The following is a 57064-nucleotide window of genomic DNA, read 5'->3' as shown; positions in this document are numbered from 1 at the left end:
GCGGTAGCCGGCTTCATCTTGTTCAGATCACCAAGCAGCGCAGCCAGATTCTCCCGAAGGCGAACCGGTTCGAATGTGGCCTTGCCAAGCGTGCAGTGGATGATACCGGCCTTGTCCGTGCGATAACGCACCTGACCCGCCTTTGCATTACGAACCGCACCAGCAACATCCGGCGTCACAGTGCCGACTTTGGGGTTCGGCATCAAACCGCGCGGACCAAGAATCTGACCCAGTTGACCGACGATGCGCATGGCATCCGGCGACGCGATCACGACGTCAAAGTCCAGATTGCCACCCTTGACGCTCTCGGCCAGATCCTCAAAACCGACGATGTCGGCACCCGCCGCTTTCGCCGCTTCGACATTCGCGCCCTGTGTAAACACAGCGACGCGCACCGTCTTGCCAGTACCATTGGGCAGAACCGTCGAGCCACGCACGACCTGATCCGACTTGCGCGGATCAACACCGAGGTTAACGGCCACATCAATGGACTCGGGGAACTTGGCCGTTGCCAATTCCTGCAGAAGGCTAAAAGCCTCTTCCGCGGCATACACTTTGCCCGGAGACAGCTTGGTTTTGATGGCCTGCATACGCTTTGTCAGCTTCGCCATGATTAAACGCCCTCCACGACGAGGCCCATGGACTTGGCACTGCCAGCCAAGGTGCGCACAGCAGCATCAACGCTTGCAGCAGTCAGGTCCGGCTGCTTGATCTTGACAATCTCTTCAAGCTGGGCACGCGTGATACTCCCCACCTTTTTGGTGTTCGGGTTGGAGCTGCCCGCAGTGATGCCCGCCGCCTTTTTGATCAAATACGTAGCCGGCGGCGTTTTCATGATGAAGGTGAAGCTACGGTCACTGTAGACCGTGATCACCACAGGAATCGGCATGCCTGGCTCAAGCGTCTGGGTCTGCGCGTTGAACGCCTTGCAGAACTCCATGATATTGACGCCGTGCTGACCGAGTGCCGGACCAATCGGCGGGCTCGGGTTTGCCTTGCCAGCTGCGACCTGCAGCTTGATATATGCAGTTACTTTCTTGGCCATGCCACCTGCTCCTCGGGTGCTAACGCCTGCAAGGCTCCCCGAATCGACGACAAACGAAGCGACCCACTAATTGAGCTCAGGGCCGCCATCACGAAAACCAGCGATCAGGCCTTCTCAACCTGCCCGAACTCCAGCTCAACCGGCGTAGAGCGCCCGAAAATCAACACCGCGACACGCAAGCGGCTCTTTTCATAGTTAACTTCTTCGACGACGCCGTTGAAGTCATTGAAAGGTCCGTCTGTAACCCTCACGACCTCACCCGGCTCGTACAGGACCTTCGGCCGCGGCTTATCGGCACCATCCTGAACGCGCTGCAAGATGATCTGGGCTTCCCGCTCGGTAATCGGAGCGGGCTTCTCCGGCGTGCCACCGATAAACCCCAGCACTTTCGGCACACTGCGCACCAAGTGCCAGGTTTCGTCATCCATCTCCATCTGCACGAGCACGTAACCGGGAAAGAACTTGCGCTCGCTCTTGCGACGCTGCCCATCACGCATCTCAACGACTTCTTCGGTGGGCACGAGAATCTGCCCAAATTTTTCGCCCAATTCAGCGCGCTTCACATACTCTTCAAGCGACTTGCGCACCTGATACTCGAATCCCGAGTAGGCTTGGACCACATACCAGCGCATCGCCATGGATCAGCTCCCCTGCCCAGTGAGCACACGCACACCCCAAAGCAGCAGCATGTCCAGCAGCCACAGGAAAACCCCCATAATCGTGACCATCAGGAACACGGCCAATGTGGTCTGCAAGGTTTCCTGGCGGGTTGGCCATACTACTTTGCGCAGTTCGGTCCGCGAGTCACGTAGATACCCGATGACGGTCCCACCCAGTTGCGTTCCAGACACGATGAAGACCGAAACCGCAAGAGCCAGCAACAAGCCGACGACCCTTATTGCGAGCAACTGTTCGTGATACCAGTAAAAGGCAACCACTGCACCGACCAGCAGCAACACAGCAAACGCCCATTTGAGCGTATCGAATCTGCCGATTTCGGCTTCAGGCTTGGAGGTCATCACAGATCTTTATCGCTTCGACAAAAGCAACGCACGCCACGGCTTATTCGTCATGGCGCGCGATAAAAGTGCTTTCAAATACTGGCAGGCCAGGAGGGTCTCGAACCCCCAACCTGCGGTTTTGGAGACCGCCGCTCTGCCAATTGAGCTACTGGCCTGTATCTGAAAATCTATGGGAGTCTGCGTGACTCCCACAAGCTTTGCAAGCGCAGATTACTCGATCACCTTAGCGACGACGCCGGCGCCGACCGTGCGACCACCCTCACGAATCGCGAAGCGCAGACCTTCGTCCATCGCGATCGGCGCAATCAGGCTCACCACCATCTTGACGTTGTCACCCGGCATCACCATCTCCACACCTTCCGGCAGCTCGACCGAACCGGTCACGTCCGTGGTGCGGAAATAGAACTGCGGGCGGTAACCCTTGAAGAACGGGGTGTGACGACCGCCTTCTTCCTTCGACAGCACGTACACTTCGGATTCGAACTTGGTGTGCGGCTTGATCGTGCCCGGCTTGGCCAGCACCTGACCACGCTCGACGTCTTCACGCTTGGTGCCGCGCAGCAGCACGCCGACGTTGTCACCCGCCTGACCCTGATCGAGCAGCTTGCGGAACATTTCGACGCCGGTGCAGGTGGTCTTGCTCGTCGGGCGGATGCCGACGATCTCGACTTCCTCACCCACCTTGACGACACCGCGCTCGATACGGCCAGTCACCACCGTGCCACGACCGGAGATCGAGAACACGTCTTCGATCGGCATCAGGAACGGCTTGTCGATCTCACGCTGCGGTTCCGGAATGTAGCTGTCGAGCGCGTCAACGAGCTTCAGGATCGACGGCACACCGATGTCGCTCTGGTCGCCTTCGAGCGCCTTGAGCGCCGAACCAACCACGATCGGGGTGTCGTCGCCCGGGAAGTCATACGACGACAGCAGGTCGCGCACTTCCATCTCGACGAGTTCGAGCAGCTCCGGATCGTCGACCATGTCGGCCTTGTTCATGTACACGACGATGTAGGGCACACCGACCTGACGCGCCAGCAGGATGTGCTCGCGGGTCTGCGGCATCGGACCATCGGCCGCCGAGACCACCAGGATCGCGCCATCCATCTGCGCGGCGCCCGTGATCATGTTCTTGACGTAGTCCGCATGTCCGGGGCAGTCAACGTGCGCATAGTGACGCACCGGCGATTCGTACTCCACGTGCGCCGTGGAGATCGTGATGCCACGCGCCTTTTCTTCCGGCGCCGCGTCGATCTGGTCGTAGGCCTTGAACTCGCCGCCGAAGCGCTCCGCGCCAATCTTCGTCAGCGCCGCCGTCAACGTGGTCTTGCCGTGGTCAACGTGACCGATCGTGCCCACATTCACGTGCGGCTTCGTACGAGTGAATTTTTCCTTGGCCATCGAAGTACACCCCGGAGAATTGCAGGGACTGAGGGACTTTATCGTCAGAGACTGGAGCCCATGACCAGAATCGAACTGGTGACCTCATCCTTACCAAGGATGTGCTCTACCGACTGAGCTACATGGGCGCATACTGGAGCGGGTGATGGGAATCGAACCCACACCATCAGCTTGGAAGGCTGAGGTTCTACCATTGAACTACACCCGCCTAACCAAACTTCTCTCGCCAAGTCGCTACAACCTATAGCGTCGCAGCGACTTGATACAATCTTGGTGGAGGGGGAAGGATTCGAACCTTCGAAGGCTGAGCCGGCAGATTTACAGTCTGCTCCCTTTGACCGCTCGGGAACCCCTCCGAAACAGGACGCGCATCTTAATGACCGGCAGCGTCAATCGTCAAGCAAACTTCGATAAAAAAGTTGCGCTGAACACTGGTGCTGGCGGAGGGAATCGAACCCCCGACCTTCTGCTTACAAGGCAGTTGCTCTACCGACTGAGCTACGCCAGCTCGCACCGCCGCGCGGGCGGGGAGTCTACTCGAAGCCCCCGTCAGGGGCAAACCGACTGCGGCGCCGACCACAGGTCGAGCCCCTCGAACACCAAGTCAGGCACAACTACCGACGGCTTGACCAGTCCTGACGCCAAAGCCTCGCCATCTCCGCCGGTGATACAGCACAGAGGCTGCGAGCCACACGCAAGCGCCGCCTGCTCCAGCGTTTTTTCGACCGCGCCTATTGCGGCCAGCTCGACGCCTGCCGCCACACAATGTGCCGTATCCCTCCCCAGCGCTTGCTCGGCAGCCAACATTTCCGCCGGAATCCGCTGGGTATTGCCAAACAGTGATTCGCACATCAGGCGCCGCCCCGGAAGAATGAGCCCACCGAGATGCTGCCCCTGCGCAGTCAGCACATCCACCGTAATCGCCGTACCGGCATCGACAATGCACAGTGGCTGACCAGCGTATCGCCGATACGCCCCGAGCATGGCCAGCCAGCGGTCCACCCCCATGCGTTCGGGCTCTGTGTAGGCGTTACTCACGCCGCCCCGACGGTGCTCGGCATGCGCAACTCGGACATCGAGCCCCCATAACGCACGCACCAGCCTAGCCAGTTCATCAGCCACCCCCGTGCTAGCGACATTAGCCACCAACACCTGGTCCGGCACTGCATTCGCCGAGCGCCACGCCACCTCAAGCAAAGACACAAACTGAGGCTGCCCGCGATGCACGAGCGCCTCCAGCGATGACGACACGCTCGCGTCTCGCCATTGCCACTTGATACGCGTATTGCCGATATCGATCAGCAGCTTCACAGACGAATCCGCAGTGAAACCTCACCTATCCCGAAACTGCGCACTCCGGCTTCGGTATCCAGCAGCAGTTCGCCCACATCATTCACTCCGCGGGCGACACCTTCGATCGCCTGCGTCTGCCAGACCAAACGCACCGGCTGATCACGCGTCAGGTCGTACGCCAGCCATTCATCGCGGAACGCACCAAACCCCGTCTGCGCAAACTGCGCACATGCCGCCCAGATCTCGGCCAGCACCACTGCGGCCAGCCGATTGCGCGAGATCACGGCATCCGGCGCCAATGAGCGCAAGTCCACCCAAGGCTGTCCGATTTCGCAGGCAACGGCTGGGGGCATCATGACATTGACACCAACACCGATGACCACACGCACCGGCCCGCCCTCTTCCGCCCCGATCTCGATGAGAATGCCTGCGAGCTTACGCCCTTGGCATACCAAGTCATTGGGCCACTTCAGTCCAACGCCCTCGATCCCCAGTCCGCGCAGCGCTCGCACCAGAGCGACGCCGATGACCAGACTCAGCCCGGCCAAACGCGCCGGCGGCAGCTCGAAGTGCCAAAGCACGGATAGATACAGGTTGCTTGCATACGGCGACACCCATTGCCGCCCGAGCCGGCCACGCCCGTGGGTCTGACGCTCGGCCAGACAGGCCGTCCCGCTGACAGCGCCCTCTCGCGCCGCTCGCGCAAGCCACAGGTTGGTCGAATCAACCTCATCCAGCACGCTCACGCGCTCAGCAGGCACCTCTGGCTGCGGATCAGCCGGCAGCCAGTGCGCGATGCTTTGCACGTCCAGTAATTCGAGGCCATTTACCAGGCGATATCCCCGCCCCCGCACGGCCTGCACATCCACATCACGCGCCTGAAGCGCGCGCACGAGCTTCCACACGCCCGCTCGGCTGATCCCCACGGACGCAGCCAGCTCCACGCCAGAGTGGAAGTTGCCATCGGCCAGCAGCTGCAGCAGCTCAGTCTCGCGCCTAGGCATCACTCGCCACCCCGACAAACAGCTGGCTTCCGGCGGCCTCCACACAAAAGGCCGCCGGTCGTTTCTGGCGAAGCAATCTAGAGAATCACGGAGAAGAAACTAAACCACGCCATCAGGATGAGCGCGATAACGATGACGAGCGGGAAATTCTCGAAAGTGAACATAGAAACAGCTCCTCCACAAAAAACAACATTGAAAGTGACCAGACTCTGTCATCCGGCACGGCACCGCTTCAGGACGCATTATCCCGCTTGCCTGCCGGCCGAGGAATGCGCGGATCGTCGTCGTCCATCAGGATGCGATGGGCGGGCCCTTCGAGATCATCAAACTGTCCAGACTTCACTGACCAGACAAAGGCCCAGATAGCCACCGCCATGATGACAAGCGCGATCGGGATGAGCAGATAAAGGATTTCCACAACGACACCCCCTTCGCCGTCTCCTAGCGACCGGCGCGCAAACGCAGCGCATTGGCAACGACCAGCAGAGAACTCGCCGACATGCCGATCGCGGACATCCACGGCGTGATCCAGCCGGCCGCGGCCGCCGGCAATGCAATCGCGTTGTACATCAACGCCCACAACAGATTCTGGCGAATGATACGCAAGGTTTTGCGTGCTGTACCGACGCCTGTTGCGATGTGCTCCAGCGACGACGAGATCAGGATCATGTCGGCGCTCGCATGAGCAAGCTGCGTTCCCGACCCCATCGCAATCGAGACATTGGCCGCGGCCAGCACCGGAGCATCGTTGATCCCGTCCCCGACCATCGCCACGACCGCCCCGCCAGCCTGCAACCCCTGCAGCCGAACCAGCTTATCCGCCGGCATCAAACCGCCTTCCGTATGCTCGATGCCAGCGTCAGCAGCGATCAGCGCCGCCGCCTGCGGACGGTCTCCGGACAACAGATAGACCTGAAGGCCGGCGGCGTGCAGCGCATCGACCGTAGCTCGTGCATCCGGACGCAAGCGATCCGCCAGACCGAACCACGCGAGCACCTCGGGGCCCGAGGACAACGCTACCCAGGTCAACGCACCTTCAGCGCTCGCAGGGGGCTCAACCCCCGCAGGCGCTCTTCCGACGCGATACTTCACACCGTCGAGAGAGCCCTCGATACCGAGCCCCGGCGTATTGCTGACCTCCGCAGCCACGAGGGCAGTCCCGGCGGCATCGACCAGTGCCTGCCCCACCGGGTGCTCGGACCCGCACTCCAGCGCGGCTGCAATTTTCAGACAGTCCTCGCCGGAGCGCTGCCCCAGTGGCACAGTCCGCACCAGCTGCAGACGCCCGAACGTCAAGGTTCCTGTTTTATCGAACACCACATGTGTTGCCCGCGCCAAGGTTTCCAGAGCATGTCCGCGCGTCGTCAGCAAGCCGATGCGTGTAAGCGCCCCCGTCGCGGCCGTCACCGCGGCTGGAGTCGCCAAGCCAAGCGCGCAAGGACAGGTGACGACCAGCACCGACAGAACCACTGGCAGGGTATGTGCCGGGTCGTGCCACCACCACCAGGCCCCGACTGCGACGCAGATCAGCAGCTGCGTGGCGACAAACCAGGCAGCCAAGCGGTCCGCCAGTGCAGCAATGCGCGGCTTCTCTCCCTGCGCCCGATCAAGCAGCCGCACGATCGAAGACAGAACGGTCTCCGTCCCTACGGTATCGACACGTATCAGCAGAGGACTTTCGATGTTGACCGAGCCACCGATCACCTGATCTCCGCTGCCCCGCGGCGAAGGCAGACTCTCGCCGGTCAGCAGAGACTCATCAACGCTACTGCAGCCATCCAATATCGTGGCATCGGCCGGCACCGTTTCCCCTGGCCGCACACGGACATGATCTCCCGTTGCCAGCTCTGCGACAGCGACGACCTCCTCGTTGCCATCGGCATCGATACGTGAAGCCGTCGCCGGCAGAATGCGCGAGAGCTCCTCCGACACCTGCGCGCAGCGGTGCCGTGCCGCCATCTCAAGGAAGCGTCCGGAGAGCAGGAAGAACACGAACATCGTGACGGAGTCGTAATACACCTCTCCGCCGCCCATGAGCGTGAACCAGATACTTGCCAGTGTCGCGAGAACAATTGCCAAGGTGATCGGCACATCCATGCCCAACCGCCCGAGCTTCAGGTCCCGCCAGGCACCCGCCATGAATGCGCCGCCCGAGTAGATCACGGTCGGCACGGCGATCAGCAGACTGATCCAGCGGAAATAAGTCCGCCATTGCAGATCCATGCCGTACCAGTCACCGGCGTACATCGCCACGGCAAGCATCATCACCTGCATCGCGCCAAGGCCGGCAACCGCCAGTCGCCTCAGAGCACGGGCGCGCTCCTGCTTCTGCAGCGCTTCCTGTCGCCCCGGATCGAATGGGTGCGCGACATAGCCGATAGCCGCAATCGAGCGCAGGATCTCGCTGAGATGAATGCGGCTGTCATCCCAGCGCAGTTGTGCACGGTGAGTCGAGTAATTGACGCGGAATTCGATGACGCCCGGCAAACCGCTGACGTGACGCTCGTTCAACCACACGCACGCGGCGCAGACGATGCCTTCGAGGATCAACGACGCCTCACGGACATCACCCTCGCCAGCAGTGCGCACGAAGCTGCGCTGCAAATCGGCACGATCATAGAGGTCGAGCCCGCGCAGCTGGGCAGGGATCAAGTCCTCCGCCCGCTTCGGCACACTGGTCCGGTGCCGGTAGTAATCCGTCAGGCCTGCGTCAACGATGGCCTGGGCAACGGCCTGACAACCGTGGCAGCACAGAGGATGCGAAGCCCCGTCCACGGTGACGCGCAAACGGACACCTGCGGGGATAGGCAAACCACAGTGAAAACACGCCTCTTCGTCTACCGAGGCAGCTTCTGTCGAATCCTGCTCCGACACGTCCAACACCCCGCCCACGCGTTCAGTCCGCCGCGCGTACGCTGGTGTTCGCCCGCACCTCGTGCAGATCGTCCCCCTTGCGGATCTCCAGCACGAGACTCCAGCTGCCCGGGGCAGGCATCGTCAGCACCGCACGGTAGACACCGCTATCGACCTCCTGCATGTCGAATGCATGGTCCAGGCGGCTGTCCGCCGGGCGCAGGAAACGGCCATGCACCGTGGCGCCGCGCAACGGCTGGCCATCACGCGTATTGACCGTGACCTGCAAACGCGCCGGCTGACCGGCAACTGCCTCACCCAACCAGCCCTTCTTGACCTGCCAGCCACGCTCGCGCTGGAGCTTCACCTGTTCGAGGTACTGGTTGTAGAGCGCTTCCTTCTTCTGGAAGTCATGTGACGTAACGCCGGGAAACGCCGAGTTGACCTCGGTCACACGGTCGTCAGCCGGCGGCGGCAGCAGATAGTGAGCCACCATCGTCGATATGCCGCGATCCGCCACGGTGACGAATACAGCATCGGTCGCCGCGAGGGCCGCAAAAAACGCGACGATGACCCACGGCCCCCAGCTGCCGCGAGAACGCCCCGTGGATACCTGTCCCGCCGCGCCAACCGGCTGCAGCGGACTACCGATCAGACCAAAGGCCACCGATACGACCAGATAGAGCGCGATGTGTATCGCGAACAGATCGCCGCCCGGCCAATGAAGGATGGCCATGGGCACGTAGATGGCAAGGGTAGCGAGCGCAACGATGATTGCTGAGCCGCGGGCACCCAGCCGCGTCACGCGCTCCAGCAGAACATTCGCGCCAGCGATCAGAACGATGCCGATGGCAAGCGAAACAAGCAAATCGGTCATGGCGACTTCCTGCGTCCGTGGCGTAACCACACGGACGCGCTGTTTAGACGAGGCGGACGAGCAGCCTCACTCCTTCAGATAGAAGGCAGCGGGTCGGCGAATCACGTCCGTACCAAAGCCTTCAACTGGCGTGAAGACGAACTCGAACTCGCGGCGGGCCAGATTGCCATCCGGCTGCAGCTTGATCTTGGCCCGAACCCGCAAGCGTTGTTCGGCAGCCAGCGGAATCAGATTGTGCCCATCGACATCAAGTTCCGCGCCCGGCAGGCCGGCGATCTCGATGCGCACCTTGCCCGGCTGCGCCACCTTGCTGTTGAGCTTGATCTCATAGGAGTTCTGAATGCGCCCGTCAGACAACTGAACGAACAGCGGCTGGCGCACCAGCTCTGCACTGGCATCCAGCAGCGAGCGCGTTCCGACGCTCCAGGCCAGCAAGCTGACCGCGGCCGTCAGGATCACGCCATAACCAAGAGTCTTTGGTTTAAGCAGGCGCGTGGACTTGCCGGCGAGAGCATTGTCGGAGGTGTAGCGAATGAGCCCGCGGCGCCACCCCAGATTGTCCATGATGCTGTCACAGGCATCGATGCACAGCGCACATGAAATGCACTGATACTGCAGCCCGCGCCGGATATCGATACCGACCGGACACACCTGCACGCAGTAACCGCAGTCGACACAGTCACCGAGCTTCTTCTCCTGGCGCTCCTCAAGAGTCTTCGCACCCTTACCGATCTTCGCGCGTCCGGCATCACCTTCGCCACGCGCAGCGTCGTAGGAAATGATCAGGGTGTCACGATCGAACATCGCGCCCTGGAAACGCGCGTACGGACACATGTAGGTGCAGACCTGCTCGCGCGCCAATCCAGCCATCACGAAGGTCGTCAGAGTCAGAAAGCCTGTCGTCGCATAGGCAGCAAACGGTGCACCGCCCGTGAGCATGTTCCATACGAGACTCGGGGCATCGGCCCAGTACAGCGTAAAGGTCAGACCGGTCAGAAATGCCGTCAGCAGCCACAGCCCCCAGGTGGCGAGCATCTTGCGGCGCTTTTCAGCGTCCCACGACTGCTTCGCCAGACGGATCCGGGCCGGACGCTCGCCCTGGACCCACTGCTCGATGAGAATGAACACATCGGTCCACAGTGTCTGGAAGCAGAAATAGCCGCACCACACGCGTCCGGCGAGCCCGGTGACGAAGAACAGCAGCAAGGCTGCGATCACCAACAGGCCGGCAAGCCAGAAGATATCCTGCGCCTGCACCACCAGGTCGAAGAGATAGAAGCGGCGCCCCGGGATATCGAACAGCACCGCCTGGTTGACGCCGGTCGGACGCGACCAGCGCACCCACGGCAGCAAAAAGTACACGCCATAGGCAAGTGCCAGCACGGCATAGCGGAGGTTACGAAAACGCCCCTTTACCGAGCGTGGATGTATCGGGATACGTTTTGCGTAGAGATGCGATTCTGCCTCGGTCATGCCTACTTTCCTGAGTATTCGTTCTCAATAACACGACGACCGCAGCCCGGCTGCGGTCGTCGCTGGAAGGGGAAAGACAAGGCTGTTGAGCTTAAACACGATCCGCCAGCGCGCACTGACGGATCGCAGCGCGCTTTACTGACCGCCACCCAGCTGGTGGATGTAAACCGCCATCAGCTTGATTTCATCGGCGCTCATGCGTCCATCCCACGCCGGCATGGTGCGAACGTTGATCACGCCGTTCGACACCACGGCTTTGACAGCCTCGATCTTGGCCTCCGGGGTCGTGGCCGCCGGGACGTTAGCCAGCGTCCAGATCTTGTCGGTCAGATTCGCCGAGCCCATGGACTTGATGCCCTTGGCGGCATCGCCATGGCACATGTAGCAGCCGCCGACCGGCCCTTCGAAGATCTGCTTGCCGCGGGCACTTGCCTCGTCGGCCTGCACCTCACCGGACAGACTCAACACGTAGCTGGCGACATCGTCCAGCTGGGCGGTGTTCAGCGTCCCCTTGAACGACGGCATGTAGCCATTGCGGCCATGCGTGATCGTGTACTGGATGTCCTTGAAGGTACCGCCCCACAGCCAGTCATCATCGACCAGGTTCGGGAACAGGCCAACGACACCCTGACCACCACGACCATGACAGGCCGAGCAGTTGGTCTCGAAGATACGCTTACCGGCCTGGTTGACGAAGGCCAGCATCTGCGGATCCTTCTGGATCGTCGCAAAGTCTGCAGCGGCGATCTTTTCGAAGTACTCACGCTGACGCGTGGCATCGGCACCCGTCTGCAGATCTTCGAGCAGGGCGCTGCGCGTGTTCCAGCGCATCGTTTCCTGCTTGCCCCCCTCGGTGAAGGTCGCACTCAGAACGCCCTTGGTCCAGCTACTGCCGACAGGCCAGGTCGGATAGAGAAACCAGTAGATGACCGCGAACACCACCGTGGCATAGAAGGACCACAGCCACCAGCGCGGCAGAGGATTATTGAACTCCTGGAGGTCACCGTCCCAGGCATGGCCGGTCGTCTGGACCGCGGTCGGCTTCTGCTGATTAGTCGTCGTTTCGCTCATTATCCTTCACCTTGCGGGAGGAAGCGGCGGAGCCGCCCGGCTGGTCATCGTCGAGGAAAGGGATGTTCTTATAGGACTCAAGGCGCTCACCGCGACGCCGGTTGCTGAACAACCAGATCACGATCCCGCAAAACGCGCCGAAAAACAGCACAAGCGAAAAAATCTTGCTGTTGTCGAGCCGGGTAAACCAAGACAGCCAGTCGAACATGTTCCGCCATTCCGTAAGGGCCGGCAGAGCCGGCCCGCAGTGCCTACACCATGTGCCTCAGCGGAATTCGGCGAAGTAGCCTTCGTCGTACTTGCTGAAATCGACCATCGTGCCGAGCACCTGCAGATAAGCCACCAGGGCTTCCATCTCGGTGACTCGGTTCGGCAGCCCGTCGTAGTTGAACGTGCGCGCCTGCTTCAGCAGATTGTCCTGTGCCTGACTGATGTCGAGCTGATCGGCCACCGTCTTGCCGAAGGTCTTGACGTTGGCGTCGTACTCGGCCTGGGTCAGCGAGTACGGCACGCCGGTACGCCGCAGTGCAGTCATGCGATCGGCGATATCGGAGTAGTCGAGGTCGTTGTTCAGCAGCCACGGGTAGTTCGGCATGATCGACTCCGGCACGACCGAGGTCGGCTTGAGCAGATGCTGGACATGCCACTGATTCGAGTACTTGCCACCGACGCGCGCCAGATCCGGCCCGGTGCGCTTGGAACCCCACTGGAAGGGATGGTCGTACTTGCTCTCGGCGGCCAGCGAGTAGTGACCGTAACGCAGCCACTCGTCACGGAACGGACGCACCATCTGTGAATGGCACAGATAGCAGCCTTCGCGCTGGTAGATATCGCGACCACGCAGTTCGAGCGGTGTGTATGGACGCACACCATCGACCTTTTCCACGGTCTCGTTGATGTAGAACAACGGCACGATCTCGACGAGGCCGCCGATGCTGATAACCACCATTATCAGCGCGATCATCAGGCCGGAGTTGACCTCAATATTCTCATGTCTCATGAAATAAGCTCCGGGACAGGATCAGGTACGGGCCAGCTTGGCTTCGAGCTTGGCGTCGAGCGCAGACTGCTCGCGACGCGCCGCAAGGACCGTCATGACGACGTTGAAGCTCATGATGAGGATGCCCGACAGGAAGAAGGCACCACCGACGGCACGCCAGGCATACGGCTTGTGCAGGAACTCGACCGATTCGATGAAGCTGTAGGCGAGGTTGCCGTAGTCATCGAAGCCACGCAGCATCAGGCCCTGGCCGATACCGGCCACCCACAGCGCGGTGATGTAGAGCACGATACCGATCGTCGCCAGCCAGAAGTGCACGTAAACCAGCTGGTTGCTCCACATCTTGGTGTTAAACAGACGCGGGATCAGGTGATAGAACGAGCCGAAGGTGACCATCGCCACCCAGCCGAGCGCACCCGAGTGCACATGGCCAACGGTCCAGTCGGTGTAGTGCGAGAGCGCGTTGACGCTCTTCAGCGACATCAGCGGACCTTCGAAGGTAGACATGCCGTAGAACGACAGCGAGGTGATCAGGAACAGCATGATCGGGTCGGAACGCAGTTTGTCCCAGGCGCCCGACAGAGTCATGATGCCGTTGATCATGCCGCCCCACGACGGCAGCAGCAGCAGCACCGAGAAGGTGGCGGCCAGCGAGGAAACCCAGTCAGGCAGCGCAGTCCAGTGCAGGTGGTGAGCACCGACCCACATGTACAGGAAGATCAGCGCCCAGAAGTGGATGATCGACAGGCGGTAGGAATAAACCGGGCGTCCAGCCTGCTTGGGCACGAAGTAATACATCATGCCGAGGAAGGCCGCAGTCAGGAAGAAGCCCACCGCGTTATGCCCGTACCACCACTGCGTCATCGCATCCTGCACGCCGGAGAACAGCGAGTAGGACTTGGTCAGCGAAACCGGAACAGCAAGGTTGTTGAAGATGTGCAGGATTGCCGTCGCCAGGATGAAGGCCAGATAGAACCAGTTGGCGACATAGATGTGCGGCTGCGAACGGCGCGCGATCACTGACACGAAGTTGTAGAAGTAGACGACCCAGACCACGGTGATGACGAGGTCGATCGGCCATTCAAACTCGGCATATTCACGCGACTGCGTCATGCCGGCCATGTAGCTGACGATGCCCAGCAACAGGCCGAGGTTCCATCCCCAGAACGTGAAGTTCGCGAGGAAGTTGCTCGGCAGCCGTGCCTGGCAGGTACGCTGCACCACGTAGTAAGAGGTGGCGAACAGCGCACAGCCACCAAAACCGAAGATCACCAGCGTGGTGTGCACCGGACGCAGGCGTCCGAAGGTAATTTCCGGAATGTCGAAATTCAGGAAGGGCCAGGCCAGTTCACTGGCGATGTAGAGGCCCGCGGTCATGCCCAGCACGCCCCACACCAAGGCCATGATCGTAAATTTGCGGACGATCTCGTAGTTGTACTGCTGATCTATCGGCGCCGCTGAGCTGTGGGCCATATCGCGTCTCCCAGACTGCAGGCTTGACAAGACGCCGGGGAGCCAGGCCTTCGAGCGGGCACGGCTCCCCGGTGCGGGATAAGGAATTGCGACCGGAGATGTTACTTGAGATGGGTCAAATCCCTCAATCCGAGTTTGGTATCCCGCAGCACTCAGATCAGCAAACGCTGCAGCTGCTTGAGTAGCGTGAACAGATAGTGATCGATCATCAGCACGGCGAACAGGCCGAACAGATACACGATCGAGTAGACGAATACCGGCAGTGCCAGACGATCATCGCGCCGGTGATACAGACGCCACGCCAGCAGCAGAAAGCGCAGCCCGAGCCCCAGCGCGCCGAGCAGATACAGCGGACCGGACACCGCGGTCAGGTACGGCAGCAGGCTGACCAGAAACAGCACGACGGTATAGAGCAGTACCTGCAGGCGCGTGAAGGCAATACCGTGCGTCACCGGCAGCATCGGCACTCCGGCCCGGGCGTAATCGTCACGCCGGTGAATCGCCAGAGCCCAGAAATGCGGCGGTGTCCACACGAACACGATCAGGAACAACAGCAGCGCTCCCGGTTCGATCTGGCCGCTGACGGCGACCCAGCCGAGCAGCGGCGGCGCTGCCCCGGCCGCGCCGCCGATGACGATGTTCTGCGGCGTCGCCCGCTTGAGAAACATCGTATAGATCACCGCATAGCCGATCAGCGAGAAAAAGGTCAGTACGGTCGTCAACGGGTTCGTGCACAGCAGCAGCAGGCCGGCGCCCGTCATGCCGAGCAGTGTGGCGAATAACGCAGCCTGGCGCGGATCGAGGTGACCGGTTGGCAGCGGCCGAGCCTGTGTGCGCGCCATCAGCGCATCGATGCGCCGATCCACCAGATGATTGATCGCCGCCGCGCTGGCCGCCATCAGCGCGATGCCCGCCGAGCCGCCGAGCAGCACATGCCAGGGCACCATTTCCGGCGTCGCCAGAAACATGCCGACCATGGCCGTGAAGGTGATCAGCGCCACCACCTTGGGCTTGGTCAGCGCGTAGTAGTCCCGCCAGCTGGCGGCCGCGGTCAGCGGTATCGAGCGCGTGTTCATGCCGCCACCTCCCGGGGACGCAGCAGGTGATTGAGTGTGACGAGCAGCAGCAGCAGCACGGCAGCACCGGCGTTGTGCGCCACGGCCACCGGCAGCGGCAGTACCAGCAGCACGTTGGCGATGCCGAGCGACAGCTGCAGCAACAGTCCGCCGAGCAATATCCCGCCGGCGATCCGCAAGCCGCCGCTGCGGGCGCGCCGCAGCTGCCAGCTCAGTCCGCCGAGCACCAGCAGCACCAGCAGCGCACCGAGCCGATGCGCCAGATGCACGCTGACACGCGCCGCATTGCCGAGTACGCCGCCCTCATAATCGATACCGAGCCCGCGCCACGGCGTGAAGGCGTCGCGGAAATCGGTCGGCGGCCACCACTGCCCCTGGCAGGTCGGCAGATCCGGGCAGGCCAGTGCCGCGTAATTGGTACTGGTCCAGCCGCCGAGCGCGACCTGCAGGCACAGCACGCACAGCGCCAGCAGCACCCAGCCACGTAGTCGCCGCCCCGCCTCCGCCGCATCGGCGATACGCCACTCGCTCTGGCGCAGCGTCAGCCACCACAGAATCGCCAGCGTCGTCAGACCACCGAGTAAATGCGCCAGGACGATCAGCGGCTTGAGCAGCAGCGTCACCGTCCACATGCCGAGCAGCGCCTGGAACACCACCAGCGCCAACAGCACCAGGGGCAAAGCCAGCGCCTGCCCGACCAGCCGGCGCCGGCGCCACGCCAGACCGGCGATGGCCAGCACCAGCAGCCCGAGCGTGCCCGCAGCGTAGCGGTGGATCATTTCCTTCCACGCCTTCGCCGGTTCGACGGGGCGCTGCGGCCAGGCAGCGTTGGCCGCAGCGATCAGATGGGTCTCTTCGGGCACCACGCTGTGACCATAACAACCCGGCCAGTCCGGACAGCCGAGTCCGGCATGCGACAGGCGCACCCAGGCCCCGAGCACGACGACGCACAGCGCGAGCACGCAGGCGAGCAGGGTCAGCCGGGCGAAGGCGTCACGTGGCATGGCTCACCCGATTTTCGACAGTTTCAGCAAGCGCGTGAGGTCACTGAGCATGCCGCTGGCATCGCCCTCGGCGGGATAGCGCAGCAGCAGATTGCCAAGCGGATCGACCAGATAGATCCAGCCCCCGGGCACCCCGCTCACACTCCAGGCATCGGTCAACGGTCTGACCTGGTCGCGTGACAGCAGCACCGAGCGCAGACCGCCGTGCTCGCGGGCGAGCCAGTCCGCCGTGAGCCCAGTCGGCGTCTGCGGCCACAGCGCCAGACGCTGCACGCGATCGCTGTCGCGGCCGGTGGCAATCTGCACCTGGCGCAGCCGGTACAACGCTGCCTGGCAGGTCTTCGCGCACTGCGCGTCGCCAGCGACGTAGACCAGCGTCCAGCGATGCTGCCACGGCTGTTCGCTCAGCGACGAGCCGTCCAGTTCATGCAGCGCGAGTACCGGCAGCGGACGCGCGGGATCGAGCAGCTCGCCATGTTCGGCATGCGCCTGCGGGCGCCAGTGGCCGACCAGCAGAACCGCCGCAACCAGGGGGGTGAGGAACAGCGCGATCAGCCCCAGTAACATGGCCCGCACCCGCAGGCGCGAGGTGGACACCGGCAACACTACGTTCAAGTACATACGGACTCTCCCTCTCCTGAAGCCGATGCTCGGCGACGATTCAATGCGTACCAGGTGACGAGCACGGTCAGCGCCAGTGCAAACCACTGAAAGGCATAGGCCTGATGTCGCTGCGGCCCGAAACCATCGATCTCGACCTGCCACTCGCGCAGGAAACCGCCCGGCTGCGCCGCATCGAGCAGCAGGACCGCACCGAGCACCGGCCGCCCGAGCGCCCGCGCTGCGGCGTCGGTATCGAGCCAGGTCACCGCACGCGGCCAGACCCCCGCCGCCTCGATGGTGCCGAGGCGCAAGCCCGGATTGGCCGGTTCCGCCAGCAGGCCGCTGATCAGCAGCGACTCGGCCGGCGGCGGCGGCACTGCCGGCAACTGCGACACGCGCGCCGACTCGATCCAGCCGCGATCGACCAGCAGCAGCGCCGCTCCTCCGGTCATTTCAAACGGCGTGTAGACCTCGAAGCCGTTGCGCCCGGCATGCGGCCGGTTCAGCAGCAGGAATTCGTGCCCCGCCAGATAGCGGCCGCGCCCCTGCGCCCGGCGAAACCGCAGCTGCGCATCGGCGACATCGGTACTGCCCAGCGCCAGCACCGGCAGAGACGGCCGCGCGGCCCACTCGGCCTGGCGCGCGGTCTTCTCGGCCGCCCGCTGCAGCTGCCACACCCCAAGAGCACCGAAGCATGCCGACAGCAGCAGCGCTGCCGCCAACCAGCGCCAGGCGGACTTCGCGGCGCTCATGCGGCGAGCCCGCCTATACTCGACCGACGCCCTGCCGGAGTCGTCGCCATGCTCGTCAAGATCGTCGTCGTACTGATGCTGTTCGCCATCATCGGCGCGCTCGGCTCCGGGCTGGTCAGCCTGTTGCGCCGCGACGTGCCGCGCGAGCGGCTGGCACGTGCACTGACGCTGCGCATCGGGCTGTCACTGAGCCTGTTCGTCATGTTGCTGCTCGCTGCGGCTGCCGGACTGATCCACCCGCACGGGCTCTAGAGCCAGTAGACGAAGACGAACAGGCCGAGCCAGACCACGTCGACGAAGTGCCAGTACCAGGCCGCCGCCTCGAAGCCGAAATGGTTGTGCGGCGTGAAATGCCCGGCCAGCGAGCGCAGCAGCATCACCAGCAGGATGATCGCGCCGATGGTGACGTGCGCTCCGTGAAAGCCGGTCAGCATGTAGAAGGTCGAACCGTAAATGCCGCTGCCGAGCGTCAGGTTCATCTCGTGCATCGCATGGCTGTACTCGACGGCCTGCAGCACGACGAAGGTAAAACCGAGCAGCACGGTCGCCGCCAGACCGAGGCAGAGCTGACGGCGGTTGTCCTTCAGCAGCCCCCAGTGCGCCCAGGTCACCGTCGCCCCGCTCGACAGCAGGATCAGCGTGTTCAGTGCCGGCAGCCCCCAGGCGCTCATCGGCTCGAAGTGCCCGCCGACCCGACCGGGGCCGTTGGTCGGCCAGCTGTCCTCGAAGTGCGGCCACAGCAGATCGTGCACCATCGGCTTGCTGCTGGAGGTACCGTCGAGCCAGGGCAGCGCGAATTCACGCGCATAGAGCAGCGCGCCGAAGAAGGCGGCGAAAAACATCACTTCGGAAAAAATGAACCAGCCCATGCCCCAGCGAAATGAACGGTCCATCTGCTCGCTGTAGAGACCGGAGCGGCTCTCGTGGATGACGTTGCCGAACCAGCCGAACATCATCGTGATCAGGATCGCCAGGCCGATGTACAGCAGCGTGGCGTGACCGCCGTTGAGCAGCGTCGCGCCGCCGAGCATCAGCGTGAACAGACCGACGGCACCGATGATCGGCCAGGGACTGCTGTGCGGCACGTAATATGTCGGATGTGTCGTCGTGCTCATTGCAAACCCCTCGCCGCGGGCGGCTCAGCCCTGCTCGGGCAGCCGGAAGAAGGTGTAGGACAGCGTGACCGTGTGCACGTCGGCCGGCAGCTGCGGATCGATGCGGAAGGTCACCGGCATCTCCCGCCCCTCGCCCGCCGCAAAGCCCTGCTGCGTAAAGCAGAAGCACTCGATCTTGTGGAAATGCGTCGCCGCCGGCCCCGGCGACACGCTGGGGATCGCCTGGCCGAGCACGGCCCGCGCGGAACGGTTGCGGGCGTAGAAATGCGTCGTGTAGAAGCGCCCCGGATGCACCTGCAGCTTGGTGACGTCCGGGTGGAACTCCCAGGGTGCGTCGAGGTTGACGCTGGCGACGAACTCCACCGTCACCGTGCGTGCCTCGTCGACGCGCATCGGCTCGGCCTGCGCCACCACCCCCGAAGTCTTGCCGTTGAGCCCGGTGACCTGGCACAGCACGTCATACAGCGGCACCAGCGCAAAGCCGAAGCCGAACATCGCCACGACGATGAACAGCGCGCTGCGCAGGGTGCGGCGAATGCCGACGGCCGGGCTCGGGGCGGGCGGGTTCATCGCTGTGCCGCCAGCCAGATGAAGCCGAGGTAGAACGCCAGCACCAGCAGCACCAGAACCAGCAGCGTGCGGCGCACGCCGCGACGCTGACGCGCGCGCAGATCGTCATCGCTCATCGTCATCGTCGCCATCTCAGCCATGCGCCTCGCTCGGATCGATCTGCGGCGGGGTCTGGAAGGTGTGCAGCGGCGCCGGTGACGGCAGCGTCCACTCCAGCCCGTGCGCGCCTTCCCAGGGCTTGGCCGGCGCCGGCTCGCCGCCGCGGATGCACTTGATCACCACCCACAGGAAAATCAGCTGCGACAGGCCGAACAGGAAGGCGCCGATCGAGGAAATCATGTTGAAGCCGGCGAACTGCAGCGCGTAGTCCGGAATGCGCCGCGGCATGCCGGCAAGGCCAAGGAAGTGCTGCGGGAAGAACAGCACGTTGACGCCGATCGCCGAGCACCAGAAATGCAGGCGGCCGAGTTTTTCGTCGTACATGTGCCCGGTCCACTTCGGCAGCCAGTAGTAGGTGGCGGCCATGATCGAGAACACCGCGCCCGGTACCAGCACGTAATGGAAGTGAGCGACGACGAAATAGGTGTCCTGGTACTGGAAGTCAGCCGGCGCGATCGCCAGCATCAGCCCGGAAAAACCGCCGATCGTGAACAGCACGACGAAGGCTACCGCGAACAGCATCGGCGTCTCGAAGGTCATCGAGCCGCGCCACATGGTCGCCATCCAGTTGAACACCTTCACGCCGGTCGGCACCGCGATCAGCATCGTCGCGTACATGAAGAACAGCTCGCCGGCGAGCGGCATGCCCACCGTGAACATGTGATGCCCCCAGACGATGAAGCTCAAAAAGGCAATCGAGGCCGTCGCATAGACCATCGAGGCGTAACCGAACAGCGGCTTGCGGGCGAAGGTCGGGATGATCTGCGAGACGATGCCGAAGGCCGGCAGGATCATGATGTAGACCTCGGGATGCCCGAAGAACCAGAAGATGTGCTGGAACATCACCGGATCGCCGCCGCCGGCGGCGTTGAAGAAACTGGTGCCGAAGTACTTGTCGGTGAGCAGCATGGTCACTGCACCGGCCAGCACCGGCATCACCGCGATCAGCAGATAAGCGGTGATCAGCCAAGTCCAGACGAACAGCGGCATGCGCATCAACGTCATGCCCGGGGCGCGCAGATTGAGGATGGTGGCGATGACGTTGATCGCGCCCATCACCGAGGACACGCCCATCATGTGGATCGCCAGGATCACGAACGGAAAGGCCGCACCGGTCTGCAGGCTCAGCGGCGGATACAGCGTCCAGCCGCCGGCCGGGCCGCCGCCGTCCATGAACAGCGTCGACAGCAGCAGCGTGAAGGCGAACGGCATGATCCAGAACGACCAGTTGTTCATGCGCGGCAGCGCCATGTCCGGCGCGCCGATCATCATCGGGATCAGCCAGTTGGCGAGGCCGACGAAAGCCGGCATCACCGCCCCGAAGATCATCACCAGCGCATGCATCGTCGTCATCTGATTGAAGAAATACGGCTCGACGATCTGCAGGCCCGGCTGGAACAGCTCGGCGCGGATGATCAGCGCCATGGTGCCGCCGACGAAGAACATCGTCAGCGAGAACACCAGGTACAGCGTGCCGATCTCCTTGTGATTGGTCGTCGTCAGCCAGCGCAGCAGGCCACGCGGCGCGTGGTGCTCGTCGTGCGCGGGGGCGATTTGGTCGGCGGTCGTGCTCATCTCGGTTCCCCTCTCAGCGCAGCGCCTTGATCGCCGCCGGCTGGACCACATCGCCCAGCGTGTTGCCCCAGGAATTGCGGATGTACGTCAGCACCGCGGCGATCTCGACGTCGGAGAGCTGGCCGGCGTAGGCGCTCATCGGCGTGCCGGGGATGCCCTTCATGACGATCTCGGCGTGCTGCGTGACGCTGCCGATGTGGATATTGCCGGCGCCGTCGAGAAAGCCGCGTTCGCGCAGCGGCGCCAGCAGCGGCTCCGGCGCCGCGAACGGCTGACCGGCGACCAGCGGCGGGAACATGCCGGGCAGCCCCTGGCCGTTGGCCTGATGGCAGGCGGCGCAGGTCTGGAACACCGACGCGCCTTTCGCCATCAGCTCGTCCCTGCTCCACTCGCGCGTGGCCGAGTCGCGCTCGGCGAGCAGGCCGGCTTTGGTATCGGCCAGCCATTTGGCGTAATCGGGCTCGTTCATCGCGACGATGACGATCGGCATGAAGCCGTGATCCTTGCCACACAGCTCGGCGCACTGGCCGCGGTAGGTGCCGGGCTGCTCGATGCGCGTCCAGGATTCGTTGATGAAGCCGGGAATCGCGTCGCGCTTCCAGCCCAGACTCGGCACCCACCAGGAATGGATGACATCGGCCGCCGTGGTGACGATGCGCACCTTCTTGCCGACCGGAAGCACCAGCGGGCGGTCGACTTCGAGCAGGTAGTGCTCGTCCTTCGGTGCATCGCCGTAGACCTGCTGCGGCGTGGTCTTGAGGTTCGAATAAAAGCCCAGCGTCTCGCCGCCGACCTTCTCGTCGAGGTAGTCGTAGCGCCACTTCCACTGATAGCCGGTGACCTTGATGGTCAGATCGGCATCGGCGGTGTCCTCCATCGCCACCAGCGTCTTGGTTGCCGGGATCGCCATGCCGACCAGGATCAGCACCGGCACCACGGTCCAGGCCAGCTCCACCTTGGTGCTCTCGTGGAACTGCGCCGCCACCGCGCCGCGCGATTTGCGGTGATGGACGATCGACCAGAACATCACACCGAACACCACGATGCCGATCGCCACGCAGATCCAGAAGATCAGCATGTGCAGCTCATAGATGCGATGGCTGACGGACGTGACGCCAGGCGTCATGTTCAGCTGGAAGTTGGCGAAGGCCGCCGAACTCCACAGCGCAGGGACGCCGACCGCGGCCATGCCGCGCGCGCCCCGCCAGGGACGGTTGGCTGTCATGCCCGACTACTCCTGAGGTGGTGATCCGTCGTCGCGGATCGGATGGGGTCGCTGCGTGGCGCCCTCTGTTTTCGGCGACGGACAGCACCCGTCGTGATCTGCATCAATGCACGACGCGCCGGCAGCTGCCCAACCGCATGCGCTCAGGCTTAGTAGGCACCTTTCACAGTGTCAATGTGATGGAAGAAGGAAACTCCGCATTGCCGCAGCGCAGCACCAAGCAGCCCGCAAAAACACGCTTTATTTCAATTAATTAACAAGCCACCAAGGCGCATCGCACGGCCTCCGCCGGTGGGCGGGCGGCGGCCGTGCGGCGAAGGCGGCGCGCAGCGTGAAATTTTCCGATGATCGGCGCCACTGAACGCGCCACGGACTCAGGGCTCGACCCAGACCTCGGCGCTCGCGCTCTGCCCCTGCGCATCGATCACCGTGATGCGCGCACTGCCGGCGCCGAGCGGCGTCCACGCCGCACTGCGCCGCAGCAGCGAGCCCACCGGCAGCGGCGCGCCATCGACCAGCCAGCGCAGCGGGCGCACACCGCCACGCGCAGCGAGCTGCAGCGAGGTACCCGGCGGCACCAGCAACCGCGCGCCGGGTGGCGGGAAACCGATCTCCAGCGGCGCGGCGCGGGCCATCGAGCGCAGCGGTCCGAGCTGCCGCCAGCGTTCCGGCGCGGCGTCGTCGGCCTCGCCACTGCGTACCCGTGGCGCCGGCGGCAGCAGATCGAACACCTGCCACAACAGCGGCGCAGCGGTGTTGCGGCCGTAGCGACCGGGACTCGGCGAGCCGTCCGGCCGGCCGGCCCAGACGCCGACCACATAGCGGCCATCGAAGCCCAGCGCCCAGGCGTCGCGAAAACCGTAGGAAGTGCCGGTCTTGTAGGCAATGCGCCGCGGCTGGCGGCTGACGGCCGCCGGAATCGCCTCCGGCGGCGGCGGCGCGTCTTCGAGGATGTCGCCGAGGCGCTGCGCGGCGCGCGCGCTGAGCAGACGCACCGCCGTGCCCGGCGCCTGCCCGGGACTCAGCCGCAGCGGCCGCACCTCACCGCCGCCGGCGATACCGGCATACAGCGCAAGCAGATCGTCGAGGCGCGTGCCGACGCCACCAAGGACCAGCGGCAGGCCCGGCTGCGCGCCGTCCGGCAGCGCCAGCGCGATGCCGGCCTGGCGCAACCGGGCGGCGACCAGCGGTGCACCGAGGGCATCGAGCACCGCCACCGCCGGCACGTTCAGCGAACGCTGCAAGGCTTCGCGCAGCGTCACCTCGCCGTGGTAGCGGTCCTGGAAGTTCGCCGGCTGGTAGTCGCCGAAGCGCGTCGGCACGTCGTCGAGGCGGGTGTCCGGATGCAGGCCGAGCTCATCGAAGGCCAGGCCGTAGACCGCCGGCTTCAGCGTCGAGCCCGGCGAGCGCCAGGCCTGTGCCAGATCCTGCGCGCCGCCACGGCGCGGATCACGCGTATCGGCGGCGCCGAGATAGACGATGACACTGCCGGAGTGGTAGTCGGCGACCAGCACGGCAATGTTGGCGCGCGTGTTCAAGCCGGCAAGCGCGGCATCGGCGAGACGCTGCACCGATGTCTGCAAGGTGCGCTGCACGAAGCTGGCGTGCTCGGGTTGCGCCGGATCGCGCAAGCGCGCGGCCAGATGCTCGGCCAGGCGCGGCAGCGGTTGACGCTGCGTCGGCAGCGGCTCGCTCAGCGCCTCATGCAGCTGCGCGGCGTCGATCACGCCCTCGGCGGCGATACGCCGCAGCAGTTTGTCGCGCGCGGCATGGGCGCGCTCGGCGTGACGGTCCGGGCGCAGCCGCGTCGGCGCCTGCGGCAGCACCGCCAGCAGGGCCGCCTCGGCCGGCGTCAGCTGCGCCGGCTCGTGGCCGAGATACGCGAGCGCCGCGGCGCGCAGTCCGGCCAAATTGCCGCCGTAGGGCGCCAGGCGCAGGTACATCGCCAGAATCTGGCGCTTGTCGAAATGCCATTCGAGCTGCAGCGCACGCAGGCATTCGATGAGCTTGGCGGCGAGCGTGCGCGGACGCGGTTCGAGCAGGCGCACCACCTGCATGGTCAGCGTCGAGCCGCCGGAGACCACGTGCCCGGAACGCAGCCACTGCCCGGCTGCCCGCAGCAGGGCCAGCGGATCGACCCCCGGATGCGACCAGAAACGCCGGTCCTCGAAAGCGATCAGCGCGCGCACGAAGTTCGCATCGACCTGCTCCGGCGCCAGCTGCAGGCGCCAGTGATCGTCACTGGCCAGCGCCACGTGCAGCAGGCGGCCATCAGCATCGAGCAGACTCGGCGACAGCGCGTCGAGGCGCGCCAGCGGCAGCGGCGCCAGCCGATCGGCCAGCAGCGCCGCCGCCAGCAGCAGGCCAAGCCCGCCGCCGACCGCGAGCAGGCACCGCCGCCAGCGCGCGGGCGTACGGACGGGATCGGCCATCGCGCTACTCGATCACCACCCGCCCTGCTTCGCCGCGGGCACGCAGCGTCGGCCGCACCATGTCCTCGGCGACCGGCGGCGGCAGGCGGTAGTCACCCGGCGTCACCGCGCGCACCAGATAGGCGAGCGAGAAACTGCGGCGCTCGCCGAGATCGAGCGCGGCGACGTAGCGGTCGTCGCGCAGCTCGACGTGCTCGGTCTCGCTCAGCTGGCTGAGCCACGGCAGCTCGCCGGCACTGCGGCTCGGGCCGAGCGCCGCGTTCTCCAGCTCGAAGCCGGCCGGCAGCAGATCGGCGACCAGCAGCTGCACGGCACCGTCGGTACGCACCTCACCGTCGAGCGTCACCACCAGCGTCTGCCCGGCCTTGAGATGCGCCGGATCGAGCGCCTTGCCGTCGAGATCGAAGTAGCGGCGCACCAGCGCGATGCCCTCGGCATACGGCGCCGGCTCGCCGGCCGGCAGGCCGCTGGCGCTCAGCCGCAGCCAGCTCGTGCTGCTGCCGGCATTGGCCAGCGTCTGGCCGTGGGCCAGCGCCGCCAGATCGGCGTTGAAGACCACGCGATCCTGCTGCGCAGCCAGCGGCTTGCCGTCGAGGGTCAGCTGCGGGGTACCGCTGCCGGCCGGCAGGCGGGCGGCCAAGGTCGCCAGCCAGGACTGCTCCTGCGTCGACAGCCAGTGCTGACGCTCGACGCGGGTGGCCAGATCGACGGCGCGCAGTGCGGCATCGTCGCCGGCGGCGTGCGCTTCCAGCGCCAGCGTCAGCACCGCGGCGTCATCACGCAGCTCGCTGCCGTAGTCATCGAGGCCGCTGGCGCGCGGCAGCGCCTTGGCCTGCGCCTGCGCGAACAGGCGCTTGGCGCGCGCGGCATCCCCGTAGCGGGCGGCGGCGGCGGCGAGCTGAGCGCTGGCCAGCCGCGTCGGCAGACGATCGCCCCAGGCGTCGATCAGGTAGCGGATCTCGCCGGGGCGGGCAACGTCGGCGCGGGCCAGCACCCAGGCCGCATAGGCGCGGGCGGCAAGCATGGTGGCGTCCGGGTCGGCACCTTCGAGCTGCCCGTGCAGCGTGTCGAGCGCGCGCTTGAGTGCGGCCTCCGGCACCGGCAGACCGGCTTCATGCGCCCGCACCAGCGCCTCGGTGGCGTAGGCGCTGAGCCACGGCCGGATGTCGTCGAGGGCGCTCCAGCGGCCGAAGCCGCCATCGCTGCCCTGCTGTGCCAGCAAGCGGCGCAGCAGCGGCTCGGCCTGCGCCCGCCGGCTGTCGTCACCGATCAGCGGCAGCAGACGGCTGGTGGTCTGCTCGACGCAGCCGTAGGCGTAATCACCGAGCTCGGCCAGCAGCGCCTCGCGATCGAGCGGCGCCTGCGGACTGGCCAGCACGCGCAGCCGCGTGCTGCCGGGCAGGAAGTCGGCCAGCGGCGCCGCATCGAGGTGCAGGCTGGCGCCGGCTGCGAGCGGCTGCAGCGTCACATGGCGTTCGACGGCCACCGCGGCGCGCACCGTCAGCGGCCAGTCGTGGACGATGTGCGTGCCATCGGGCCCGTCCAGCGTCAACCGCAGGCTGCCGTCCCCGACGCCCTGGCCGCGCAGCTGCAGACGCTGGCGCAGCTGTTTGTCGCGGCCGGGGCCGAGGTCGAGCGTGAACTGCGTCTCGCCCTCCAGCGCCAGCGCGCCGTCCGCGCTGGCCTGCAGCCGCCAGGCACCGGGCGCGGCGCCGACGTCGTCGACCTGCACGCGCACCTGCGCCAGATCGCCGGGCGCGAGGAAGCGCGGCGGATAGGCGTCGGCGACCAGCGGATCGCGCACCGCGACCTTGGCCTCGGCCATGCCCAGCCGCTCGCGGCTCCAGGCCACCGCCATCAGCCGCAGCTGGCCGGCAAAGTCCGGCAGCGTCATCGGCACGCTGGCCTTGCCGTCGGCACCGAGCGTCACCTGACCGGAGAACAGCACCACGCTCGCCCGCCGCTTCAGCGGCGGTGCGTCGAGCAGGCCGCCATCGGCGTCGCCGCCGCTGCGCAGCTCACCGGGAACGCCCTCGGCCGGTGCGATCAGCCGGCCGTAGAGATCGAGCATGTCGACGCCGAGCCGGCGCTTGCCGAGGTAGTGATCGAGCGGATCGGGACTGTGGAAGTCGGTGAGCTGAAGGATGCCCTCGTCGACCGCCGTCAGCGTCAGGTACACCGCATCGCCCGCGGCGGCACCAGCCACCGTCAGCGGCAGCTGCACCGTCTGCCGCGGCCGCCATTCGGCGGGCGCGTCGAGCTTGACGTCGAGCCGGCGCGGCGCCGGATCGAGCGCCAGCCAGGCCAGGCCGATCGCCCGCCCCGGCCCGGCCTGCGCCGCGCTGCGCCCCGGGCGGAATACCGTCGCGGTGACGTAGACACCGGGGCCCCATTCGGCCTTGACCGGCAGGCTGAGTTCGAGGCCGTCGGCCGGCACGTGGGCATGGTGCGTGGCCCAGACCTTGTGACTGGCGACGCTGAGCAGCAGCTCACCGGCGAACGGCGCGCGCACGCGGATCTTGGCGGTATCGCCGGCGGCGTACTGCTCGCGGTCGAGCAGCACCTGCGCCTGGTCCGGACGCTCGCCGCTGCCCGGCTGCGCCACCCAGCCGACGCTGAAGCGCACGCTGCTGGCGACGGCACCGGCGGCGTCGAACACTTCCAGCCGGTACGGTCCGCCGTCGAGGCGATCGAAGCCGAGCGTGGCCACGCTGTCGGCGGCGACGTCGAGCGTGCCCGAGCGCAGCGGCGCGCCGTCGCGCACGATCTGCTTCCAGTCGAGGCGGCCGCTGTCGGTGCGATACCAGACGTAGTCATAGCTTTCGCGGAACAGCTCGTAGCGCAGGCCGGTCGCCGCGCGGCGCTCGCCGGCGCCGTCGAGCGCGATGACGTCGAAACCGGCGTGCTGGCCGTCGCCGAGTTCACCGCTGGCGAACTGCGGGTGGATGCCGAGTGCCAGATCGGCGCTGCGCAGCGGCACGCGCAGCACGCGGCGCACGATGCTGCCGCCCGGTTCCTCCAGACCGGCACGCACCGACAGGCGCAGCGGCCGCGTGGTATCAGGGGCGGCAGCGATCAGATAGCGCGCCTGCGCGTGACCTTCGGCATCGCTGGTCTGCGCGGCGCTGTCGGCACTGACACCGGTCGGCTCGAAGCTGTCCTGCACCAGGCCGAACTGGTAGTCCTTCCACTGCGGGTAGGGTTCGGGATCGGCTTCGAGCGTGGCGTCGAACTCCGCCGGCAACGTCGCCGCCGGCGCACCGTAGAGGAAGCGGCCGCTGAGCTCGACGTCCAGCGGCTCGCCCGGATGCAGCACCGGCTGCGCCGCGCTCAGCTCGATATGCAGGCGCTGCGGCACGAAGTCCTCGACGCGGAAGCTGTAGCGGCCGATCGGCTCGGCCTTGGGATCGGCATGCAGCGCGACGCGCCACTGGCCGCTGCGCGCATTCGGCGCCAGCTCGATGCGCGTGTGATAGCTGCCGGCCGCGGCCGGCTGCAGCACGCGACGCTCGGCCTCGCTGCCGTCGGGGCGGTTGATGATCAGCGTCAGCGGCAGCTCCTCGACTGCCTTGGCGGCGGTATCGCGCAGCAGCGCGCTCAGTTCGACGGCCTCGCCGGGGCGGTAGACGCCGCGATCCGAATACAGCCAGGCATCGAGCGCGCCCGGCGCCGGGCGCCCTTCAACGCCGCGGTCGGACAGATCGAAAGCCGGCTCGCCGAGATCGAGGAAGCTGAAATCGCCGGTCGCCGTGCTCGCCATCACCACCTGCGGCGCGCGCGCGCCCTCGCCGCGCAGCAGGCCGGGGGCGAACAGGGCCTGGCCCTCGGCGTCGGTGCTAACACTGGCCAGCTCGGCGTTGCTGCGCGAGTACAACGTCAGCGTGACGCCGGGCGTCGGCTGCGCGCTGTCGAGCGAGCGCACGAACAGATGCAAACCGTCCTCGCCGCGCATCGCGCTCAGGCCGAGATCGGAAATCAGCAGCCATTGCGTCGCCAGCTCCTGATAGTCCTCGTCACCGTCGAGCGGCTGCAGCGGCGCCGCGGTGAGCAGGTAAATGCCGGGCTGCGGCGTCTTCAGCACCGTGTCGATCGGCAGCAGCGTGGTCGCCTGCTGGTTGCGCTCGCCAGCCAGGTCGACGGTGCCTTCCCAGACCAGCTCGGCGTTGTCGCGCGCCATGCGCCGTGTCTCGTAGGCGTAATAGGTTTCATCGAGGTGCTTGCCGCGCAGCTGCTCGACCAGGTTGCGGTCGTTGAAGCGCAGCAGCTGCAGCTTGGCCGCCGGCAGGTTGACCGACAGCAGCGCGATGTGCCCACCGCCCTTCTTCGGCAGCACCCAGGTGTTGCCGCGGAATTCGAGCTTCGGCGCGCGATCGCCGACCGCCACGGTGAAGGTTTCACTGGCGCGGCTGCGCCGCTCGACGCTGACACCGGGCACGCCGGCGCGCACCGTCACCTGATACGTCGTGCCCCAGGCCACGCCCTCGATGCAGATCTGCTCGCCGCGCGCGTTGACCACCGCCTGCGGCAGCGCCGGTTCGATCGCCAGGAAATCCGCCCAGTGCAGGCTGCGCTCGCGCGACAGCGGTTCGGAGAAGCTCACGCACAGGCGCGGCTGATCGCCCTCGACGCTGGCCTCGGCGCCGGTCGGGCGCAGCATCAGCTGCTCGCGCAGCGCCTCGGCACGGCGGGTGATGCTGGCATCGCCGAACAGCGCGAGCCCCTCGTCGTAGGCCGCCAGTGCCGGTTTGAACATCTCGTTGACTTCGAACAGGCGGCCGATCACGAACAGCGCCGCCGCCTTGTCCTTGGCCGTAGTGGCGAGCTGCAGCGCCTGCCAGGCGGCAGCACGGGCATTGGCGTCGCTGGGCTCGGCGTTGCCGCGGGCACGGCCGAGCTTCAGCCACAGTCCGCCCTGTTCGGGATGCGCGCGCACCAGCGCCTCGAACAGCGGCACGGCCTGTGACCACTGCTTGGCCTTGAGCGCGGCATCAGCGCGCGTCAGCGCATCGGCCGGCAGTGGCGTCGCCGGCAGGGCGAGCAGCTGCTGACGGTAGAGATCGGCGAGCCCCGGCAGGGCATCGTCATCGAAGGCATGAGCGAGGCCACTGCCGAACAGCAGCGCCAGCACGAGAAACCAGACACGCATGGACCGACTCCGCGGACAAAAGCCCCCGCATGGTAGCCGTTCGCCGCGACACTGGCGTTGATGGCTTTCACAGCGCGGGCGGACTGCCGGCAGCGCTCGGGCACGGCGTCACGCGCCGATCACGCAGGGAGCCCCGTGATGACAAGTCCTTAGCAGCGCCTCGGCGGCGAAGCGGCAGTCGATCCGTTTACGCGCGCGTCCCCGCAGGCACGCGCATCCGGCGTTTTTTCATGCAGACCGGCATGAGCCGCCAGCGTGTGCGCATGAAGGCTGGTCTACGCCACGCCTTCGGTGGCGTCAGCGGCTACGCCGGCCGCAACAGGCGTGCCGTGCCCCCGCCGCGGGGGACGCGCACCGGCCTCGACGACCGCCATTGCGACGCGGGGGCGAGCCGCTGGCGGCGATGCTGATCGAGGAAGTCGCGGAGAGCGTCCACCCGGACGAGCTCTGCCGCGGAGGCCGGATGGCACCGCTCAGCGTTTTTCGCGCTGCGCAGCGCATTTCACGCACAGCTGCGCCCACGGCAGCGCCGCCAGCCGCGCCGGTGCGATCGGCTCGCCGCACTCGACGCACAGGCCGTATTCGCCGGCATCGAGCCGCTCCAGCGCCTTGCGCACCAGGCCGAGCTGATGGCGGGTGTCGACGGCGAGCGCGCCGATGACATCGTCGTTCTCGCGCTCGGTGGCCTGCTCGGCAAAATCCTGCGATGGCGGCCCTTCCTCGTGGCGCTCATGCGCCGAGATCCGTTCGAGCCGGTGCTGCAGCTCGGCGGCCAGGCTCTGCAATTGCTCGCGGATCGTGTCGTTCGCGTTCATCGTCGTCACCTCTCAGTCAGCGGCTGCCTCATCCGGCAACCGCCGCCTCCTGCATAAAACGCAACTGTGGACGAGTCCGAGTGTCCCTGCAGGGCCGATGACGGCGCGCTGACCGGCATCAAGCGCCGCGCTCAGCCACCCCGCAGCGTCGCCAGCGGCGGCTGTTCGAGCACGTCGCGCGTGCCCAGCCAGCCAGCCGCGCCGACACCGAGCACGCCGGCCAGCGCCCCGCTCAGCCACAGCAGCGGGTCGGGCCGATAGCTGAACTCGAACACCTGCGTCGCCAGTCCCCAGCCGAGCACCGCCGCCGCGCTCGCCGCCAGCAGCCCGGCGAGCAGGCCGAGCACGGCGAATTCGGCCAGCAGCCCCTTGAGGATCAGCGCCCGCGGTGCACCGAGCGTGCGCACCAGCGCCGCCTCGCGCCGACGCTCGTCGCGCGTGGCCTGAATCGCCGCGAACAGCACCGCCAGACCGGCGGCGAGCGTGAACAGGAACACGTATTCGACCGCCTGCACCACGCGCTCGATGATCTCGCGCACCTTGGCGAGCAGCGCCTCGATGTCGAGCACGGTGACCGCCGGATGCGCACGCACCAGATCGGCGAGCAACGCCGAGCGCTCGGCCGGCAGGTAGAAGCTGGTGATCCAGGTCGCCGGCATCTGTTCGATGACGCCGGGCGGGAACACCACGAAGAAGTTCACGTGGAAAGAATCCCACTCGACGCTGCGCAGGCTGGTGACGGTGGCATCGACATCCTGCCCGGCGATGGCAAAGCGCAGGCGGTCGCCGAGGTGGATGCCGAGCGTCTGCGCCAGATCGGCCTCGACCGAGACCTCGGCACGGCCGCGTGCCTCCGTGCCGAACCAGCGCCCGGCGACGATGCGGTTGTCACTCTGCGGCTGCTCGGCCCAGGACAGATTGAACTCGCGCTCGACCAGACGCTGCGCGCGCGGGTCGGGATAGTCGGCGGCCGACACCGCGCGCTCGCCGATGCGCGTCAGCCGGCCGCGCACCATCGGATACAGCTCGGCCTGCGGCACCCCGTGTGTGCGCAGAAAAGCGGCAACGGCATCGACCTCGGCCGGTGGGATGTTGATCAGGAAGCGGTTCGGTGCATCCACCGGCAGGCTGTCACGCCAGCCGGCGAGCAGGTCGCCGCGCACCAGCGTCAGCACCAGCAACGCCATCAAGCCGGTGCCGATCGCCACCACCTGCACCACGCTGGCGCCGCCGCGCCGGGCGATGTTGGCGAGGCCGAAACGCCAGGCGACGCCGACCCGCCCGCGCAGCCGCGCCAGCGTGCGTGTCAGCACCCAAGCGCCGGCGGCGAGCAGCAGACCGGCGCCGGCGGTACCGGCCAGCACCAGCGTGGCGAGCTTGAGTTCATCGGCCTGCCACAGCAGCAGGCCGGCGACGGCGGCGAGCGCGGCGACGTAGGCCGAGCCGGCCCAGACGTCGACCGGGCCGAGGTCACCACGCAGCACCCGCAGCGGCGGCACGCGACGCAGATGCAGCAGCGGCGGCGCGGCGAAGCCGAGGGTGGCGACCACGCCGGTGGCCAGCGCCGGCGCCAGCGGCCGCCACGACGGCGCCGGCAGCTCGCCGCCGGCGAGGAAGCCGAGCAGCCGCGTCAGCCCCTCCTGCCCGGCCCAGCCGAGTGCGGCGCCAGCCAGGCCGCCGAGCAGACCGAGCGCCAGCAGCTCGATGCCGAACAGCGCGGCGATGCGCGCCTGCGTGGCGCCGAAGCAGCGCATCACCGCCACGCCGTCCCAGTGGCGCAGCGCGAAGCGGCGCGCGGCGATGGCGATGCCGACGCCGGCGACGATGACGGCGACCACCGCGGCCAGGCCGAGGTAGCGCTGTGCGCGATCGAGCGCCGCCTGCAGCTCCGGGCGCGCCTCGCGCACGTCCTGCAGGCGCGCGCCCTCGGGCAGACGGCCGGGAGCCTGCAGCCAGGCCCGCCACTCGGCGAGCGCCGCCGGCGTGCCGGCCAGCAGCAGACGGTAATTGACCCGCGAGCCGAACTGCACCAGCTGCGTCGCCGGCACGTCGGCGAGATTCATCAGCAACCGCGGCGCCAGGCTGAACAGATCGCCGCCGCGGTCCGGCTCGTAGGCGATGACGCCATCGACCTTCAGCGAGCTGGCGCCGACGTCGACCCGATCACCCGCCTGCACGCCGAGTTCGGCGAACAGCCGCTCGTCGAGCCAGACGCTGCCGGGCGCCGGCAGCTGCTGCGTCACCTGCGCCGGGGCGAACGGCGCGCGGCTGGTCTTCAGTGCGCCGCGCAGCGGATAGCCGGGGCTGACGGCCTTGAGCTCGGCCAGCGCCGAGCGCTCACCGGCCAGCACCACGCTGGGGAAACTCCAGGTCTGCGCCACCCGCAGGCCGCGCTCATGCGCGGCATCGCTCAGCGCTGGCGGCAGCGGCTGCGAGGCGCGCACCACCAGATCGGCGGCGAGCAGCTCGCCGGCCTGGCGCTCCAGCGCGCGGTGGATGCGGTCGGTGAAAAAGCCGACGGCGGACACCGCGGCGACGGCAACCACCAGCGCGAACAGCAGCACGCGCAGCTCGCCGCTGCGCAGGTCGCGGCCGAGCTGGCGCAGCGCCAGCCCGCAGGTCTGAGGTGCGTTCACGCCGCCTCCTCCGCCAGTCGCCCGGCCTCCATCACCAGCCGCCGCTCGCAGTAACCGGCGAGGTGGACGTCGTGCGTGACCAGCACCAGCGTCGTGCCCTGCTCGGCATTGAGGCGAAACAGCAGATCGATGACGGTCTGGCCGGTGCGGCGGTCAAGGTTGCCGGTCGGCTCGTCGGCGAACAGCAGCGCCGGACGCGGCGCGAAGGCGCGGGCGATCGCCACGCGCTGCTGCTCGCCGCCGGACAGCTGCGCCGGGTAATGCCGCGCCCGCGCCGTCAGGCCGACGTGCTCCAGGGTTTCGCGGGCCAGCGCCGCGGCATCGGCACGACCGGCCAGCTCCAGCGGCAGCATGACGTTTTCCAGCGCGCTCAGCCCCGGCAGCAGCTGGAAGGACTGGAAGACGAAACCGACGTGACCGGCGCGCAACCGGGCGCGACCGTCCTCGTCGAGCGTCGCCAGATCGGTGCCGTCGAGCTCGACACGGCCGTGACTCGGCAGATCGAGGCCGGCGAGCAGACCGAGCAGCGTCGACTTGCCGGAACCTGAAGCGCCGAGAATGGCCACACGTTCACCGCGGCCGATCGCCAGATCGATGCCGTCGAGGATGGTCAGCTCGCCTTCCGGGCTGCTGACTTGCTTGCCCAGCCCGACGGCCCGGACAATCGGCCGGGTCTCCACTTCCATCGTCTTGAGTCCTTCGGGAAGCGCTCGCACATGAAACTCCTGTCGCGTCTGCTGCTGATTTTTAGTTTTGTGCTGCCGTCGCTGCTGCAGGCCGCGCCGGCGCCGGTGATCCTGGTGCTCGGCGACAGCCTGAGCGCCGCCTACGGCATCGATACCGCAAAAGGCTGGGTCGCGCTGCTCGCCGAGCGGCTGCGCGCGCAGGGCCTGCCGCAGCAGGTGGTCAATGCCAGCATCAGCGGCGATACCAGCAAGGGCGGCCTCGATCGCCTGCCGCCGCTGCTCGCCGAACACCGCCCGCAACTGCTGATCGTCGAACTGGGTGCCAACGACGGCCTGCGCGGCCTGTCGCTCGCCGCGATGCGCGCCAATCTCACCGGCATCATCGAGCTGGCGCAGCGCTCCGGCACCCGCGTGCTGCTGCTCGGCATGCGCATTCCTCCGAACTATGGCCCGCGCTACACCGAACAGTTCCACGCCATCTACGCCGAGCTGGCGGCGCAGTATCACACCGGACTGGTGGACTTTTTCCTCGATGGCGTCGGCGGCATACCGTCCCTGATCCAGGACGACGGCCTGCACCCGAACGAAACCGCGCAGCCGCGGCTGCTCGACAACATCTGGGCCAGCCTGCGGCAGGCGCTGCAGCCGCCGGGCTGAGCGGCAGACCATGCATTCACGCACAGCGGCGGTGCGCCCGCCGCCGCCGCGCCGCACATGGCGGGCTGCCAGACTGCGGGACTCCCCCGCCCCACGGAGCCCCCGAGCCATGAGCGAGCCGAAACCGATTGCCGTCGTCGCCGCACAGGTGCCGCCGCGCGCCGTTGCCTCCGCCTACCCCGAGCCCTTCGCCGCACGCATGGCCGGGCGCGAGAAACGCGCGCTCGGTGATGTGTTCGGCCTGCGCAACTTCGGCGTCAACCTGACACGGCTGGCGCCGGGCGCGGTCTCGGCGCTGCGCCACGGTCACAGTCGCCAGGATGAATTCCTCTACATCCTCGCCGGTCAGGCCGTGCTGATCAGCAACGCCGGCGAAACCCTGCTCGAACCCGGCATGTGCGCCGGCTGCCCGGCCGGCAGCGGCGATGCCTACCAGCTCGCCAACCGCGGCAGCGACGACGTGCTCTATCTGGAAATCGGCGACCGCTCCCCCGGCGACGTCGTCAGCTACCCGGATGACGACCTGCAGGCCGTGATGGGCGACGACGGCCGCTGGCACTTCGCCCACAAGGACGGCCGGGCGTACTAGGCACTGCGCGAATCGACGACACAGCACTCAGGGAACCTGACCATGCACCCACTGACCGGCAGCTGCCACTGCGGGAATATCCGCGTCGAACTCACCCTGTCGCGCGAGCCCACCGAGTACACGCCGCGCGCCTGCGACTGCGATTTCTGCCGCAAGCACGGGGCGGCCTACCTGTCCGATGCCGACGGCAGCCTGAGCATCCACGTCAAAGCGATGGAGCGGCTGCAGCGCTACCGCCAGGGCAGCGGCATCGCGCAGATGCTGGTCTGCGGCCACTGCGGCGTGCTGGTCGGCGGCCTGTATGCCGAGGACGATGTCTGCTATGCGGCGGTCAACGTCAGGATCATCGACGGCGGCGCGAACTTCGCCGCCAGCCAGCCGGCCTCGCCACAAGCGCTGCCCGATGCCGAGAAGATCGAGCGCTGGAAGCGGCTGTGGTTCGCCCACGTGCAGCTCGACGCCGACTGCGACTGACATCCGCCGGCGCCCGGCCGCTGGCCTAAACGGCGGCCGCCGGCCACCACAGGATCATCCCCAGTCCGGCGGCCAAAGACGGCAGCAGCAGCCACAGCGTGCGGCGGAACACCTCCGGGCCGCCGACCGAGGCGACCATCGCCGCCTTGAAGGCGGCGTTGGCGAGCACGGCGGTGACGATCAGCCGCCAGGCGGTATCGAGCGTCACCCGCTCTTCGCTGGCCAGGCGCGACACCGACAGCGTGATCGCGTCGACATCGGTGAAGCCGGCGACGATCGACACCAGGAACAGCGCGTCCCGACCGAGCGAGTCCTTGGCGGCGGCGAGCACGAACAGCACCAGCGCGTAGAGCCCGGCCATGGTGATCGCCGGGCCGAGTTCGGCCGGGTTCTTCTGCGGCGGCATCGTCGCGTCCTGCCGCCGCGAACGCCGCCACAACCAGGCCACCGGCAGCAGCGTCAGCGCCAGCATCAGACCGAGCGCCGGCAGCGCGTGGCGCAGCAACAGCGGCGAGACCACGGCGATCTCGACCTTGACCCGCACCAGCATCACCGCCGAGGCGAGTGCGATGGCGACGGCGGCGAGCGGCGCGGCCAGTCCTTCGCGTACGCGGCGGGCGTAGGCCAGCGTCGTCGCCGTGCTCGACACCGCGCCGCCGAGCACGCCACCGAGCAGCACGCCGGCGCCGCCGCCGAAGGCCTTGTACAGCAGGTAGCCGCCGACGCTGATGCCGACGATCAGCGTCACCATCAGCCAGACCTCGAAGGGGTTGAACACCGCATACGGGCCGAAGGTGCGGTCCGGCAGCACCGGCAGCACGACGAAGGTGATCAGCACGAACTGCACGATCGCGCGCAGATCATCGCCGCCGAGACGGCGCGCCAGCGCGTGCAGCTCGACCTTGAAGTGCAGCAGCACGACGAACACGCCGGCGACGACGACGGCCAGCTCCCATTCGCCGAAGGCGATGTAGGCGCCGAGGCCGAACATCAGCAGCAGCGCGAGCTCGTTGGTGACCGAGGGTTCGAGGTCATCGACCCGGCCGCGCCACTGCATGACGTTGCCGAGCACCAGCAGGATGGTGATCGCGAACAGCCCGGCGACCAGCACCCAGCCGCCGAAATGCTCGGCGAGCAGGCCGCACAGCGTGCCGAACAGCGCCGTCAGCGCAAAGCTGCGCAGACCGGCGAATTCCGGCCCGGTGGCCTCGCGCTGCAGGCCGATCAGCAGACCGAGTGCGACCGACAGGCCGATGCGGGAAAACAATTGTTCGAGTTCGAAGCTCATGGCGGCGACACGCGTATGTCCGCGCGCAGGCGGCACGGAAGTGAACATGGAAATGGAAGCGGCATGCCCCGAGCTTAGCCGCCCGGCCCCGCGGCAGACTAAGCTCGCAGCCAGCGCCGCCCGGAGTTCGCGATGCGTAAACGCCTGCTGATCGTCTTCCACACCCGCAGCGGCCACACCGGCCGACTGATCGCCGCGGCCTATGCCGGCGCCTGCAGCGCCGGCGGCGTCGATGTCGAGCTGCGCCACGCCCCGGATGCCGGCGTCGACGACCTGCTCGGCTGCGACGGCCTGCTGCTCGGCACGCCGGAGAACTTCGGCACGCTGTGCGGACTGGTCAAGGACTTCCTCGAACGCTGCTACTACCCCTGCGAGGGCCGCACCGTCGGCCTGCCCTATGCGCTGCTGATCAGCGCCGGCAACGACGGCCGCGGCGCGGTGCGCGAGATCGGCCGCATCGCCACCGGCTACGGCTGGCGGGAAGTCGCCGAAGCGCTGATCGTGCGCGGCGAGTTCGACGCTACGGCGCTGGTGCAGGCACACGAGCTCGGCGAGGCGCTGGCCGCCGGCCTCGAACTCGGCGTGTTCTGAGCGGTTACGGCAGCTCCTCGACCCTGAGCAGCCAGACGCGCTCGGCGCGCGAGTGTTCGCGCGTCGAGTAGGTGTCGGCGTTGCGTTCCTGCTGACGCGATTCGACGGAACCGCCGAGCGGCAGCCAGGCACCGAGCGGTCCGCTGACCGTGGTCGACAGGCCGCTGGTGGCAAAGCTGCCGTCAGGCAGCGCGCGGCTCGAACTCGGCCGCACCTCGACGGTGACGCTGCTGCCGCTGAGCCGCGGGCGCACGTAGAAGCCGGTGCTGGCGTCGCGGTATTCGGTCTGCACGTCCTGCGCGACGATGCTGCGACCGTAGATCACCGTGCCGCTGCTGCTGACCGGCACCTCGGCGCCGGCCCGGATGAACGCTTCCTGGCCGTCGAGCACCTGCACGCCCTGCGTGGTGTCGTCATTGCGCCGCGTACCGTAATGCTCGACGCTGACGCGGCCGCCGGCCTGCACGCCGTCGCTGCCGAAGCCGGCGACGGCATCACTGCCGCCACCGCGATTGAGCAGATCGTCGGCGCTGCCCTGGCGCACGCTGACCAGCAGCCGGCGCGGCGCGACGTCGAGCGCACCGAGCAGCTGACGCAGCTGTTCGATCTCCGCCGGCGAACCACGCACGATGAGCTTGTCGCCCTGGCCGCCGAGCGTGGTCGGCGGGCGCACCAGCGGCCGCAGCAGCGGCAGCAGGTCCTCGGCGCTGCGGTGCTGCAGCGGAATCACTTCGAGGGCATCGGCCAGCGCGAGCGCAGGCATCAGCAGCAGGCACAGCAGCAGGCGGTGCAGACGGCTCATCGGCGGGCTTCTCGTGACGGTCCTGCCACCGATGCTAGCGCGGCCTTCAGCCGAGCACGACCAGCCCCCAGACCACGGCGGCATTGAGCAGCGAGACGAACACTGCCGCCGAGCCGATGTCCTTGGCGCGACCGGACAGCTCATGGCGCTCCAGGCCGATGCGGTCGACCACCGCCTCGATGCCGGAATTGAGCAGCTCGACGATGACGATCAGCAGCAGGCTGCCGATCAGCAGCGCGCGCTCGGTCGGTGTGTGACCGAGCCAGAAAGCGAACGGCGACAGGAAAAACACGAGGAGACTTTCCTGGCGGAAGGCCTCCTCGTTGCGCCAGGCGGCTTTGAGGCCGGCCCAGGAGTAATGGGTAGCGTTGACGACGCGTCGCCACCCGGTATGCGGCTGGTTGGCCATGCAGAGCCTCAGGCGAGGGCGGCGAGCGCAGCCTCGTAATCGGGTTCATCGCCGATCTCGGCGACCAGTTGCGTGTATTGGACGGTGTCGTCGGCCGCGAGCACGACGACCGCGCGCGCGGTGATGCCGGCCAGCGGCCCGTTCTCGATCAGCACGCCGTAATCCTTGGCGAAATTGCGCGAGCGCATCATCGACAGCGGAATGACGTTGTCGAGGTGCTCGCCGGTGCAGAAGCGGCCCTGCGCGAACGGCAGGTCGGCGGAGACGATCAGCACCACGGTGTCGGGATGCGCCTTGGCGTGGTCGTTGAACTTCTTCGTCGACAGCTGACAGGTCGGTGTGTCGAGACTCGGCACGATGTTGAGCAGCTTCTTGCGCCCGGCGTAGTCGGCGAGGCGCACGTCCTTGAGGCCGGGGGCGACGAGCAGGAAGTCGGGCGCGCGGCTGCCGACGGCGGGCAGTTCGCCGTTGGTGCTGCAGGGGTTGCCCTTGAGCGTGACGGTGGCCATCTGACGATCTCCTTCGGGGGGCGGGCCGGCGGGTGCCGGCACTGGAAATCAGTCGGCGAGCGTGGCGGCGTAGGCCGTGGCGTCGAGCAGCCCTTCGAGCGCGCCGATCGGGCGGATGCGGAACAGCCAGCCGTCGCCGTAGGGGTCGTTGTTGACCAGCTCGGGAGTATCGGCCAGCGCGGCATTGCTCTCGACGATCTCACCGGCGAACGGCGCGTAGACCTCGGAAGCGGCCTTCACCGACTCGACGACGGCACAGGTTTCCTCGGCGTCGACGACGCGCTCGGCCTCGGGCAGTTCGATGAACACCAGGTCACCGAGGGCGATCTGCGCATGGTCGGTGATACCGACGGTGACGGTGCCATCGGAGTCAGTGCGGACCCATTCATGGGACGCGGTGTACAGCAGATCACCGGGGATGTTGCTCATTGCGGGGACTCTCTGGGAAACGGGCATGCTGCCTGAAAAAATGCCCGACCCGCCGGGCAGCGGCGGGTCGTCGGGGTCGCGCAGACTATATGCGGCACGCCCGACGATCGCCACCGCGGCCGGCAAGACCGGCTTACGCAGCCTGCGCCGCGGCTTTCGGCAGCCGTCCCATGAGGAAGAATTCCTCGTTCGGCTTCATGCCGATGAAGCCGGCCAGACGGTTGGACATGCCGAAGAAGGCCGCGATGGCGCCGATGTCCCAGATGTCTTCATCGCTGAAACCGTGGCTGCGCAGCGTCGCGAACTGCGTCTCGTCGATGCGGTTGGCATCCAGCGAGACAGCCATCGCGAAGTCGAGCAGCGCGCGCTGGCGTGGCGTGATCTCGGCGCGGCTGTAGTTGATCGCCAGCTGGTCGGCGAGACGCGGATTCTTCGAATAGATGCGCACCAGCGCCCCGTGGGCGACGACGCAGTATTCACAGGCGTTGGCCGCGCTGGTGACGACGACGATCATCTCGCGCTCGGCCTTGCTCAGCCCGCTGTCTTTTTCCATCAGGGCATCGTGATAGGCGAAGAAGGCGCGGAACTCGTCCGGGCGGTGTGCGAGCACGGCAAAGACGTTGGGCACGAAACCGGCCTTGGCGGCAACGGTCTCAATACGCTCGCGCACGTCGGCGGGCAGACTGGCCAGATCGGGCACGGGGAAACGGCTGATTTGCGATGACATGGGGTTCTCCTCCTTACTTATGCTTATGTGGACTGCCGAAAACCCGAAGATAACCCGCCGCACCACCGCGACGTCGAGCAGCGCGGCACTTGCTCGACAAGCGCCCTGCGCGCTCCATAGAATTTCGCGCCGCCCGCCGGCGGGCAGCGCCGCCGCGCTCGGCGAGCGCCGCGACACGCCCGCCCCGACGTACTTTCCTCAATGCTTCCTTGCACGCGCCCGCGTCCGTCGCGGCGTGCGCGCCAGCCCGAACCGCGCCTGAAGGTGCCTGCGCATGCGCAAGAATCTGCTGATCGTCCTGCTGGTCATCGCCGCCAATCTAGGCATCTGGGCGCTGAGCAACCGCCCCACCCCGGTCGAGCCCTGGGCCGGCCGCATCAACGGCTTTTCCTACTCGCCGTACGGGCGTGACGACAATCCACTGGAAAACCGTTTGCCCAAACCCGAGTCGATCGACCGCGACATGGCACTGATGAGCCAGTACGCCGACGCCGTGCGCACCTACTCGACGATCGACGGCCTCGAAGTGATCCCCGGCATCGCGCAGAAATACGGCATGAAGGTCACGCTCGGCGCCTGGCTCGACCAGCGCGCGGCGCTCAACAAGCGCGAGATCGACAATCTGATCGATCTGGGCAAGCGCTACGACAACGTCACCCGCCTGGTGGTCGGCAACGAGGCGATCCTGCGTGCCGATCTGACCGTGCGTGAGCTGGCGCAGTACCTGCGCCAGGTGCGCAAGGCTGTCAACAAGCCGGTGTCGACCGCCGAGCCCTGGCACGTCTGGCTGCGCTTCCCCGAGCTGGTCAAGGAAGTCGACTTCATCGCCGTGCAGCTGCTGCCCTACTGGGAAAAGGTGCCGTTCGAGCAGGCCGTCGACTACGTGCTGCGCCGTGTCGACGAGCTGCACGAGGCCTACCCCGACAAGCACATCCTGATTTCCGAGGTCGGCTGGCCGAGCGAAGGCAACCGCGTCGGCGCCAGCTACCCGAGCCTGACCAACGAGGCGCGCTTCGTGCGCCAGTTCCTCAACGTCGCCCGCGAACGCAAGCTCGACTACTTCATCATGGAAGCCTTCGACCAGCCGTGGAAAAAGGCCATCGAAGGCACTGTCGGCGCCTACTGGGGCGTGTTCAACGCCAATCGCGAGCTGAAGTTCCCGATGACCGGCGCGGTGTTCGAGGACCAGACCTGGAGCTGGCAGGCCATCCTCGCCGCCTGCGTGGCGCTGCTGCCGATGCTGCTGTTCGCGCTGCGCTTCAACAACCTGCGCGCACACGGCCAGTTGTTCTTCGCGGTGCTGATCCAGGCCAGCGCCTCGCTGCTGGTGTGGACGCTGTTCGTGCCGGCGCACCTGTACCTGACCGACCTCGGCGTGCTGATGCTCGGCATCCTGCTGCCGGCGCAGCTCGGCCTGCTGATGGTGGCGCTGATCAACGGCTTCGAATTCACCGAGGTGCTGTGGAAGCGCAAGTGGAAACGCGCCTTCCAGCCGCTGAAGGACGATCAGGGCCGCACGGAATGGCCGATGGTCTCGCTGCACCTGGCCTGCTACAACGAGCCACCCGAGCTGGTCATCGAAACCCTCAACAGCCTCGCCGCGCTCGATTATCCGAACTTCGAAGTGCTGGTGATCGACAACAACACCCCGGACGAGGCCACCTGGAAGCCGCTCGAAGAACACTGTGCCAGGCTCGGCCCGCATTTCCGCTTCATGCACCTGAAGCCGTGGAAGGGCTTCAAGGCCGGCGCGCTGAACTTCGGCCTCAAGCGCACGCATCCGTCGGCGAAGATCGTCGGCGTCATCGATGCCGACTACCTGGTCACGCCGGACTGGCTGAAGTCGCTGGTGCCGTACTTCGACAACCCGCAGGTCGGCTTCGTGCAGGCGCCGCAGGACCACCGCGACTGGGAGCACGACCGCTTCACCGAGTGGGCGAACTGGGAATACTCCGGCTTCTTCAACATCGGCATGGTGCATCGCAACGAGCGCGACGCGATCATCCAGCACGGCACGATGACGCTGATCCGCAAGGCAGCGATCGACGAATCCGGCCCGTGGGCCGAGTGGTGCATCTGCGAGGACTCCGAGCTCGGCCTGCGGGTGATGGAGGAAGGCTACCAGGCGGTCTACGTCAACCATGCCTTCGGCAAGGGCGTGGCGCCCGATACCTTCGGCGCCTACAAGGGCCAGCGTTTCCGCTGGGCCTACGGCGCGGTGCAGATCCTCAAGCGCTACTGGAGCTGGATGCTGCCGACCGCGCTCGGCGGCAGCGGCCGCCTGCAGCCGGCACAGAAGTTCCACTTCATCACCGGCTGGCTGCCGTGGTTCGCCGATGCGCTGCATCTGGTGTTCTCGCTGGCGGCGATGGTCTGGTCGCTCGGCCTGCTGCTGCTGCCGCAGTTCTTCGAGTTCCCGCTGGCGGTGTTCCTGTTCCCGACGCTCGGCATGTTCGCCTTCAAGATCATGCACAGCTTCGTGCTCTACTCGGCGCGCGTGCCCTGCACGCTGCGCCAGCGCCTCGGCGCCGCGGTCGCCGGCATGGGTCTGACGCATGCCATCGCCCGCGCGATCTTCGCCGGGTTGTTCACCAAGGGCCGCGCCTTCCTGCGCACGCCCAAGGGCGAGAACAGCGCGGCGCTGGTGCGCGGCCTGCTGATGGCCCGCGAGGAAGGGCTGATCCTGCTGGCGCTGTGGACCTGCGCCTTCGGCGTGGCCTTCGAGTACGGCATCCAGGTGCGCGAGGTGCAGTTCTGGACGGTGATCCTGCTGGTGCAATCGATTCCGTATGCGGCCGCGGTGCTGCACTCGATCTCCAGCGCTCTGCCCGGCGGCCATCGCGACACGCCGCATACAGAGCTCGCCACCGCCTGAATCACCGCCCGGCTGCGCGGCGGGCTTGCGCCGGCTCCCGCCACGGTCGATAACGGCAGCCGTGTGCCGCGGCTGCGCGGCGTTTTCATCGAGGTGAACGTGAACCGCCACCGCCATCACGGCGCCGCCGCCCTGCTCGCGCTGGGCCTCGGACTGGGCACGGCACAGGCTCAGGAAACGGACGCCTGCATTGCTGCAGGGCACTGGGCGCAGCCGCTCGACGGCAGCGCCCGGGCGCTGGAAACCACTGCGCTGTACCAGACGCTGACGCAGGCCCGCGTGGTGCTGCTCGGTGAACGCCACGACAGCGCCGAGCAGCATCGCTGGCAGCTGCAGGTACTGGCCGCCCTCCACGCCCAGCGCCCGGATCTGGTCATCGGCCTGGAGATGCTGCCGCGCTCGGCGCAGCCGGTGCTCGACCGCTGGGTCGCCGGCGAACTCGACACACCGGCCTTCCTCGCCGCCAGTCACTGGGACAGCTACTGGCGCTTCGATCCAGCGCTGTATCTGCCGATCCTCGACTTCGCGCGGATGAACCGCATCCCGCTGCTGGCACTCAACGTCGACCGCGCACTGGTCACGCGCACGGCCAAGAGCGGCTGGGCGGCGATCCCGGCGGCAGAGCGGGGCGGCATCGACGACCCGGCGCCGCCGGCCAGCGCCTACCTCGACGATCTGCGTGAGGTCTACGCCCAGCACGCACGGCGCGGCGAGCCCGCGGACGAGGCCGACTTCCGCCATTTCGTCGACAGCCAGCTGCTGTGGGACCGGGCGATGGCGCAGGCAATCGCCGCGCGCGTGCAGGGTGATGCCCCGCCGCTGCTGGTCGCGCTGCTCGGCCGCGGCCATGTGCAGTTCGGCTACGGCGTCGCTCACCAGCTCGGCGCACTCGGCGTCGAACAGCTCAGCAGCCTGCTGCCCTTCGAGACAGCGCCCTGCACCACGCTGCATGCCGGCCTCGCCGATGCACTGTTCGGCCTGTCACCCCGCAGCCCGCGCAGCGAGCCGCCGAGGCTCGGTGTGGCGCTGGCGCCGGACACCGACGGTGTGCTGGTCGAAGACGTCCTCAAGGACAGCATCGCGGCAGCCGCCTCGCTGCGCCCCGGCGACATCATCCGCGAGGTCGGTGGCCGCGCCGTCAAGGAGCCTGGCGACGTGATCGCTGCGGTGCGCCGGCAGGCGCCCGGCAGCTGGCTGCCGATTGCCGTCGACCGCCACGGCCGCACCCGCCTGCTGCTCGCCAAGTTCCCGCCGGAGCCGGGCCCATGATGCGTCACCTGTTCGGCTGTGCCGCGCTGTGCCTGCTGCTGGCAGCGGGCAGCAGTGCGCGCACGCTGGATCTCGACGTGCATCTCGACGTCGAGGCGCGGCGGCTGGCGGCCAGCGGCCGCTTCGATCCGCCGCTGCGCGAATTCCTGCTCGATGCCCGACTGACGCCGCAGCCGCCGAGCGCCTGGCAGCGCATCGGCGAGGAGGCCGGCGCCGTGCGCTGGCGCGCGATCGATGGCAAGCCGAAGGAGCGCATCGACTGGCAGGGCGAGCTGGCGACGCTGCCGGCGGCGCGCGATGCCCGCCAGGTGCTCGGCCGCCTGCCGCCGATGGCCGACCGCGCCGGCAGCTGGCTGCCGGCGGCGAGCCTGTGGCATCCGTGGGCCGGCGACGAACCGTTCAGCTACCGCGTCAGCCTCGATCTGCCGGCCACGCAGCGCGCGCTGGTGCCTGGCCGCCTGCTCAGTGAAACCCTGACCCGGCGCGGCTGGCATGCCGAATTCGCCAGCGAGCAACCGGCCATCGGTCTCGATCTGCTGGCCGGCCCCTGGCGCGTCGGCCTCGATGACCTGGTGCTGGCACGCGACCGCCGGGTCAGCGTGCGCAGCTGGTTCACGCCGGCGGTCGAGGCGCTGGCCGCCGACTACCGCGCCAGCGCTGCCCGCTACATCGCCGGCTACAGCGACCTGATCGGCCCCTACCCGTATGCCGGCTTCAACATCGTCGCCGGACCGCTGCCGACCGGCATCGCCCTGCCCGGCCTGACCTATCTCGGCGAGGAGGTGCTGCGCCTGCCGTTCATCCGCACCATCTCGCTGCGCCACGAAGTGCTGCATGCCTGGTGGGGCAACGGCGTCGAACCGGACTGGGCGCATGGCAACTGGAGCGAGGGTCTGGTCACCCTGCTCGCCGACCACGCCACCCGCGAGGAGGAAAGCGCCGACGCCGCACGCCAGCTGCGCAAGGACTGGCTGCGCGACCTCGCGGCGCTGGAACCCGGCGAAGACCGGCCGCTGCGCGAATTTCGCGCCCGTCACGACGGCGCCTCGCAGATCGTCGGCTACCAGAAAAGCGCGTTCGTCTTTCTGATGCTGCGCGACATGCTCGGTACCCAGTCCTTCAACACCGCACTGCGCACGCTGTGGCAGGAACGCCAGGGCCAGCGGGCCGGCTGGGACGATCTGCAGCGGGTGTTCGAGCAGGCCTGCGGCTGTGCGCTCGGCCCGTGGTTCACGCAGTGGCTGGACCGCCCGGGCCTGCCGGCACCGCGCATCACCAGCGCACGCAGCCTGATCCGCCAGCACGGCTACCGTCTGGAGCTCGACCTGGCACAGGACGAGCCGCCGTGGCTGCTCGAACTGCCGCTGGCGATCGACACACCGGCCGGCGTCATCGAGCGGCGTGTGCGCTTCGACAACGCGCAGGCCACGGTCTCGCTCGAACTGCCGGCGCAGCCGCTCACCGTGCGCCTCGACCCGCAGGCACGCAGCGCCCGCCGCCTCAGCCCGGAAGAAACACCGCCGGCCCTGCGTCAGGTACAGGTCGCCGCCGGTGTCGCCCTGCTGCTGCCGGTACGCGACGGCGACTGGCCGGGCGCGGCGCGTGAAATCAGCGAACGCTGGCTCGATACCCAGGCACACGCCGACGGCAGCACCCGCCTGGTGATCGGCCCGCCGGCCGCCGTCGACAGCTGGCTGGCCACGGCAGGCCTCGAACGGCCGGCTGAAGTACGCGGCGGCACGGCACAGGCCTGGGCGATGCGTGGACGTGACGGTCGCACCCTGGCCGTCATCACCGCCGCCACGCCGGCCGAAGCGGCAGCGCTCGGCGCCAAGCTGGTGCATTACGGCCGCTTCGGCTGGGTGGTCGCCAGCGACGGTCGCGTCAGCGACCGCGGCATCTGGGCGGCGCCAACGCCGGCGATCAGCGTGCTGCCAGCGCCGTAGCCGACGCACGCCCTCAAGGCGCAGCGGCTGGCACCGCCCTTGCTGCACTGCACGATGATGCGGGCGCCGGGCGGGTGCCGCCACTGCGGGGGTGATCGGCATGCAAGAGCTCTGTGCGTCCCTGCTTGCATTTCTGCTCGCCGCCGGCGCCACCGAGGCGCCGCTGCCGCCCTGCCCCAGCCTGGTCGTCGTCGCCCCGGAAACGCTGGCCCGGCTGGCCTGCAGCGGGCCGTGTGAGGCGGCCGGGGCTTATTACGCCGCCACGGCGCACAGTGTCTACCTGCCGGCCGGCTTCGATGCCGACGACGTACAGCAGCGCGGCATCCTGCTGCACGAGCTGGTGCACTATCTGCAGGATCTGCGGGGCGAATTCACCCGCGGCGACTGCCACGCGGGGCTGCTGCGCGAAGTGCAGGCGTTTCGCTGGCAGGAACGTTACCTGCAGACGCAGGGCGCCTGGCAGCCGGTCAGCATGGCCCTGCTCGGCTATGGCTGCGCCGGCGAGCCCAGCTGAAACGCACACACCGACTGAAGCATGACGCTGAGCCCCTGCCGCGTCTAACATCGACGCGTTGCCTGCCGGCAACGCCACCCGTATGGCCCGATGGTTCTTTGGGAACTGCTCGTTGTTCTGTTGCTGATCGCTTTCAACGGCGTGTTCGCGATGTCGGAGCTCGCCGTCGTCTCCGCACGCCGCGCACGCCTGCAAGTCCTCGCCAGTGAAGGCCGGCGCGGCGCCGAAACCGCCCTCGCCCTCGCCGCCGATCCCGGCCGTTTTCTCTCCACGGTGCAGATCGGCATCACGCTGATCGGCATTTTCGCCGGCGCCTACGGCGGTGCCGCCCTGGCCGGACCGCTGGCGGACTACCTCGCCCGCTGGCCGACGCTGGCCCACTGGGCACACCCGCTCGCGCTCGGCATCGTCGTCGCCGGTATCACCTATCTGTCGCTGATCGTCGGCGAACTGGTCCCCAAACAGCTGGCGCTGCGCGATCCTGAGCGCGTCGCCATCGCCATCGCCCCACCGATGCACACCCTCTCGCGGCTGACCGCGCCGCTGGTCGCGCTGCTCGATGTCTCGACCCGCCTCGGCCTGCGCCTGTGCGGCGCCAGCGAGCGCAGCGAACCGCGCGTCACCGATGAAGAAATCCACACGCTGATCGCCGAAGCCACCGAATCCGGCGTGGTCGAGCGCAGCGAGCAGGCGATGATCCGCGGCGTCATGCGCCTGGCCGATCGCCCGGTCGGCGCGCTGCTGACCCCGCGCACCGACATCGTCTGGCTGGATATCGAGGCCAGCCCCGAGGAAACCGTGGCGCTGCTGCGCGCCAGCCCCTACTCGCGCTACCCGGTGTGCAACGGCACGGTCGACGACGTGCTCGGCGTGGTGCAGGCCAAGGACCTGCTCGATGCCGCCTTCGCCGGCCGGGCGCCGGACCTGCGCGGCCTGATCCGCGAGCCGGCGGTGGTACCGGACAGCTGCGATGCGCTGCGCCTGCTCGAACAGCTGCGCACCTCGGCGCTGCCGATGGCGCTGGTGGTCGACGAATACGGCGATCTGTGCGGGCTGGTGACGGCGACCGACATCCTCGAAGCGATCGTCGGTGAACTGGCCGAAGCCGACGGCAGCTTCGATCCGCAGGTCGTCACCCGCGAGGACGGCTCCTGGCTGCTCGACGGTCGCCTGCCCGCCGACGAGCTCAAGGAGCTGCTCGGCGTCGCCGCGCTGCCCGGCGACGGCGAGTTCAACACGCTGGCCGGCTTCGTGATGACCACGCTCGACACCATGCCGACCGTCGGCGATCACTTCGACGCCGTCGGCTTCCGCTTCGAAGTCGTCGACATCGACGGCCGACGCATCGACAAGCTGCTGGTTTCGCGCCTGTAGGCCGCTTCAGGCCGCGGCGATGTGCCCGCCGCTCGCCGCCGCGGCCGGCGTCTGCTCGCCCTCAAGCTCGGGGTCGGGCCGCTCGCGCTCCATCGAGCTGGCCGGGTCCTGATGGATCAGGATCTCGGCGCCCGGAAACTGCGCCGCGATACCGGCCTCGACGCAATCGGCGATGGCATGCGCTTCGATCAGCGGCAGCGCATCGGCCAGTTCCAGGTGCAGCTGGATGAAATAGACGTGACCGGACTGGCGCGTGCGCAGATCGTGCACACCGAGCACCCCCGGCTGCGCGCGGGCGATGCGCACGATGCGCCGCTTCATCTCCAGCGGCAGCTCCTTGTCCATCAGCAGGTCGACGGCCTCGGCACCGATCTCCCAGGCGCTCTTGAGGATGTAGACGGCGATGCCGATGGCGAACACCGGATCGAGCCCCGGCCAGCCGAAGTGGCCGAGCAGCAGCGCGACGATGATGCTGGCATTGGTGACCAGGTCGGTCAGGTAATGCAGCGAATCGGCGCGGATCGCCGTCGAGCCGGTACGGCGGATGACGTGACGCTGGATCAGCAGCAGACCGGCGGTGGCGGCGATCGCGAAGCTCATCACGCCGATGCCGACGCCGACATCGCCGAGCGGCTCCGGGTGCAGCAGGCGATTGACTGCCTGCAGGCAGAGGAACACCGCCGAACCGGCGATGAAGGTCGCCTGACCGAGCCCCGCCAGCGCCTCCGCCTTGCCGTGGCCGAAACGATGCTGCGCATCCGGCGGCGCCATCGCGTAGCGCACGGCGAACAGATTGATGATCGAGGCCGTCGCATCCATCAGCGAATCGACCAGTGAAGCCAGTACCGACACCGAACCGGTCAGCGACCAGGCGACGAGCTTGCCGACGATCAGCAGCAGCGCCGTGGCCACCGAAGCCGAGGTCGCGAGATGCAGCAGGCGCTGGCGTTGCTCTGGTGTGATCGGCGTATTCATGAGAGCGCTCCGCAGCGGCACGAAAAAAGTCGGCGCATGGTAGTCGCACACGGCAGGCCGCCCAAGCCGCGCGCGCTGTTCAGCAGCGTTCTGCCAGCACCTGACATAAATGCATGTCGAGCGCATCGAGCGCCCGGTCGCGATACTCATCGCATTCGTTGAACACTTCGTGGCGCGCCTGCGGCAGTTCGAGCAGACGGCAGGCCACACCGGCCTGCTGCTGGCGGCGGGCGAAGGCTCGCGCCGCGCCCTGGCTGACCAGATGATCGATGCCCGGCACGATCAGCAGCAGCGGCGTCGCGCCGAGCCGCGGCCCGCGCCGCAGCCGCTGTCCGGCGGCCAGTGCCTCATCGACCCAGCGCCAGCTCGCCGGCCCGGTCAGCGCCATCGGGAAGGCCTGCTGCACGGCGCCGCGCAACCGCAAGCGTGCTTCGCTGGCCGTCAAACCGTTCAGACGCCCCTGTTCATCGCGAAACACCGCCGGCTGGAACGGCCGCTGGCCGAGCGCCCAGGCCGCCGGCCGCCGCCGTGCCGCCCAGTGCACCAGTGCCCGTGCCGGCGGATTGAAACGCAGCGGCACGCCACCCGGCCCGCGGATGTCGAGCATCGGCGCATTGAGCACCGCGGCCTCCGCCGCAGCGGGCGCCTCCTGCAACCAGCGCAGCGCGATGGTCGCGCCCATCGAATGCGCGAGCACGAACAGCGGCCGGCCGGGAGCTAGCGTCCGTGCATGCCCGGCACAGATCGCGAAATCGCTGACGTAATCATCGAAATGCTCGACGTAGAGCGTGCGCCAGCGCGCCAGCGCGGCATCGTCAGCAACCTGCGCCCAGTCCCGGACGCTGCCCAGCAGGCGGGGTGAAAACCCCTGACCACGGTGATTGACCAGACAAAACGCCCAGTGCGGATGCGCCCGGCGCAGATCGTCGAGCAGCTCGATGTAGCGCAAGGGTGATTCGCCGGCTCCCGGGCTGAGCAGCAGCACCGCCTGTGCCGGCGGTCTGGCCGCAAAACAGTCGATGATCAGGGGAGCGCCATCGGCGCCGCGGATAGGCTCGCGCTGCACGGCCGCCGTGTAGCGGTCGAGCAGCGCCCGTGCGTGAGCGCAGCTATCGAGGGGCGCACCGGCCTGCAGCCGGATCTGCGCCGCCCGGTGCCAGACAACTCCGCCACTCAGCACGCACGCCCCGCGCTCTACGCCGGATGCAGCATCAGGGCCGGCAGCCGCACGCGCAACGACCGTTGCCCCGTTTGACGCGGATCTGCCGGCCACGCGGCATGCCCGTCATCCACAGCCGGCGGTCCGTCAGTCCCGAGCCATGCCATGCAGTCGGCTCAACGCAGGACCGGTGAAGCGCTCAGCGCCACACGCAGCCGCGGCGGGCGCGGTGTGTCGACGTTGCCGCTCAGCGGCCGCAGGCGGGCCAGCACTTCCAGCGGGCCGTGCACCGCGAGCGCGTGGCGCTCGATCAGCGCCGCGGGAATACCGTTTTCATGCGCAGGCGCGGCGCCCTGTCCCGCCGCTTCGGTGTCCTGTCCGCCGCGTGCCGCGAACGCCGGGGCCGCAAACAGGGCACCGGCAAGGGTGACGATCTGCAGTCGAGCGTAGAAATTCATGTCATTTCCTCCTGGCGCGCATCCGCACCGTCAACCGGGTCCGCATCGCCGTCATGAGCGTTCATGCCTGTCCCGACAAGCCATGCAGTCCGCTGAATCGTACCCCACGGTAACTGAAGAACACTGACGGAATCCATACGGAACCGTAACAGTCCCATTTATTGCAGAACCGCCGGACGCGTGGATCGGGGCCGCCAGCGGGCGGCGCTTGGGGCGCTCGATGAAACCGGCTACTGTAAGCCCTCGCCGACGGCCGGCTTCGTTTCCGAGGTTCCTGATCGATGGTCATCGCATCCGCGCGCACTGTGCTCGTGCTGCTCTCCGGGCTGGCTTGTTCATCGGCGGCGCTGGCCGACGTCACGCTGACCCTGAACACCCGTGTCGCGGGCATCAACGGCAACGAGACCATTTCGATCGCCGGCGAACGGCTGCGTCTGGATACCGAGCAGGAAAACGAACGCTCGACGATGCTCTACGATGGCCAGTCGCACGTGCTGACGATCCTCGATGATCAGGAACGAGCCTTCCTCGAATTCACCGACGAGTCCGCCGCGGCCGACGCCCGCGTCCGCGCCGAGCAGCAGCAGCAGGCCGACGCCCGCCTCGAAGAAGAGCTCGCCAAGCTGCCGGCGGAAGAACGCCAGGCGCTCGAAGCCAGCCTGCGGCAGAACGTCGCCACCGAGGCGGCGCCGGCACCGCGCCGCGTCGAGCACACGAAACAGAAACTCACGGTCGCCGGCTTGCCCTGCGAAGTCGTCAACGTTTACATCGAGCAGGCCAAGGATCAGGTGCATTGCGTGACGGGACGCGAGGCGCTCGGGCTGTCCGAGACCGAATTCCGCACGCTGGAAGCCCTGCTGGTCGCGCTGGAGCGCATGGCGGGGCAGAACGATGGCGTCAGTGCCAACCTGGGCGGCTTCCCGATCAGGACACAGGAGTACAGCGACGGCGAGGAAATGCTCACCGAGCTGCGCTCGATCAAACGCGAGAACGTGGCCGCGGAGCGCATGCGCGTACCGGAAGGCTACCGCAAGCAGGAGCCGCTGCCCCTGGAGTGAGAGCGCCGCGAGCAGCCCATGTACGAAACCACCTTCGGCTTCACCCACGCGCCGTTCACCGATCCCGACGAGCAACATTTCCAGCCGCTCGGCAACCAGCAGGCAATCCTCGATGCGCTGCCCGCTGCCATCCTCGGCGGCGAACGCCTGCTGACGCTGACCGGGCCGGTCGGCTGCGGCAAGACCATGCTGCTGCGCCGGCTGCGCAGCGCATTGGCCGGGCGCCGCCGCTGCGTGCTGTTCTGGAACGCCCATCTCGGCTTCGACGACCTGCTCAACTATCTGAGCGAGGATCTCGGCGTCAACGCCCAGGGCCACAGCCGCGGTGATCGCATCAAGGCGCTGCGCACCGCGCTGGTCAGAGCCCTGGCCGAAGGCTGTCCGCTGCTGCTGCTGATCGACGACGCGCAGAACCTGCCGCAGGACAGCTTCGAGGGACTGCAAGCGCTGCTCGAACTGCGCGAGGGCGGCCAGGGTCTGCTGCAGGTGCTGCTGTGCGGCCAGCCATCGCTCGACGAGCGGCTGATGTTCGCCCCGGAACTGGTCTCTGCCTATCCGCCGCACGCCGGCATGCTGCGCACGCTCGACGCCGACGAGACCACCGCCTACGTCCGCGCGCGCCTGCAGGCGGTCGGCGGCGACAGCGAGCTGTTCGACGCCTCGGCACTGGCCCGCATCCACCAGCTGACGCAGGGCGCGCCGCGGCTGATCAACCGCATCTGCAACCAATCGCTGCTGCTGGCCTATCTCGGCTCGGAGTCACGCATCAACGCGGCGCTGGTACGCGATGTCGCCAACGACACCTCGGCCCACCTGACGCTGCCGCCGATGCCGGCCGGCATTCTCGACCCGATGCCGGCGCGCACGCCGATCGCCGAAGAAAGCGTGCCGCACATCCACACACCGCCCCAGCACGCCCCCGCCGCCATCGCCGACGCTGCCGAGCTCCAGGACGCGAGCGCGACTGCAGCGCTGCCCGAAATCCATGCCAATCCGCAGGCCGTCGGCCACCTGCCCTTGTCGGAGCGCCCACGCAGCGGCATGTGGCTGGCAGTGCTGGCGGTGCTGTCGCTCGGCGGCTTCATCGCCCTGCGTCAGGGCTGGCTGCCGCTGCCACACACCACGACCGAGCCACACACGGCGGCACCCACCGCTGTGCAGACACCCGCCGCCCCGCCGGCCCCCGCCAACGCAGCGACGGACGCCGCGAGCGTCCCACCGACACCGGGCGACACGCCGCTACCGCCCGGCACGCTGCAGCCGGGCACGGCAGCGGACACACCCGCCAGCGCCGCGAACGCAGCCGACGCACCGGCGGACAGCCCCTCCGCCGCAGCGCCGGCGGCCGCCAGTGACGAACCCGGACCGACGACGGATACCGCAGCATCGGCGGCTACGCTGCAGCCCGCGACCGACACCAGTCCGGCGGACAAGGCCAGCGCTGTCGCCCCACTGGCGGCCGACGCAGCGCAGACGGCAACAGCCGAACCGCCAGCCGGCAACCCGCCAGCGGACCCGGCCGAAGCGCCAGCCGCCACGACCGACGTCGAGCAGTTGCTGACGGCCCCACCGCCGGCGCCGGCCCTGCAGAGCGCGGTGCGCTCGATGCTGGCGACCGCGCGCACGCAGATGAACGGTCTGCGCTACACGCAGCCGCCGGGCGACAACGCCGTGCAGACCTTCCGCGAGATCCTGCAGCTGATGCCCGACCAGCCGGACGCCCGCGCCGGACTGGCGGCGATCCGCGAGCGCTTCCTGTTCTGGGGAAGCTCGGCGCTCGGGCGCAACGAAGTCGATCGCGCCCGCCGCTACTTCGAGCAGGCGCAAGCCGTCGAGGACGGTGCCGACGTGCGGGAACGGCTCAACGCCCTGCCCCGCGCGCACTGAAGCACGCGCCGGATTCTCCCCCTGCCAGCCCCGTCGCCGGCGTCCCGCGTCGGCGCCCGCAGCGTGCGGTTTTCCGCGCAGAGGCCTGCGGCGGCCGTCTGAAATTTCGCCGTCGATTTTCACACCATGAAATAAACATCCCTCTTCATGGCGACCGTCAAAACACGGCGGCCGCCAGGCGGCATTTGACGACAGTGGCACGCTCGCTGCTTTAGGCGCTTTCACGCCGGTTTCACTGCGGCCGGCGTCACCACAGTGCCCGCGCTAGTGTTCTAGCAGCGGGCGCCGCAAGCGAAGGCGATGGTCCTGGGGACGACGTCGCCGCAGCCCGCCACATCCATACCCCGTCACGAGGAGAAAGCTGATGAATCGCATCCGTACCGCCATGCAGTCCGTCGCCCTGGGGGTCACGCTGGCCCTCGGCGGTCTCGCTCACGCCGCCGACCCGATCGTCATCAAGTTCTCGCACGTCGTCGCGCAGGACACGCCGAAGGGCAAGGCCGCGGAGTACTTCAAGAAACTCGCCGAGGAGCGCACCCACGGCACGGTCAAGGTCGAGGTCTACCCGAACAGCCAGCTGTACAAGGACAAGGAGGAGATCGAAGCGCTGCAGCTCGGTGCCGTGCAGATGCTCGCGCCGTCGCTGGCCAAGTTCGGCCCGCTCGGCGTCAAGGAATTCGAGGTCTTCGATCTGCCCTACATCCTGCCCAACCGCGAGGTGCTGCGCCGCGTCACCGAAGGGCCGGTCGGCAAGGGCCTGCTCGCCAAGCTCGAAAGCAAAGGCATCACCGGCCTCGCCTACTGGGACAACGGCTTCAAGATCATGTCCGCCAACCGCCCGATTCACCGGCCGGAAGACATGAAGGGCCTGAAGATGCGCATCCAGTCCTCGAAGGTGCTCGATAAGCAGATGCGCCAGCTGAAGGCGATCCCGCAGGTGATGGCCTTCTCCGAGGTCTACCAGGCGCTGCAGACCGGCGTCGTCGACGGCACCGAGAACCCGCCGTCGAACATGTACACGCAGAAGATGCACGAGGTGCAGTCCGACGCCACCGTCACCCGCCACGGCTACCTGGGGTACGCGGTGATCGTCAACAAGGCGTTCTGGGACGGCCTGCCGGCCGACATCCGCAGCACGCTCGAAGGCGCGATGAAGGACGCCACCCAATACGCCAACGACATCGCCGAAGAAGAAAACAAGCAGGCGCTCGAAGCGATCAAGGCCTCCGGCAAGACCCATGTCTACGAGCCGACGGCCGAAGAGCTCAAGGCCTGGCGCGCGGCGCTGCTGCCGGTGCACGAGGAAGTCGCCGGCCGCGTCGGCAAAGACCTGATCGAGGCGTTCTACAAGGAAGCCGCGGCCGCGGGCAGCCCGATCAAGTAATCAGCGGGCCGGCGCCGGTGCGGGCGCCGGCCGCTCCCCGGAGTAGCCGACCATGAAATTTCTCGACCACCTTGAGGAATGGCTGATCGCCACCCTCATTGCCGCGGCGACGCTGATCATTTTTGCCAGCGTCGTCCACCGCTACGCCGCCGGACTGGCGATTCCCGGCCTGCAGGACTGGCTGCTGTCGCTCGATTTCTCCTGGGCGCAGGAGCTGTGCATCTTCATGTTCATCTGGATGGCGAAGTTCGGCGCCGCCTACGGCGTGCGCACCGGCATCCACGTCGGCGTCGATGTGCTGATCAACCGTCTGCCCGATGCCACGCGCGGCAAATTCGTGATGTTCGGCCTGCTCGCCGGCGCCGTGTTCACCGCCATCGTCGGCAGCTTCGGCGTCGGGCTGGTGGTGCATGTGCACAACAACGGCAGCACCACCGAAGTGCTCGAATGGCCGTCGTGGATCGTCTACCTGGCGATTCCGCTCGGCTCCTACCTGATGTGCTTCCGCTTCCTGCAGGTCGCCTGGGTCTTTCAGCGCAGCGGCGAGCTGCCGCACCATGACCACGGCCACGTCGAAGGCGTCGGCGATCCCGAGGACCCCGAGGACATCAACTGGTTCGCGCTCGATGACGATCTGCACGCGCGCGACGTCAAGTCCGACGATCACCACGGGAGCTCGCCGCGATGAATGCCCTGATCATTTTCGGCCTGCTGTTCGGGCTGATGCTCACCGGCATGCCGATCTCGATTTCGCTCGGCCTGACGGTGCTGACCTTCCTCTTCGGCTTCACCGATACCGACGTGCAGACCGTCGCGCTGAAGCTGTTCACCGGTATCGAGAAGTTCGAGATCATGGCGATCCCGTTCTTCATTCTCGCCGGCAACTTCCTCACTCACGGCGGCGTCGCCCGCCGCATGATCAACTTCGCCACCTCGATGGTCGGCCACTGGCCGGGTGGCCTGGGACTGGCCGGCGTCGTCGCCTGTGCGCTGTTCGCCGCGGTGTCCGGTTCCTCGCCGGCGACCGTGGTCGCCATCGGCTCGATCCTGATGCCGGCGATGCTCAAGCAGGGCTTCCCCAACCGTTTCGGCGCCGGCGTCATCGCCACCAGCGGCGCACTCGGCATCCTCATCCCGCCGTCGATCGTCATGGTCATGTACTCGGTGGCGACCAACACCTCGGTCGGCGCGCTGTTCATGGCCGGTGTCGTGCCCGGCATCCTGCTGGCGGGCTTTCTCGGCTTCACCACCTGGTACCGGGCGAAGAAGTTCAACTACCCGCGCCAGGCCAGGGCCAGCATCGGCGAGCGCGTCAAGGCGCTGCGTGAATCGATCTGGGGGCTGCTGCTGATCGTCATCGTCATCGGCGGCATCTACAGCGGCA

Annotated in this window: 53 protein-coding genes and 5 tRNA genes (2 of these 58 cut by a window edge); 15 read left to right on the top strand and 43 right to left on the bottom strand. The window is 67.3% G+C overall.

Annotation, left to right across the window (positions count from 1 at the left end; translation table 11 throughout):
* The 24 genes from rplA to C7443_RS10080 all read right to left on the bottom strand — a co-directional run.
* Positions 1 to 611, bottom strand: the 5' portion of a protein-coding gene (gene rplA, locus C7443_RS10195; protein ID WP_110018501.1) for a 50S ribosomal protein L1. The gene continues 88 nt to the left of window position 1, outside the view; only the first 611 of its 699 coding nucleotides appear in the window; it begins with the start codon at positions 609 to 611; its stop codon lies off the left edge, out of view.
* A 2-nt stretch (positions 612 to 613) separates the two neighbouring features.
* Complete coding sequence (gene rplK / locus C7443_RS10190; protein ID WP_110018500.1) at positions 614 to 1045, bottom strand: 50S ribosomal protein L11; 432 nt, start codon at positions 1043 to 1045, stop codon at positions 614 to 616.
* A gap of 104 nt (positions 1046 to 1149) precedes the next feature.
* On the bottom strand, positions 1150 to 1683 hold the full coding sequence (gene nusG, locus C7443_RS10185; protein ID WP_110018499.1) for a transcription termination/antitermination protein NusG: 534 nt from the start codon (positions 1681 to 1683) through the stop codon (positions 1150 to 1152).
* 3 nt (positions 1684 to 1686) lie between these two features.
* Positions 1687 to 2064, bottom strand: a complete 378-nt coding sequence (gene secE / locus C7443_RS10180) for a preprotein translocase subunit SecE (protein WP_110018498.1) — start codon at positions 2062 to 2064, stop codon at positions 1687 to 1689.
* A gap of 82 nt (positions 2065 to 2146) precedes the next feature.
* Positions 2147 to 2222 (bottom strand) — tRNA-Trp (locus tag C7443_RS10175).
* Positions 2223 to 2277: 55 nt separating this feature from the next.
* Positions 2278 to 3468, bottom strand: a complete 1191-nt coding sequence (gene tuf / locus C7443_RS10170) for an elongation factor Tu (protein WP_110018497.1) — start codon at positions 3466 to 3468, stop codon at positions 2278 to 2280.
* A gap of 52 nt (positions 3469 to 3520) precedes the next feature.
* Positions 3521 to 3596, bottom strand: a tRNA-Thr gene (locus tag C7443_RS10165).
* A 6-nt stretch (positions 3597 to 3602) separates the two neighbouring features.
* A tRNA-Gly gene (locus tag C7443_RS10160) sits at positions 3603 to 3676 on the bottom strand.
* 63 nt (positions 3677 to 3739) lie between these two features.
* Positions 3740 to 3824: transfer RNA gene (locus C7443_RS10155), tRNA-Tyr, on the bottom strand.
* 76 nt (positions 3825 to 3900) lie between these two features.
* Positions 3901 to 3976 (bottom strand) — tRNA-Thr (locus tag C7443_RS10150).
* 41 nt (positions 3977 to 4017) lie between these two features.
* Entirely contained in the window at positions 4018 to 4779 is a 762-nt protein-coding gene (locus C7443_RS10145) for a type III pantothenate kinase (protein WP_110018496.1), read from the bottom strand.
* On the bottom strand, positions 4776 to 5765 hold the full coding sequence (gene birA, locus C7443_RS10140) for a bifunctional biotin--[acetyl-CoA-carboxylase] ligase/biotin operon repressor BirA (RefSeq protein ID WP_110018495.1): 990 nt from the start codon (positions 5763 to 5765) through the stop codon (positions 4776 to 4778). Before birA ends, C7443_RS10145 begins: the two co-directional genes overlap by 4 nt.
* Before the next feature lie 232 nt (positions 5766 to 5997).
* On the bottom strand, positions 5998 to 6183 hold the full coding sequence (gene ccoS / locus C7443_RS10135) for a cbb3-type cytochrome oxidase assembly protein CcoS (RefSeq protein ID WP_110018494.1): 186 nt from the start codon (positions 6181 to 6183) through the stop codon (positions 5998 to 6000).
* Positions 6184 to 6206: 23 nt separating this feature from the next.
* Positions 6207 to 8639: a heavy metal translocating P-type ATPase gene (locus tag C7443_RS10130; protein WP_110018658.1), complete on the bottom strand. Its 2433-nt coding sequence runs from the start codon at positions 8637 to 8639 to the stop codon at positions 6207 to 6209.
* A gap of 22 nt (positions 8640 to 8661) precedes the next feature.
* Positions 8662 to 9495 carry a FixH family protein gene (locus C7443_RS10125; protein WP_110018493.1) on the bottom strand — a complete coding sequence of 278 codons (834 nt, stop codon included), beginning with the start codon at positions 9493 to 9495 and terminating at the stop codon, positions 8662 to 8664.
* A gap of 66 nt (positions 9496 to 9561) precedes the next feature.
* Positions 9562 to 10968 carry a cytochrome c oxidase accessory protein CcoG gene (gene ccoG, locus C7443_RS10120; RefSeq protein ID WP_110018492.1) on the bottom strand — a complete coding sequence of 469 codons (1407 nt, stop codon included), beginning with the start codon at positions 10966 to 10968 and terminating at the stop codon, positions 9562 to 9564.
* 135 nt (positions 10969 to 11103) lie between these two features.
* Entirely contained in the window at positions 11104 to 12039 is a 936-nt protein-coding gene (gene ccoP / locus C7443_RS10115) for a cytochrome-c oxidase, cbb3-type subunit III (RefSeq protein ID WP_110018491.1), read from the bottom strand.
* Positions 12020 to 12247: a cbb3-type cytochrome oxidase subunit 3 gene (locus C7443_RS10110; protein WP_110018490.1), complete on the bottom strand. Its 228-nt coding sequence runs from the start codon at positions 12245 to 12247 to the stop codon at positions 12020 to 12022. Before C7443_RS10110 ends, ccoP begins: the two co-directional genes overlap by 20 nt.
* A 57-nt stretch (positions 12248 to 12304) precedes the next feature.
* Entirely contained in the window at positions 12305 to 13039 is a 735-nt protein-coding gene (ccoO, locus tag C7443_RS10105) for a cytochrome-c oxidase, cbb3-type subunit II (RefSeq protein ID WP_110018489.1), read from the bottom strand.
* Between the two features lie 21 nt (positions 13040 to 13060).
* Complete coding sequence (ccoN, locus tag C7443_RS10100) at positions 13061 to 14512, bottom strand: cytochrome-c oxidase, cbb3-type subunit I (RefSeq protein WP_110018488.1); 1452 nt, start codon at positions 14510 to 14512, stop codon at positions 13061 to 13063.
* Positions 14513 to 14664: 152 nt separating this feature from the next.
* Positions 14665 to 15588, bottom strand: a complete 924-nt coding sequence (gene cyoE / locus C7443_RS10095; RefSeq protein WP_110018487.1) for a heme o synthase — start codon at positions 15586 to 15588, stop codon at positions 14665 to 14667.
* Positions 15585 to 16592, bottom strand: coding sequence for a COX15/CtaA family protein (locus tag C7443_RS10090; RefSeq protein ID WP_110018486.1), 1008 nt, complete (start codon positions 16590 to 16592; stop codon positions 15585 to 15587). Before C7443_RS10090 ends, cyoE begins: the two co-directional genes overlap by 4 nt.
* Positions 16593 to 16595: 3 nt before the next feature.
* Positions 16596 to 17213 carry an SCO family protein gene (locus tag C7443_RS10085; RefSeq protein ID WP_146213283.1) on the bottom strand — a complete coding sequence of 206 codons (618 nt, stop codon included), beginning with the start codon at positions 17211 to 17213 and terminating at the stop codon, positions 16596 to 16598.
* On the bottom strand, positions 17204 to 17947 hold the full coding sequence (locus tag C7443_RS10080) for an SURF1 family protein (RefSeq protein ID WP_110018484.1): 744 nt from the start codon (positions 17945 to 17947) through the stop codon (positions 17204 to 17206). The genes C7443_RS10085 and C7443_RS10080 overlap by 10 nt, the downstream gene beginning before the upstream one ends.
* Positions 17948 to 17995: 48 nt before the next feature.
* Here C7443_RS10080 and C7443_RS10075 point away from each other — a divergent pair, with 48 nt between their 5' ends.
* The gene (locus tag C7443_RS10075; protein ID WP_110018483.1) at positions 17996 to 18199 is read left to right on the top strand and encodes a DUF2909 domain-containing protein; all 204 of its coding nucleotides are present in this window, start codon (positions 17996 to 17998) and stop codon (positions 18197 to 18199) included.
* Here C7443_RS10075 and C7443_RS10070 read toward each other — a convergent pair.
* From C7443_RS10070 to C7443_RS10030, 10 genes are all read right to left on the bottom strand, one after another.
* Positions 18196 to 19062: a cytochrome c oxidase subunit 3 gene (locus tag C7443_RS10070; protein WP_110018482.1), complete on the bottom strand. Its 867-nt coding sequence runs from the start codon at positions 19060 to 19062 to the stop codon at positions 18196 to 18198. The two genes, C7443_RS10075 and C7443_RS10070, sit on opposite strands and share 4 nt — an antisense overlap.
* Before the next feature lie 24 nt (positions 19063 to 19086).
* The gene (locus tag C7443_RS10065; protein WP_110018481.1) at positions 19087 to 19632 is read right to left on the bottom strand and encodes a cytochrome c oxidase assembly protein; all 546 of its coding nucleotides are present in this window, start codon (positions 19630 to 19632) and stop codon (positions 19087 to 19089) included.
* Positions 19629 to 19772 carry a hypothetical protein gene (locus C7443_RS20125; protein WP_170123577.1) on the bottom strand — a complete coding sequence of 48 codons (144 nt, stop codon included), beginning with the start codon at positions 19770 to 19772 and terminating at the stop codon, positions 19629 to 19631. The genes C7443_RS10065 and C7443_RS20125 overlap by 4 nt, the downstream gene beginning before the upstream one ends.
* On the bottom strand, positions 19765 to 21366 hold the full coding sequence (gene ctaD / locus C7443_RS10060) for a cytochrome c oxidase subunit I (protein WP_110018480.1): 1602 nt from the start codon (positions 21364 to 21366) through the stop codon (positions 19765 to 19767). Before ctaD ends, C7443_RS20125 begins: the two co-directional genes overlap by 8 nt.
* 13 nt (positions 21367 to 21379) lie before the next feature.
* On the bottom strand, positions 21380 to 22591 hold the full coding sequence (gene coxB / locus C7443_RS10055) for a cytochrome c oxidase subunit II (protein WP_425467076.1): 1212 nt from the start codon (positions 22589 to 22591) through the stop codon (positions 21380 to 21382).
* A gap of 374 nt (positions 22592 to 22965) precedes the next feature.
* A complete protein-coding gene (gene pbpC / locus C7443_RS10050; protein ID WP_110018479.1) occupies positions 22966 to 25023 on the bottom strand; it encodes a penicillin-binding protein 1C in 2058 nt (685 codons plus the stop codon).
* A gap of 4 nt (positions 25024 to 25027) precedes the next feature.
* Positions 25028 to 30169, bottom strand: a complete 5142-nt coding sequence (locus C7443_RS10045) for an alpha-2-macroglobulin family protein (protein WP_110018478.1) — start codon at positions 30167 to 30169, stop codon at positions 25028 to 25030.
* A 473-nt stretch (positions 30170 to 30642) separates the two neighbouring features.
* The gene (locus tag C7443_RS10040) at positions 30643 to 30984 is read right to left on the bottom strand and encodes a TraR/DksA family transcriptional regulator (RefSeq protein WP_110018477.1); all 342 of its coding nucleotides are present in this window, start codon (positions 30982 to 30984) and stop codon (positions 30643 to 30645) included.
* A 131-nt stretch (positions 30985 to 31115) separates the two neighbouring features.
* Positions 31116 to 33620 (bottom strand): ABC transporter permease, encoded by a 2505-nt coding sequence (locus C7443_RS10035; protein WP_110018476.1) that lies wholly within the window; start codon positions 33618 to 33620, stop codon positions 31116 to 31118.
* Positions 33617 to 34306 carry an ABC transporter ATP-binding protein gene (locus tag C7443_RS10030; protein WP_110018475.1) on the bottom strand — a complete coding sequence of 230 codons (690 nt, stop codon included), beginning with the start codon at positions 34304 to 34306 and terminating at the stop codon, positions 33617 to 33619. The genes C7443_RS10035 and C7443_RS10030 overlap by 4 nt, the downstream gene beginning before the upstream one ends.
* A gap of 39 nt (positions 34307 to 34345) precedes the next feature.
* Here C7443_RS10030 and C7443_RS10025 point away from each other — a divergent pair, with 39 nt between their 5' ends.
* The 3 genes from C7443_RS10025 (at position 34346) to C7443_RS10015 (ending at position 36026) form a co-directional block, all read left to right on the top strand.
* The gene (locus tag C7443_RS10025) at positions 34346 to 34963 is read left to right on the top strand and encodes an arylesterase (RefSeq protein WP_425467077.1); all 618 of its coding nucleotides are present in this window, start codon (positions 34346 to 34348) and stop codon (positions 34961 to 34963) included.
* Positions 34964 to 35072: 109 nt separating this feature from the next.
* Positions 35073 to 35552, top strand: coding sequence for a cupin domain-containing protein (locus tag C7443_RS10020; RefSeq protein ID WP_110018473.1), 480 nt, complete (start codon positions 35073 to 35075; stop codon positions 35550 to 35552).
* A 42-nt stretch (positions 35553 to 35594) separates the two neighbouring features.
* A complete protein-coding gene (locus tag C7443_RS10015) occupies positions 35595 to 36026 on the top strand; it encodes a GFA family protein (protein WP_110018472.1) in 432 nt (143 codons plus the stop codon).
* 25 nt (positions 36027 to 36051) lie between these two features.
* Here C7443_RS10015 and C7443_RS10010 read toward each other — a convergent pair whose 3' ends face one another.
* The gene (locus C7443_RS10010; protein ID WP_170123576.1) at positions 36052 to 37314 is read right to left on the bottom strand and encodes an MgtC/SapB family protein; all 1263 of its coding nucleotides are present in this window, start codon (positions 37312 to 37314) and stop codon (positions 36052 to 36054) included.
* A gap of 132 nt (positions 37315 to 37446) precedes the next feature.
* On the opposite strand from C7443_RS10010, the gene C7443_RS10005 reads away from it, so the two are divergent.
* Positions 37447 to 37905, top strand: coding sequence for a flavodoxin family protein (locus C7443_RS10005; protein WP_110018470.1), 459 nt, complete (start codon positions 37447 to 37449; stop codon positions 37903 to 37905).
* Between the two features lie 4 nt (positions 37906 to 37909).
* Here the strand turns inward: C7443_RS10005 and C7443_RS10000 are convergent, their stop codons facing one another.
* From C7443_RS10000 to C7443_RS09980, 5 genes are all read right to left on the bottom strand, one after another.
* Complete coding sequence (locus tag C7443_RS10000) at positions 37910 to 38707, bottom strand: secretin N-terminal domain-containing protein (RefSeq protein WP_170123575.1); 798 nt, start codon at positions 38705 to 38707, stop codon at positions 37910 to 37912.
* A 46-nt stretch (positions 38708 to 38753) separates the two neighbouring features.
* Entirely contained in the window at positions 38754 to 39116 is a 363-nt protein-coding gene (locus tag C7443_RS09995; protein WP_110018468.1) for a diacylglycerol kinase, read from the bottom strand.
* Positions 39117 to 39124: 8 nt separating this feature from the next.
* Positions 39125 to 39625, bottom strand: coding sequence for a thiol peroxidase (gene tpx / locus C7443_RS09990; protein ID WP_110018467.1), 501 nt, complete (start codon positions 39623 to 39625; stop codon positions 39125 to 39127).
* Positions 39626 to 39673: 48 nt separating this feature from the next.
* Complete coding sequence (gcvH, locus tag C7443_RS09985) at positions 39674 to 40054, bottom strand: glycine cleavage system protein GcvH (RefSeq protein ID WP_110018466.1); 381 nt, start codon at positions 40052 to 40054, stop codon at positions 39674 to 39676.
* A 133-nt stretch (positions 40055 to 40187) separates the two neighbouring features.
* Positions 40188 to 40781 (bottom strand): peroxidase-related enzyme, encoded by a 594-nt coding sequence (locus tag C7443_RS09980; RefSeq protein ID WP_110018465.1) that lies wholly within the window; start codon positions 40779 to 40781, stop codon positions 40188 to 40190.
* Between the two features lie 274 nt (positions 40782 to 41055).
* Here C7443_RS09980 and C7443_RS09975 point away from each other — a divergent pair, with 274 nt between their 5' ends.
* From C7443_RS09975 to C7443_RS09955, 5 genes are all read left to right on the top strand, one after another.
* Entirely contained in the window at positions 41056 to 43656 is a 2601-nt protein-coding gene (locus C7443_RS09975; protein ID WP_110018464.1) for a glycosyltransferase, read from the top strand.
* Positions 43657 to 43755: 99 nt separating this feature from the next.
* Complete coding sequence (locus C7443_RS09970; protein WP_146213282.1) at positions 43756 to 44925, top strand: ChaN family lipoprotein; 1170 nt, start codon at positions 43756 to 43758, stop codon at positions 44923 to 44925.
* Entirely contained in the window at positions 44922 to 46871 is a 1950-nt protein-coding gene (locus tag C7443_RS09965) for a M1 family metallopeptidase (RefSeq protein ID WP_110018462.1), read from the top strand. The genes C7443_RS09970 and C7443_RS09965 overlap by 4 nt, the downstream gene beginning before the upstream one ends.
* A 100-nt stretch (positions 46872 to 46971) precedes the next feature.
* On the top strand, positions 46972 to 47385 hold the full coding sequence (locus C7443_RS09960) for a hypothetical protein (protein WP_146213281.1): 414 nt from the start codon (positions 46972 to 46974) through the stop codon (positions 47383 to 47385).
* Between the two features lie 90 nt (positions 47386 to 47475).
* Entirely contained in the window at positions 47476 to 48759 is a 1284-nt protein-coding gene (locus tag C7443_RS09955; RefSeq protein ID WP_110018460.1) for a hemolysin family protein, read from the top strand.
* Between the two features lie 6 nt (positions 48760 to 48765).
* Here the strand turns inward: C7443_RS09955 and C7443_RS09950 are convergent, their stop codons facing one another.
* The 3 genes from C7443_RS09950 to C7443_RS09940 all read right to left on the bottom strand — a co-directional run bounded on the left by C7443_RS09950 (position 48766) and on the right by C7443_RS09940 (position 51351).
* Positions 48766 to 49734 carry a cation diffusion facilitator family transporter gene (locus tag C7443_RS09950; protein ID WP_281279401.1) on the bottom strand — a complete coding sequence of 323 codons (969 nt, stop codon included), beginning with the start codon at positions 49732 to 49734 and terminating at the stop codon, positions 48766 to 48768.
* Between the two features lie 79 nt (positions 49735 to 49813).
* Complete coding sequence (locus tag C7443_RS09945) at positions 49814 to 50914, bottom strand: alpha/beta fold hydrolase (protein WP_170123574.1); 1101 nt, start codon at positions 50912 to 50914, stop codon at positions 49814 to 49816.
* 155 nt (positions 50915 to 51069) lie between these two features.
* A complete protein-coding gene (locus C7443_RS09940) occupies positions 51070 to 51351 on the bottom strand; it encodes a hypothetical protein (protein ID WP_110018458.1) in 282 nt (93 codons plus the stop codon).
* A gap of 281 nt (positions 51352 to 51632) precedes the next feature.
* Here C7443_RS09940 and C7443_RS09935 point away from each other — a divergent pair, with 281 nt between their 5' ends.
* The 5 genes from C7443_RS09935 to C7443_RS09915 all read left to right on the top strand — a co-directional run.
* Positions 51633 to 52409: a DUF4412 domain-containing protein gene (locus tag C7443_RS09935; protein ID WP_110018457.1), complete on the top strand. Its 777-nt coding sequence runs from the start codon at positions 51633 to 51635 to the stop codon at positions 52407 to 52409.
* Positions 52410 to 52427: 18 nt separating this feature from the next.
* A complete protein-coding gene (locus tag C7443_RS09930) occupies positions 52428 to 54296 on the top strand; it encodes an ExeA family protein (protein ID WP_110018456.1) in 1869 nt (622 codons plus the stop codon).
* A gap of 385 nt (positions 54297 to 54681) precedes the next feature.
* Entirely contained in the window at positions 54682 to 55680 is a 999-nt protein-coding gene (locus C7443_RS09925) for a TRAP transporter substrate-binding protein (RefSeq protein WP_110018655.1), read from the top strand.
* A 52-nt stretch (positions 55681 to 55732) separates the two neighbouring features.
* The gene (locus C7443_RS09920; protein ID WP_110018455.1) at positions 55733 to 56368 is read left to right on the top strand and encodes a TRAP transporter small permease; all 636 of its coding nucleotides are present in this window, start codon (positions 55733 to 55735) and stop codon (positions 56366 to 56368) included.
* A protein-coding gene (locus C7443_RS09915; protein WP_110018454.1) for a TRAP transporter large permease crosses the window boundary here: on the top strand, positions 56365 to 57064 show its 5' portion. It continues 584 nt past the right edge of the window; 700 of the gene's 1284 nt are visible here — the first part of the coding sequence; it begins with the start codon at positions 56365 to 56367; its stop codon lies beyond the right edge, outside the window. Before C7443_RS09920 ends, C7443_RS09915 begins: the two co-directional genes overlap by 4 nt.

The organism is Plasticicumulans acidivorans, from assembly GCF_003182095.1.
GTDB lineage: Bacteria > Pseudomonadota > Gammaproteobacteria > Competibacterales > Competibacteraceae > Plasticicumulans > Plasticicumulans acidivorans.
The sequence above is the reverse complement of the archived record's forward strand: the minus strand, read 5'-3'. Positions and strand labels throughout refer to the sequence as shown.

Coding starts and splice junctions, on each gene's coding strand:
- rplK (WP_110018500.1), bottom strand. CDS start 1,045: ATGGCCAAGAAAGTAACTGCATATATCAAGCTGCAGGTCGCAGCTGGC.
- nusG (WP_110018499.1), bottom strand. CDS start 1,683: ATGGCGATGCGCTGGTATGTGGTCCAAGCCTACTCGGGATTCGAGTAT.
- secE (WP_110018498.1), bottom strand. CDS start 2,064: ATGACCTCCAAGCCTGAAGCCGAAATCGGCAGATTCGATACGCTCAAA.
- tuf (WP_110018497.1), bottom strand. CDS start 3,468: ATGGCCAAGGAAAAATTCACTCGTACGAAGCCGCACGTGAATGTGGGC.
- birA (WP_110018495.1), bottom strand. CDS start 5,765: ATGCCTAGGCGCGAGACTGAGCTGCTGCAGCTGCTGGCCGATGGCAAC.
- C7443_RS10125 (WP_110018493.1), bottom strand. CDS start 9,495: ATGACCGATTTGCTTGTTTCGCTTGCCATCGGCATCGTTCTGATCGCT.
- ccoG (WP_110018492.1), bottom strand. CDS start 10,968: ATGACCGAGGCAGAATCGCATCTCTACGCAAAACGTATCCCGATACAT.
- ccoP (WP_110018491.1), bottom strand. CDS start 12,039: ATGAGCGAAACGACGACTAATCAGCAGAAGCCGACCGCGGTCCAGACG.
- C7443_RS10110 (WP_110018490.1), bottom strand. CDS start 12,247: ATGTTCGACTGGCTGTCTTGGTTTACCCGGCTCGACAACAGCAAGATT.
- ccoO (WP_110018489.1), bottom strand. CDS start 13,039: ATGAGACATGAGAATATTGAGGTCAACTCCGGCCTGATGATCGCGCTG.
- ccoN (WP_110018488.1), bottom strand. CDS start 14,512: ATGGCCCACAGCTCAGCGGCGCCGATAGATCAGCAGTACAACTACGAG.
- cyoE (WP_110018487.1), bottom strand. CDS start 15,588: ATGAACACGCGCTCGATACCGCTGACCGCGGCCGCCAGCTGGCGGGAC.
- C7443_RS10090 (WP_110018486.1), bottom strand. CDS start 16,592: ATGCCACGTGACGCCTTCGCCCGGCTGACCCTGCTCGCCTGCGTGCTC.
- C7443_RS10085 (WP_146213283.1), bottom strand. CDS start 17,213: ATGTACTTGAACGTAGTGTTGCCGGTGTCCACCTCGCGCCTGCGGGTG.
- C7443_RS10080 (WP_110018484.1), bottom strand. CDS start 17,947: ATGAGCGCCGCGAAGTCCGCCTGGCGCTGGTTGGCGGCAGCGCTGCTG.
- C7443_RS10075 (WP_110018483.1), top strand. CDS start 17,996: ATGCTCGTCAAGATCGTCGTCGTACTGATGCTGTTCGCCATCATCGGC.
- C7443_RS10070 (WP_110018482.1), bottom strand. CDS start 19,062: ATGAGCACGACGACACATCCGACATATTACGTGCCGCACAGCAGTCCC.
- C7443_RS10065 (WP_110018481.1), bottom strand. CDS start 19,632: ATGAACCCGCCCGCCCCGAGCCCGGCCGTCGGCATTCGCCGCACCCTG.
- C7443_RS20125 (WP_170123577.1), bottom strand. CDS start 19,772: ATGGCTGAGATGGCGACGATGACGATGAGCGATGACGATCTGCGCGCG.
- ctaD (WP_110018480.1), bottom strand. CDS start 21,366: ATGAGCACGACCGCCGACCAAATCGCCCCCGCGCACGACGAGCACCAC.
- coxB (WP_425467076.1), bottom strand. CDS start 22,591: ATGACAGCCAACCGTCCCTGGCGGGGCGCGCGCGGCATGGCCGCGGTC.
- pbpC (WP_110018479.1), bottom strand. CDS start 25,023: ATGGCCGATCCCGTCCGTACGCCCGCGCGCTGGCGGCGGTGCCTGCTC.
- C7443_RS10045 (WP_110018478.1), bottom strand. CDS start 30,169: ATGCGTGTCTGGTTTCTCGTGCTGGCGCTGCTGTTCGGCAGTGGCCTC.
- C7443_RS10040 (WP_110018477.1), bottom strand. CDS start 30,984: ATGAACGCGAACGACACGATCCGCGAGCAATTGCAGAGCCTGGCCGCC.
- C7443_RS10030 (WP_110018475.1), bottom strand. CDS start 34,306: ATGGAAGTGGAGACCCGGCCGATTGTCCGGGCCGTCGGGCTGGGCAAG.
- C7443_RS10020 (WP_110018473.1), top strand. CDS start 35,073: ATGAGCGAGCCGAAACCGATTGCCGTCGTCGCCGCACAGGTGCCGCCG.
- C7443_RS10015 (WP_110018472.1), top strand. CDS start 35,595: ATGCACCCACTGACCGGCAGCTGCCACTGCGGGAATATCCGCGTCGAA.
- C7443_RS10010 (WP_170123576.1), bottom strand. CDS start 37,314: ATGAGCTTCGAACTCGAACAATTGTTTTCCCGCATCGGCCTGTCGGTC.
- C7443_RS10005 (WP_110018470.1), top strand. CDS start 37,447: ATGCGTAAACGCCTGCTGATCGTCTTCCACACCCGCAGCGGCCACACC.
- C7443_RS10000 (WP_170123575.1), bottom strand. CDS start 38,707: ATGAGCCGTCTGCACCGCCTGCTGCTGTGCCTGCTGCTGATGCCTGCG.
- C7443_RS09995 (WP_110018468.1), bottom strand. CDS start 39,116: ATGGCCAACCAGCCGCATACCGGGTGGCGACGCGTCGTCAACGCTACC.
- tpx (WP_110018467.1), bottom strand. CDS start 39,625: ATGGCCACCGTCACGCTCAAGGGCAACCCCTGCAGCACCAACGGCGAA.
- gcvH (WP_110018466.1), bottom strand. CDS start 40,054: ATGAGCAACATCCCCGGTGATCTGCTGTACACCGCGTCCCATGAATGG.
- C7443_RS09980 (WP_110018465.1), bottom strand. CDS start 40,781: ATGTCATCGCAAATCAGCCGTTTCCCCGTGCCCGATCTGGCCAGTCTG.
- C7443_RS09975 (WP_110018464.1), top strand. CDS start 41,056: ATGCGCAAGAATCTGCTGATCGTCCTGCTGGTCATCGCCGCCAATCTA.
- C7443_RS09965 (WP_110018462.1), top strand. CDS start 44,922: ATGATGCGTCACCTGTTCGGCTGTGCCGCGCTGTGCCTGCTGCTGGCA.
- C7443_RS09960 (WP_146213281.1), top strand. CDS start 46,972: ATGCAAGAGCTCTGTGCGTCCCTGCTTGCATTTCTGCTCGCCGCCGGC.
- C7443_RS09955 (WP_110018460.1), top strand. CDS start 47,476: ATGGTTCTTTGGGAACTGCTCGTTGTTCTGTTGCTGATCGCTTTCAAC.
- C7443_RS09950 (WP_281279401.1), bottom strand. CDS start 49,734: ATGAATACGCCGATCACACCAGAGCAACGCCAGCGCCTGCTGCATCTC.
- C7443_RS09940 (WP_110018458.1), bottom strand. CDS start 51,351: ATGAATTTCTACGCTCGACTGCAGATCGTCACCCTTGCCGGTGCCCTG.
- C7443_RS09935 (WP_110018457.1), top strand. CDS start 51,633: ATGGTCATCGCATCCGCGCGCACTGTGCTCGTGCTGCTCTCCGGGCTG.
- C7443_RS09930 (WP_110018456.1), top strand. CDS start 52,428: ATGTACGAAACCACCTTCGGCTTCACCCACGCGCCGTTCACCGATCCC.
- C7443_RS09925 (WP_110018655.1), top strand. CDS start 54,682: ATGCAGTCCGTCGCCCTGGGGGTCACGCTGGCCCTCGGCGGTCTCGCT.
- C7443_RS09920 (WP_110018455.1), top strand. CDS start 55,733: ATGAAATTTCTCGACCACCTTGAGGAATGGCTGATCGCCACCCTCATT.